Consider the following 48,612-nt stretch of genomic DNA (forward strand, 5'->3'; position numbering starts at 1 on the left):
CCTTACTTATAGAAATCGCCGAAAAAGATTTAGTTTAAGGTTTAATCTGATTGCTGCTCTCTACAATTATGAGCTTTGTCTCCCCAAAATAAAATCTTCCTGAGCGACTTTTGCAAGAGGTCTAATGAACTACCTCTAGCTGTGCAAAAGCTTGAGCCTGGGGTAGTTCATAGTAAATTTGGGTCAATTCCTTGTTGTTGTAATCTGGCTAAAAGTTCTTGAAGCTGCTGCTGAGTTTGTTCTAGCTGTTGTTGCTGTTGTGCGTTTACCTCTTCTGGAGTTGGGTATCTGTTACCATCTTGATCATACCAAAATAGCCATTCTCGTGTTCTTCCTTGATAAGTACCCTGTTCTCGTCCAATCCCTAAACCAATTTCTGGCATCCAAATTTTATCGCCGAGTTGTAAAGTGTACTTACCTTCAACTAAGCGATAAACTTCTAAACGTTGACGCTTACGACGTAGCCGCGTTGGTGCATAAATGACGTAATATAAAATGCCTAATTGGGCATAATCTATTTTCTTTTGTTCATATTCGCCGTTGTAGGTTTGAGAAACAACTTCTAAAGCTAAAATGGGCGTAATCCCTTCTTCTTCCCAGAAAACGTAACTAGAACGTCCGTTTTCTCCAACAAAACGTTCAACACCTAAACTCAAAAACCCATCAGGGACTATAGCTGGTTGTAATGGTGTATAGTAAATTCCCATGTTGATACCGAAAAACCAGTCATCACGGGTTTGCCAAATCGAGGCTAAGATGGCTAACAATAAATTAGGAATTAATATTTGTAGTTCGTTATCCACAGGGGTATCATCAGAATCTGGTAATTCCGCCGATGAAGGTAGGCATTCTAAAGGATTGTAATTATACATAATACTTGGTGGTTGACAGTTATCAGTTAACAGTCATCAGTAAACGGTTAACCATTTTGATGAAAGCAATGCTTTTCGATATAGTTTAACCGCCTGTGTTTGATTAGTTTCACAGCTCATTTGTCCCCATTGATTTAAGGGTAACTCAGGTTGCACATAATTCACCTTCTCAAACATTGACGCGGTTGTGGTGATGACTGCCGAGAAATGTTTTTGTTTACTGCGATCGCTTAATTATAAAAACTCATTGCCAGCGATGCAATCTCCGATCCTTGCTCGCTATGACAAATAAATCTTTTTGTTTTGCTCATAGACGCAAAGAAGACCGCAAAATAACTACTTTTAGTCGAATTAATGATGTAGAAAAAGTTTGCGGAAAGTTGCATTGCGGGATTGGGTAGAAGTAAAAACGCAACCCAAAGTATTCACTTAGCTGGTTCTGGTGGTAAACCAAGCTTGCCACGAAAATCTTTGTCATATTTAGCCTTATCCAAATTTTTAGCAGATTTAACTTGCTCAGGAGTTAGGTCTTTGGCATCGCGGAGGTTGGCACTCCTGAGGTTGGCACCGCGAAGGTTGGCACTCCTGAGGTTGGCACCGCTGAGGTCGGCACCACCGAGGGAGTCATAGCTGAGGTCGGCACCTTTGAGGTCGGCAATGATTCTGCTGAGGTTGGCAATAATGCTCCTGAGGTTGGCACTCCTGAGGTCGGTACGGATTCTGCTGAGGTAGTCATAGCTGAGTTCGACAAGGATTCTGCTGAGGTAGTCATAGCTGAGGTCGGCACCACTGAGGTTGGCACCACTGAGGTTGGCACTCCTGAGGTTGGCACTATTGAGGTAGGCACCGTTGAGGTTGGCACTCCTGAGGTTGGCATCGTTGAGGTTGGCATTGATGAGGTTGGCACCGTTGAGGTTGGCATTGATGAGGTTGGCACCGCTGAGGTTGGCATTGATGAGGTAGGCACCGCTGAGGTCGGCACCGCTGAGGTCGGCACCGCTGAGGTCGACACCGCTGAAATCTTTCTTAGTTAAGCTTTCACCAGCTTGTACCAGCTTTTCCAATGCTTGAATTCTTACTCGACTATACTCCTTTCCCTTAACAGCATCGAATTGCTGCCAAAGTTGGCTTATCCTAATTTGTTTTTCAATTACAATACCTAGAACTACTGACGCAACCATCGGAATAATTAACAAAAACCCAACGGATATAAAGCGATTATTCCGCGTTTGTCTGACACTAGTTTGAATAAACTCAGCAGCTAGGTCAGATAATCTTAAGTTCTCAGTTTGTTGTTTATGAAAATCTTTTGCTTCTCTCAACCGCTTGCCCTGAAGGAGATAATCTTTCGCCTTTCTCCTATCTCGCCATTCAATAGCTACCGCTTCAATTTTCCGTTTTTGTCGCAGTATATTCCGACTTTCCTCAATCCATTTGCGTAATAGCAACCAATGGCGAATCAGTGCTTCATGTGCCACATCTACCACAGCAATTTGATTAGATAAGGTACTGGTGACAACTAGCTTCTCATCAGCTAACTGTTGAATTATTCTATTAATCAAAGCTTCTGAATACTGCGAACTAACTAAATCTCGTTGCACAACTTGTCTACGCGTATCTTCTGTTCCTTCTCCCAACTGCGTCAATTCTAAAAAAATCCGCTTTGTTGCTTGCTGTTCCTCAAGTGATAATGACTCATAAACTTCTGTAGCACGTTTTTGCAGGGTTCCTCTAACTCCACCTAGTTTGCTATAGGTAGTCAGGGTTAACCGTTCTTGAGTTCTTTGCTGCCATAGTTCTGTCAGTGTGTACTGCAACAATGGTAAACTACCTGGTGAATTTTCTACATCTGCAATCATTTGAGAAATTAATTCCGGTTCTACTTCTAAGTTCACCAGTTCAGCTGGTTTGATAATTGCTGTTTCTAATTCCTCCCGATTCATCGGTGTTACTGTTACTAAATGCTCTTGAATTTTCTTAGCTAGTCTGCCATACTCTTGTTCCAGACATTTGCCAAAAAAATCAGCCCGCATTGTGATTATTAGGCAGAGTTTATTGTCATCACGTTGCAAAGCACCTAGCACACATTCAAAAAACTGCTGTCGTTTTGTAATGTCTTGACATTGAGTAAAAGCTTCCTCAAATTGGTCTACCACTAGCACTACGCGCTGAGTTTGTGCAGCAGTAATCAACTGTCCTAAAGCAACTGCGCCTTTGGCAATTAATTCTTCTGCTTTTGCTAATTGTGATGCGCGTTCAATATCTGATAATTCTGATTCTACAAATGCCAGTGCTAAATTTTGTAAGGGGTTAATCCCTGGTCGAAATATTTTCAACTGCCAAGTATCGCTACCTGATAACCTACGTCCTAACTTTAATTGATAAAGTAAACCGGCTCTGACAACACTAGATTTACCACTTCCTGATGCTCCCAAGACAGCGAGGAAATTACCCGATCGCACTTTTTCTAATAATTCGTCGGTTAACGCTGTTCTGCCATAAAATAAGTTGGCATCTGCTTCTGTGCAATCAAAATAAGACAACCCTTTGTAAGGACAAATAGCTGATACCTGTACTGTGGAGTTAACAACAGAGGAATTCCATTTGCGGGTGAGATTAATTGCTTCACCAGAGTTAGCAAATATGGGACGCTGGGGAAAGGGATGATGTTCTTGATTGAGCAAGTCTACTAAAGTGTAGTTACTCACCCAACGGTCTTGTTTTGGTTCCAAACCTTTCAGCAGTGCGGCGGTGAGAACGCTGTGTTGGCTGTTAATCTCTTCAAAAGCTACTTCAAAATCACGAGAAGCCGCAATAAAACACCTGTCTCTGCCTTTACCGCGATCGCCTGGATCTGCCTCTGCAAAATTTAGCACTTCTCCGCTATAGCAGCAATCCAAAATCACAATTTGTTGTCTGACTTCACTTTCTTGCAGCAGTCGCCGCAGCCATTGCAAAGATAATCCCCAATTACCCGCGTCAGGGTTGACTTCACTCGTCGCTAAAAAGCCTTCCTGAATTCCTAAATTTTTCCGCAATCCATGACCAGAAAAATACAACAGTGCTGTGTCTGGCGGCTTCCCATCTGGCTTAAACAATTGGACGATCGCTCTTTCTAACTGAGTTAAACTAACTTTAGTTTGCTTGCCAATGCGAATCGTCTCATTTTCCTTGTCTTTGACTGCTGGTAGCCGCGTTACCCGAAATTCCCCATATTGTTGTAAGATTTGAGCGATCGCTTCACCATCGGCAGCTGGTGCGTTGAGACTCTTTAAGCGGTCATACGTATTAATTCCCACCACCAAAGCGTCTCGACTCATCCTGCAAAGCCCTATGATAGTTGTGCCGAATTATTTCCAGCCTCTACAAGAAATTTACCGCATTTTCCGTAAAATTTTGTAGATAAGCACCGCTGGGCTACCCTAGACGCAATTCTTTTAGGCGAGATTTATCCCATGACTCAACTCACACCTATTCAGTTAGAAGATGGCACTATTATTTACATTGAGGCTACAGATAATATAGATGCACCACCAGTCATTACCGAAGTTTCCCCAGAGGGAGAGGAAGAAGCACTCATTGATAAGGGATGGAATGCTGACGCTGCACAAAAACAGATAGTCCAAAATTTCCAAGCAATTGAAGGTACAATTCGGGCTTACACTGTTTATTCACTGAATGCTTTTAAGAAAATCCCTGTTGCTAATATTGATAAAGTCACTCTTGAATTTGGCATCAAAGTTGGCGGTGAAGCAGGTATACCTTACGTGACTAAAGGCACGGCTGAAAGTAATCTTAAGATAACGGTAGAGTGTTCATTTCCTGACCAATCGGAAAAGAAAACTCAGCAATCATGAGTGAGAGTATTGACGCAGCCAAAATTTCGATTATTATTCCGGCTATTAATGAAGCGGGGAATATTAAAAAAGCCATTGCTACTACTCAAGCCAATCTAAATGTAGAAGTCATTGTAGTCGATGGTGGCTCTAGTGATGATACTGTAGCGATCGCTCAGTCTTTAAATGTCAAAGTTATCTCATCATCTCCCGGTCGTGCTGTGCAAATGAACGCGGGTGCTGTAGCGGCAAGTGGTGAGATTTTGTTATTTCTCCATGCAGATACCCGTTTCCCAACTGGGTTTGATGAGATGATTCGCACGGCACTACAACAGCCTGGGATTGTGGCTGGTGCTTTTAAGTTGCGGATTGATGCCTCACTTTTAAGTTTACGATGGGTAGAGTGGGGAGTAAATGTGCGATCGCATTTTTATCAAATGCCTTATGGCGACCAAGCAATTTTTTTAACAAAGGAAGTATTTCAGCAAATAGGCGGTTTTCCCGAATTGCCTATCATGGAAGACTTTGAACTGATGCGTCGTCTAAAACGCATCGGACGTGTTGTAATTATTCCCACACCAGTTGTCACCTCAGCCCGTAGATGGTTGCAAAAGGGAGTATTCAAAACTACGCTACTTAATCAAATAGTAATTATTGCTTATTTGCTCGGCGTTTCACCTGAGCGAATTTGTAGCTGGTATCGCCGAGAAAAATTTAAGAGGCTTTAAGCTGTTTCTCATGTAGGTGGTATATCTTAGGGGCATTGGATTTGAGGTGTAAATTTTAAAGTTGAGCTTCAGAAGGTCAACGTCGAGCTTCAGAAGGTCAACATTGAGCCTCAGAAGGTCAACATTGAGCCTCAAAAGGTCAACATCGAGCCTCAGAAGGTCAACGTCGAGCCTCAGAAGGTCAACATTGAGCCTCAGAAGGTCAACATTGAGCCTCAGAAGGTCAACATTGAGCTTCAAAAGGTCAACATTGAGCTTCAAAAGGTCAACATCGAGCCTCTGAGGGTGAAACTTATAAAAATGAACAAGCGTTTATTCAATTCCAAACTCAAACTACTACTGCTAAGTTGCCTGATTGTCACTCTAATAATTGCTGCTAAACAGTTAAACTTTCAGGGACTTTTACAGACTTCAGTCATTTGGGTTCACAGTCTTGGTACTTTAGGGCCTATTGCCTACATAGTTATTTTCAACTTAGCAACATTACTATTTATACCGGGTTCTCTTCTAACCCTCAAAGGTGGTTGTCTGTTTGGTGTATTTTGGGGATCAATATATGTGCTAATTGCTGCAACAATTGGAGCAACCTTGGCTTTTATCATTGGACGCTACCTGTCGCGGGATTGGGTTTCTCAACAAATGGAAAAACACCCTAAATTTAAAGCGATTGATTTAGCAGTTTCCAAAGAAGGATGGAAAATTGTTTTGCTAACTCGTCTTTCACCTGTCTTTCCATTCAATTTATTAAATTATGCTTTTGGGATAACACAGGTTTCTCTCAAAGACTATATATTAGGTTCCTTCGGTATTATTCCCGGTACTGTGATGTACGTTTATATTGGTTCTTTAGCTGGGAATCTTGCCATGATTAACATTTCTCATCAACCAATTACTCCAGAGACTAAAGTTTGGCAATGGATAATGCGAGTAGTTGGGTTGATTGCTACCGTTGCTGTAACTGTATATATCACAAAAGTTGCTCAGAAAGCATTAGCTCAAAGTGTGGCAGTAGAAGAAATCACAACTCATGAAAAAACTAACAATCATTCAGATATTTAAAGCCTCTCTGCGAGACGCTACGCGAACGACTCCGCTCGGCTTTAACACTGAGCGAAGCCGAAGTGTTAAAAGTATTGATGCCAGAAATTTCCAAAAGTTTTTTAGCCTCTGCACATTAATATTACTAATATTGGCAAGTAGTTTCTCATTAAATACAGACCCAGCTTTAGCACAAGAATCGGCAAATTCAAATTCTTTTAATCCCCAAGCAATTTTACGCGAAGCCTTACAGTGGATTGATAGCTTGGGTGCGATGGGAGCTATAGCTTTTATTGCCCTTTACATTATCGCTACCGTTGCTTTTTTCCCAGGTTCTATTCTCACTTTGGGGGCTGGTGTGATTTTTGGTGCAGTTTGGGGTTCTCTTTACGTGTTTATCGGTGCAACCCTTGGCGCTACTGCTGCTTTCCTTGTGGGACGTTATTTAGCAAGGGGTTGGGTTGCTGGTAAAATCGCAGATAACAAAAAATTTGCCGCCATTGACCAAGCGGTTGGTAGAGAAGGATTAAAAATTGTCCTGTTAACGCGATTGTCCCCGATATTTCCTTTCAATTTGCTCAACTATGCCTTTGGCATCACAGGAGTTTCACTTAAAGATTACTTCATCGGCTCTCTAGGCATGATTCCCGGAACCATTATGTACGTTTATATTGGTTCCCTTGCAGGTAATCTGGCCATGATTGGGACTGAGACTCAACCTACCAACCCGACTTTACAATGGGCAATTCGCATCTTGGGTTTGATTGCGACAGTCGCCGTTACAGTTTATGTAACCCGGATTGCGCGGAAAGCTTTAGAAGAGGAATTGTAAGGGTGGACAGATGCCCTCGCTATCTTTGGTAATCTTCGTATATTACAAAATAAATTGCGGAAAATGGGATAACAATTGAACAAAGGAAAATAATATGACAACTGAAAATAGTAAACCAAATGATGAAGTTCAAATTCGCACGATAATCGAGGAGCGCGTCAAAGCAGTAGGCAACAAGGACATCAACGCGCTTTTGTCCAATCACGCGCCGGATATTCTGTCCTTCGATATCATTAATCCACTGCAATATATCGGAGTAGATACGGTTAGAGAACGCGCCCAGAAATGGGTTTCTTCGTTTCAAGGCTCAATCGGCTATGAGATTCTAGACCTGAGCATCATGACGGGCGAAACGGTGGCTTTCTGCCATTACCTCTATCGTGTGAGCGGAACACTGACAGACGGAGGGAAAGTCGAAATGTGGGTACGGGCGACTGTTTGCTTGCGTGAGATTGATGCCAAGTGGATGATTGTGCATGAGCATCAATCAGTGCCTTTCGACCCGGAGACAGGCAAAGCGTCGCTTAATCTCAAGCCGTAGGGCTTCGTGAATCATTAAGATACGCTCGCATTGTCCGTTAATTTTTATCGGGCTTGGTTGCGGTTTCGCGCCGCGTCAATTCAATCGTTCGGCGGTTACTGCCTGAATTGGATGCGCCAACAAATAATTAATTTTGTCCAAAGTCCAATTATTAAACAAGTATAAAAATAAAAGACTGAGCCGCCTAAATTAATCGGGATTCTTAATTTTAAAAGAGGTTTTGCCAATGACCAATTCAGATTTAGAGAGAGTCACAGTTCGCCCAATAGACGAGTATAACCAAAAGTTGGTATCTTACGTCCATCCGCCAAATTGGGTTAATCCTCAACCCGCCGATGTTTACGACTTGGTAGTAATTGGTGCTGGTACGGCGGGATTAGTCGTGGCTGCGGGTGCTGCGGGTCTGGATTTGGGTTTAAAGGTGGCGTTGATTGAAAAGCATCTCATGGGTGGAGATTGCTTAAATGTTGGTTGCGTACCATCTAAAACTATTATTCGGTCTGCCCGCGTCGTTGGCGAAATCTGGGATGCTAAAGACTTGGGAGTTAATATTCCCCAACATAATATTGATGTTGATTTTCCCAAAGTTATGGCCAGGATGCGGCGGATAAGAGCTGGTATCAGCCCTAATGATTCGGCGGAGCGGTTTCAAAACTTGGGTGTTGATGTCTTTTTGGGTAGCGGTCGCTTTGCAAGTAAAAATACCGTAGAAGTTGGCGACAAAACCCTCAAGTTTAAAAAAGCTGTAATTGCGACTGGCGCAAGAGCCGCACAACTGTCGATTCCGGGAATTGAACAGGCGGGTTATCTAACCAATGAGACGGTTTTTTCCTTAATTCAACGACCGGAACGTTTGGCGGTGATTGGTGGCGGGCCCATTGGTTGCGAATTGGCGCAAGCTTTCCGGCGTTTGGGTTGTGAGGTGGTGCTTTTCCATAGCGGTTTTCATCTCCTGAATAAAGAAGACGCTGAAGCCGCTAAAATTCTCCAAAAGGTTTTGATTAACGAAGGAATTCGCGTAGTACTCGATTCCAAGTTGGAGGAAGTGGTAACTGTCACCGAAGGGAAACGCCTTTACTTTTCCTCCAACGGTCATCGAGATTCGGTGACAGTCGATGAAATTTTAGTTGGTGCGGGGCGATCGCCAAATGTCGAAAATCTAAATTTAGAAGCTGTGGGTGTAGAATATGACAAGCACCAAGGCGTAAAGGTAAATGATTACCTCCAAACGACCAATCCCAAAATTTATGCAGCTGGCGATATCTGCATGAACTGGAAGTTTACCCATGCTGCTGATGCTGCGGCGCGGATTGTAATTAAAAATACCCTGTTTTCTCCCTTTGGCATAGGACGCTCGAAACTCAGTAGTCTGGTGATGCCTTGGGTAACTTATACTGACCCAGAAATTGCTCACGTAGGTTTGTACGAACACGAGGCGCAGAAATTGGGTATTGAGGTGACAACCATCAACATACCTTTTAATAGTGTAGATCGAGCGATCGCCGATGGTGAAGAGTTAGGATTTCTCAAAATCCACCATAAAAAGGGGTCTGATGAAATTATCGGTGCAACTATTGTCGCCAGTCACGCGGGTGAGATGATTTCAGAAGTGACTACGGCAATGGTGAATAAGATTGGTTTGAGCAAGTTAAGCAGTGTAATTCATCCTTATCCCACTCAAGCCGAAGCGATTAAAAAAGCAGCTGATGCTTATCGTCGAACGCTTTTAACATCAAATACCAAAAAATTGTTGGGATTTCTGACAAAGTTATCTTGACCGTAGGTTGGGTTGAGGGACGAAACCCAACCTACGTCAAGGCTTTGTTGGGTTTCGCCGTTGCTCAACCCAACCTACTATTATTCTTAACCCAAGCGTCTCGATCTCTAAACAGGTCGGAAGCGATCGATCTCGCCGCCGGTCAAGTTTGCGTAATACAGATTACCATCCGGGCCAGTGGTGATTTGTGCAGTTAACCCTAAATTAGGTCTATCTGCTTGGGAAGCAAACCGCTTAACTGAGACAAATTTACCCTGACTATCGAAAGTCAAAGCATCGATAGTTCCCTGGCTGAAATCACCAACGAATAAAGCACCTTGATAGATTGAAGGGAAAGTATTACCTGTGTAAAAGTCACCCATGACGATCGAATTAGAACTACCAGTATGCTTGTAGGTGTAAACTGGTGCTGTAACAGTTTTACCGCTACTATAGAAAGCTTTCGCTGCATCTAGATTAGAATAGCCTGATTGTTTCAGACTGGTAGTATTGCCATTGGCATCAAGTCCTCCTTCATAGAACGGCCAGCCAAAGTTCGATCCTGGTTTTGCGACATTGACTTCTTCCCAAGTCACGAAGCCAACATCACCAACTACGGGGGTATTGGTCTTTTTATCAATTGTGAAACGGAAGGGGTTACGCAGACCTAAGCTATAAACTTTGGAACTATTGCTATTGAGATCGCCATTGTAGAAAGGATTACTCGATAAGCCTTGACCAGTAATCGGGTCAATCCGCAGGATCTTACCGGACAGATTATTAACATCCTGAACGCGAATTGCTCGCGGGTCTATGCCATTGTAGGAAGTACCATCTCCTAAGCTAACAAACAGAGAACCATCAGTACCAAAGCGCACAGAACCAACTGAGTGAGATTCACTATCATTGGCTATAAAATTCTGGACATTTTGGACTTTATCAAGATTATTGAGATAATCCTGCAAGCTGGTAAACGGCTTACCAGTATCTTTGTTGAGAATTCCTGATGGTGCATAGCCAAGTGAGACATTTGTACTATTTCCATCCGGTTTGTTAATATTTCCCCAAGTGCCATTTGTGCCTAGCAGCACAACTTCGCTGCCAGCGATCGCAGTAGTGTAATTAGTGTTGGGGTCAGCTGTAAAGCGACTTAGCCGCGCAGTCCGATTCCCATTCTGGTCGGGATCGTCCAATGTACTATTGGGATTGTTCTTAGAATTGCTTGTATTAGTTTCTGGTGGATCGTAGGTATACAACAGGTAAACATAGTTTTTGCCGTTTGGACTTTTGCCAAAATCTGGATGTACGGTAATGCCTAACAAACCGCGATCGCGCGTATCATTTACCTGTCCGCGAATATCAGTAAATGGTGTTGATAATAAGGTACCGTTTTTCATGACTCGCACTACCCCATTTTTCTGGGCAATGAACATGCTGTTACCATCAGGTGCCCATTCAAAAGCTGTGGGTTGATTCAAACCAGAAGCTACCGTATCTAAAGCAAAGTTACCAGAGTCATTATCAATAATACTGATACTTGTCTGTTGATTAGTTAGCTGCACTCCAACTGCGTTACTGAACTTCAAAGCAAATGTTTCATTTGATTCCCCAACGTTGTCATTAAGAATGGGGATAACAATGGTGTTGCTGGTTTGTCCGGCTGCAAAACTCAAGCTTCCAGATACAGCCTGGTAGTCAGATCCAGCTTTAGCAGTCCCATCTTGGGTTATGTAATTGACGCTAGCAGCCGCCGAAGCGTTGCCCCGTGTAACTATCACCTTAGCAGTACCGTCACCCTCATTAACTACTGGCTGACTGAAATCGAGTCCAGAGCGATCGTTGTCTTGAATCGTAACTGCGAGAGTTCTTTGGAGTCCTAGTGTTGCCCCTTCTGCCTGATCGATGACAAAATTAAAGGTTTCATCTCCTTCTATCAAGGAATCATCATTGATCGGAATGGATACCTGCGTGCTGCTTTGTCCCGGCGCAAAAGTAAGTATTCCAGCACTTTCAACGCCTTCACTCCCATAGTCAACTCCTTTTGTAGCAGTATTAGCTATAGTCGCATACTTAATTGAAGATGTACTACTTAAATCTCCACTTCTAAGTATTTTAACGGTAACACTATCACTGCCTTCGTTCACAGTCATCGAAGACGATCCTAAGGTGATAGTGGTCGGAAGAACTGGTGAATAAAGTTGAGACTGAGGAATGATTTCCTTCGCCTGAGAGGTGCTTGACCAACGCAGTTGCGAAACGGCATTGTTTTTATTTTCGTAGTACTCAAGTTTAATATCGTATTTCTGACCTGCAACCAATGCGATCGAGCCACTGGATTCGGTGGCAGGTTGATCGATAAACTTATCGATGATTTGTTGACCATTTACCCACAGTCGCACACCATCATCAGCAGTGGTGTAGAACTTGTAAGTTTCGCTGTACTTGGCTTCTACTTGACCTGTCCACCGCGCTGAGAAGGTATCTGGATCAATCGACGGAGCGGGAGAATCAGCGCCCCAATTAAAGTTCACCGTCGGATTTGTAGTAGTTATCTTCAGGTTTGTGAAGTCGATGTTGTCGTAGTATTCTGCTTTGAGTCCGTTGCCATTACTAGTTGTGCTGATATTACTATACAGTTGCGACTGGGGAATGATTTCTTTCGCCTGAGAGGTGCTTGACCAACGCAGTTGAGAAACGGCATTGGATTGATTTTCGTAGTACTCAAGTTTAATATCGTACTTTTGACCTGCAACCAATGCGATCGAGCCACTGGATTCGGTGGCAGGTTGATCGATAAACTGATTGATGATTTGTTGACCATTCACCCACAGTCGCACACCATCATCAGCAGTGGTGTAGAACTTGTAAGCTTCGCTGTACTTGGCTTCTACCTGACCTGTCCACCGCGCTGAGAAGGTATCTACACCAATCGACGAATCGGGAGAACCAGCGCGCCAGTTAAAGTTCACCGTCGGATCTGTACGAGTTACCTTCAGGTTGGTGAAGTCCATGTTGTCGTAATACTCTGCCTTGAGTCCATCTCCTTGAGAGAGTAGGCTAGAGCGAGCAGAAATGCTGCTTTGTTTTTGGTCAATACTTTCTAGAGATGATTTAGTAGTAATTACTGGACTTACAGATGTTGATAAGTTTTGATTTGATGTCATAATTAGTGTTTCAGGATTAATTTTACATTGAATATTCCAACAAAGAATGCATCATGAAGCTTGAAATAAATATACTGATAAGCTAATAATTGATTAACTTATAGATATATATTCAGTAATTACTAATCATGAATAATTAGTTGAAGAATATATTAGTCTTTGTTAGTCTTTGCTTTTTTTTCAAGAAATTACTGAATTCTTGAGACCTTCTAAATTTTACTGATGTGCAGATGCATATCAGCAAGGCAAGCAGTGCTTAAAAAAGAAAATACATGCGTAATTCGTCAAATGCAATAACTTTACATAGATTACTTAAGTATTCTTTTAGTTCTTACACATTTGACAATAGATAGCGGTGTTATGTCTATCTTCTGTATGGAACTTTCTTGAAATATTCATATTGATATATGCTTTTTTAAAGGAATATAAAAGTTTTGATGATATTTAAATAAAACATGCCAAAATATCGGATAATCTAATATGTTTTATCTATAAATTTATTAACTATATAAAATTTGTATAAAGAAAAATTTTAATACTTAAAGATTTGAAAAATTAATATTTATCTATACTTCATTTTGACTATTATTTTATCTCTTTGTTACCAAAACCAACAGAAATATAGTAATAACCTAAAATCAGTGGAACAAAAACTTTTGCAAGAGCCTCACTATTCATGCATTTAAGCTAGAGAACACAATCCAATACTGCTCGGTTAAAGGGAAAAGGGTAAGGGGAAAAGGATTGGAAGGCTCGATATATAAAGTTTTTCCCCTTTAACATGAGTCCCTTTCCCCCAAAACCCGACAAGTATTGGAACACAATCTACTGGAATTTAAGAAATAATCAATCGTACTTTTTGAATAACCTTGTTGTGGGTGGATTATCCTGTAAATCGCTATGCGACAGTTTCTCTTCTCTACAAGAGGCTACGCCCTAAGCGTTCGCGATGCGTCTCTAAGAGTTGCTATGCCGCAGGCTTTACGAAGTACCGCAAGCAAAAAATTGTCAGCGTCCGAAACCCTACTCTTCCGTTCATTTACAAAAGTTTTCAATTTACTCGAAGTCAGAAAAATTACAAGTTTGACGTTGCACATTCCCACTTTCCCCTAGACTAGGGGCAGCAACCTTGTTCAAACTGGCTGAGGAAAGTGGACTTTGACTGAGACAAACAATTTAAACTCTACCATCCAGAATCTCTCACGCAGGGAATTGCGAGATTTAGTACGGACTCAACTGCAAATGCTCCTAGAAGCAGGAGACTTGCAGGGAGCAAAATCTATTCTCGTACCCGTGCAGCCTGCGGATATTGCCGAGGCGATTGAAGGTTTACCAGAAGCGATGCACGCTTTGGCTTTTCGCTTGCTTTCTAAGGATGAGGCGATAGAGGTTTATGAATATCTCGACTACAGTGTTCAAGAACGGTTAATTGAAGAACTTAAAAGCCAGGAAGTCTGCGATATTGTCGATCAAATGTCGCCGGATGACCGAGCTAGGTTATTTGATGAGTTACCGGCAAAAGTCGTCAATCGCTTGCTAGAACAACTGAGTCCAGCAGAACGTCAAGCTACAGCCCAACTATTGGGTTATGAAGCTGATACAGCTGGGCGAATAATGACGCTAGAGTTGATCTCGCTGAAAGAAAATTTTACAGTATCTCAAGCTCTGGAGCGAATTCGCAACTTAGCTAATGCCAGTGAGATGATTTATTATCTTTATGTCATGGATGCGGCAAGGCGCTTGACGGGGATTGTATCGTTGCGGGAATTAGTAACGTCTCAGCCTGAGCAAATTATTGGCGAAATTATGACCCGTGATGTGGTGTTTGTCTACACTGATACAGATCAAGAAGAAGTTGCAAGATTAATCCAAAGATATGATTTTTTGGCTGTGCCTGTAGTAGATCGAGAACAGCTTCTAGTAGGTATCGTTACGGTGGATGATGTGATTGATATTCTGCAACAAGAAACCACCGAGGATATCTATGCCTTGGGTGGTGGTGTGCAGTCGGGGGGCGACAATTATTTTCAAATGAATTTGCTGGAAATTGCTCGGAAGCGAGTTGTCTGGTTATTGGTCTTACTTATAACCAATACCGTCACAGGAACAATTATTAAGTCGCAAGAGGATCTTTTAGCAAAAGTGGTGACACTGACGGCCTTTATTCCCTTGTTGACTGGTACTGGGGGTAACGTAGGCGCTCAATCTTCCACAGTGGTGATTCGCGGGATGAACACCGATGAAATCCGATCGCTTGGTGCATTGCAGGTAATCGGCCGGGAAGCGATCGCTGGGGCATTATTGGGAGGAATGTTAGGTACGATCGCTACTGTCTGGGCTTATTTTCTACAAGGACGATTAGAAGTAGCGATCGCTGTAGGCACTAGTTTGGTAGCTATTTCTATTTTGGCTTCGATCTCCGGTTCAGCACTGCCGTTTCTATTCCGCTATCTTCGTTTAGATCCAGCATTAATGTCAGCCCCGTTCATCACCACAGCAGTTGATGTCGTAGGTGTTTTGATTTACTTCAATTTGGCACGGGTAATTTTAAAGTTATGAAAAGAGTCATTGGTCATTAGTCACTTGTACTGAGCGTAGTCGTTGGCGCAGCCTCTCGAAGAGAAGTATTAGTCATTAGTGAATAACACACTACAAATCACAAAGGAAAAAGGACAAATGACTAACTTAACTTTTACAATTCTGATTCCGTATCTGGAGCAACAATTTCGCCAGTACCCAATTGTAGTATCATGTCCTGGTCAGTAATCAATCCGCTAAGTTCCTTCACTTGTAAATTCATGTCTTCACAAGCTTGTCTAAGTTCTCTGGCAAATTTGTTGAGGTCTTGACCATAGCCACATTGATAAGCAGCAGTTTCAATTCCTTGCTGGGCATTTGCTCTAGCACAATCTACTAGTTCTCTGCCATTCAATGGTGTAGGAGATGCCATAGACGTAGTTATTATTTATTAAATGTTTGCTGCTAGATAGACTATCAATATTCCCACATTTACTCATCCCTCCAATGGAAGACCATCAGGGTATAATTAGAAGTAATTATTTTTTTATCATTAGTCATTAGTCCTTTATTCAAAGTGAATAACCAATGACCAATGACTAATGACTAATGACTGAATTTTTCACTTAACCATTGACAACATCTCCACCATTGACGTGTAACACTTGTCCAGAGACATAAGAACTATCATCAGAGGCTAAATATACGTAGCTAGGAGCAACTTCTTCTGGTTGTCCGGCTCGTTCCATTGGTACTTGTTTGCCAAAATTTTCAACTTTCTCTTCAGGAAAAGTTGAGGGAATTAAAGGTGTCCAAATTGGCCCTGGCGCGACAGCATTAACCCGAATTCCTTTGGATACCAAATTTTTTGATAAGGAGCGAGTGAAAGCAACGATCGCACCTTTTGTAGAGGAGTAATCTAGTAGTTGTGGGCTACCTTTATAAGCTGTTACCGATGTGGTATTAATGATAGCACTGCCTGCTTGTAGATGCTTGAGTGCAGCCTTAGTCATGAAAAACATCGAGAAGATATTAGTGCGAAAAGTTCGCTCTAGTTGTTCTTCGGTGATTTCTTCAATACTTTCTTTCGGATGTTGTTCAGCAGCGTTGTTGATCAGAATATCGAGTTTGCCAAACTCACCAACTGTTTGCTGTATAGCTTGCTGACAAAAAGTTTCATTGCCAATATCACCTGCAATAGTTACTGCACGACGCCCTTGTTGTTCTACTAAATGTTTTGTTTCTTTGGCATCATCGTGTTCGTTAAGGTAAAGGATTGCCACATCTGCACCTTCTTTTGCAAATGCGATCGCAACAGCACGACCAATCCCACTATCTGCACCCGTAATCAATGCTACCTTATCTTGTAACTTACCACTACCCCGATACTGAGCATCATCTGCTTTGGGTTTTGGTGTCATTTCTGATTCAACACCTGGTGTTTCTTGTTGCTGTGGTGGTTGTAATTTTTGCTCTTTTTTCTCTTTTGGTTCTTTTGATTTAGCCATCTGTTTTACCTTGGTAATTGAATATTGAATGGGGCATTGTAAATGGGGAATTGAGCATTGAGAATTAGTTACACTCCATTTTTCTCATCTCTCCTATTCCCTATTTCATAACTAAACCTTGGATCGAAAATTCAACCCAAGGTCTATTTTTTGCTTTGACTCTCACTAGCCATTTGTAATTTTAGGCATTTATATCCTGGATGTTTGCCAAACTTACTTATTACAGCGACTCTACGCAACTTACATTATTTATCCTCACGCCCGATCGTGAAAATAAGTACACAACTCTAATGTGATGAAGAATTTATCTTTTTCATCTGCTTTCAAGTTAACTATTATATTGCTGTACTTTATCGCCCCCTAGAGGTAAACTAAGCTGCAATTAGCTCAACCTTAAGAGGGAAAAGAAATTAAAGAAGTCAGCGATTTACGAGTTGCTATAGCTCGATCGATCCTTGCGGACTTCCGGAAATTTTTTACAAAACTACCTGAATCTTGATACGACGACTATACATTTTCCAAAAGGCTACGTGGTGCGCTACATTGAGATCATTAGAGGGTAAGGGTTATGGCAACATTAAATATTTCCGAGTTAGAACAGGTTGAAAAGTTTCGCCAGTTACAATTAACCCTGCGCGATCGCTGGAAAACGAGCGAACTATTTGACAATAGTGAAGCAGATATTTTAATTATTCCCTCCTTGAGTCTCGACCAGGGCGAACTGCAAAAAATCGAAGGCTGCGAGCATTATGAAGAAAGATTACTATTTTCCTTAATTCGGTTGCAGAATCCCCAGACTCGACTGATTTATGTAACATCAGTACCGCTACATCCTAGTATCATTGATTATTATCTGCAACTGTTGCCAGGAATTCCCTTTTCTCATGCTCGCAATCGCTTACTGCTACTTTCTACTTATGATTCCTCTTTTAAGCCTCTGAGCCAAAAGATTTTAGAACGCCCACGCTTGGTAGAACGAATTCGTCAATCTTTGAGGCTAGACAAATCATTTATGATCTGCTACAACTCTTCGCAGTGGGAAGGCGAATTGTCTTTAAAATTAGGTGTGCCACTGTATGCTGCTGCACCAGATTTACAGATTTGGGGAACAAAAAGTGGCAGTCGGCAAATCTTCAAAGAAAGCGGAATACCGCATCCAGATGGCAGCGAAAAAGTTTGGAACCACAAAGATTTGACAGAAGGTACCGTTGATTTGTGGGAACGCCAACCAACATTAAAACGGGTAGTAGTAAAACTCAACGAAGGCATTTCTGGAGAGGGAAATGCATTGTTGGATCTTAGACCGATTGAGAATTTAGCACCAAACATTGGTACTCATGCCGAAAGGATAGCAGCAATTAGCGATCGCTTATCAACGATGCGCTTTCAAGCAAAACAAGAAACTTGGGATAGTTTTTTGGGAAAAATGCCTGAGTTAGGGGCACTCGCTGAAGCATTTGTGGAAGGGGAAATTAAGCGATCGCCCAGCGTTCAAGGACGGATCACACCCCAAGGCGAAGTGGAAATCCTGTCAACTCACGACCAAATTCTCGGAGGCCCAGACGGTCAGATTTATCTTGGTTGCAGGTTTCCTGCTGATGAAACATATCGATTGCAATTACAGCAATTGGGGCTTCAAGTTGGCAGAAAGCTAGCAGAGAAAGGCACTTTAGAGCGGTTTGGTGTAGATTTTATTGCCGTTGACAAGGGTAATGGAGACTGGGATATTCAGGCGATCGAAATTAACCTGCGTAAAGGCGGTACAACTCATCCATTCATGACCCTGAAATTATTAACGAACGGCCGCTATGACCTTTCCACGGGTTTATTTTATAGTCAACAAGGTCGTCCAAAATACTACATTGCCACTGATAATCTGCAAAAAGAGCGCTATCAGGGATTATTACCGAATGATTTGATGGATATCATTGCTCACCACAGACTGCACTTTGACAGTGGTACAGAAACGGGTACAGTGTTTCATCTTATGGGTTGCCTTTCGCAGTTTGGCAAGGTGGGATTAACCAGCATCGGTGATTCACCGCAACAAGCACAAGACATTTATAACAAAGTTGTCAAAGTTCTGGATGAAGAAACCCGCAGCGAAAATCGTGATTTCTCGGCGTTTTCAGATTATTCTTTTCCCGTAGTTTGGGATGAATTATAGGGGCACAGCAATGCTGATTGGTGTACCCCTATGATTAGTACGCCAATTCGCCCAAGTCGGGAGACGCGATGAATAGCCGTCTATACAAAAGACTGATATTGTAGAGACGGCGATTTATCGCGTCTTTATGATGATTTATCGCGTCTTTGCGATCTATAATTTTCATCAAAAAACCTTAACTTAACCGAACCGTATTGATTAGACCTCTTGCAAAAGTCCCTAACACCCCACCCCCAACCCCTCCCCGCTCTTCGGGAGGGGAGACAAAGCGTAGCTTTGGCGGGGTGGGGTTCTTTCTTATTTTTGATTTATGCAAGAGGTGTATTGAAAACTGATTAGTTCTAAATGCGCTGATCGCTGTTAGGTAAATTTTGCTGGTTGTTTGGCTGTTTACCAGATTGCAATTGAGTATATATATAGGTTACTACTGCTAAAGTCAGCCCAATAGCCAACACCACCCCTACAATTCGCAAGAAATTGGGAGTAATTCTCGTAGTTAGCTGCTCACTTAGCTTTGGTTGGTAAATAGTGTCATCCGTTCGCGCTTGTGGTCTGCGTTGATTAGACGCAGGTCGTGGTTGATATAACGTCACATCTGGTTGCACTGGTGGTCTACTTTGATTAGATACCGGTCGCGGCTGAAACAAGGTCTTATCTGGTGGTACTTGTTGACCACCTTGATTAGCTCCTGGTCGCGGCTGAAACAAGGTCTTATCTGGTGGCACTTGTTGCCCACCTTGATTAGCTCCTGGTCGCGGTTGAAACAAGGTCTTATCTGGTGGTACTTGTTGCCCGCCTTGATTAGCTCCTGGTCGTGGTTGATATAACGTCACATCAGGTTTGCTGGCGTTAGGATTATTCACAGGACTCTGTTGATTTTGCTCAACTGGGTTAAATGGTCTGGGAACGGTTTCGTGATTTGAGCCTTGATTGAAACCAGATGGAGGACGAATAACAGTATCGTCGTTCGATTGTCTGGGAACAGTTTCGTGATTTGAGCCTTGATTGAAACCAGATGGAGGACGAATAACAGTATCGTCGTTCGATTGTCTGGGAACAGTTTCGTGATTTGAGCCTTGATTAGAAGAAGGTTGCGATCGCCCAGTCATTTGTTCGGGTACGCTAGATTCTGTGGCAAACTTGGCAGCAGCTTGCAAAGCCCGATTTAGTTCTTCTACCGTTGCAAATCGGTTGGCTGGGTTCTTGTGGAGGCATTTCATCACCACGGCTTCTAATTGTTCGGGTAAATGCTCGCACCCTGGTTGCTCGCGCAGTGGTTTTGGTGGCTCATAAGCGTGAGCTAATACCCAAGAAGCCTCACTCACATGACTACCCTTAATGCTGATTCCAAAGGGGTCGGCTGCACTCAGCATTTCATAAAGGATAATCCCTAAGCTGTAAATATCACCTCTAGCATCCAGGTTTCGATCGCTTTGGATTTGTTCGGGAGGTGCGTAACGAAATGTACCGATAAATGTACTAGTTATATTTGTAATATTGGAATTTTCTGAAGATTCACTACGAATTTTGGCAACACCAAAATCCAAAACCTTCACCCACTCTCCCAAATCTGTCGGTATCAAAAATATATTATCTGGCTTCAGATCGCGATGAACTACCTGAATATGTTCAGTGGTTTTGCCGCCATCCCGTTGGAGAGTCACTCCTTGATGGGCAAGCTGTAAACCCTTACAAACTTGCGCCATAATCTTCACCGTCCGCTCAACAGACAGCCGCTTTTCGCGCAACAGTAATTGCCTGAGCGTTTGTCCCCGCAAATATTCCATTACATAAAATGGAAAACCTTCCGGGGTTACACCACAATCACTAATCTTAACAATGTGGTCGCTTTGCAAAGCAGCACAAACTGCCACCTCCCGCTCAAAACGCTTTCTCATTTCCAGTGATGCCACTAGCGTATCTTTGAGCAACTTCAACGCTACCTGTTGACCAACACGGGTATCCGTTGCTAGGAAGACTTCTCCCATGCCACCCCCGCCTAACCGTCTGTCTAAACGGTATCGCTGGTTATCACCTACGAAGCGACCATTCCAAGAATTTGAAGAAGGTGGGGATTTCATCTGGGGCAACCCATCCTAGTTACTTTAAGTGTTAACTTTATTCAGAGATAATACTAGTATTACAAATATGATTGCTTCATAACTTAGATGAATATTAGTAATATATACTACTAGTACTTATCTAATTATACTCAGCTTAACATATTAGTAACTTAAAGTAATGTGATAATTTTGATAAAATGTTTAAACTTTAGACCTAATAGCAGTTGAAATTTGTTCCTGATATTAAGTTAGCGCAAGTTCGACAAGAATCGTCCGCTTCAGTAGTACTGAGTGACTAAAAGAGGGAAACGGTAGAGCGCAAACTACGAACCTAGCAAGTCAAACTTTACAGACAAGTAATTGAATTTAACACTCTTCTTAAATTAGACTGCTAATTTTGACTAGCTAATCAGGAGGCTAAGATGGAAAGCAACACCGCAACATGGTGGATATATGCATTATTGTCAGCTGGCTTTGCAGCATTGACAACTATCTTTGCCAAAATTGGGATAGAAAATGTGAATGCTAATTTAGCAACAGCAATCCGAACTGTTGTGATCTTAGTAGTTGCTTGGGGGATTGTATTTTTTCAGGGAAACGTAGTTAATATCTCAGCTATATCCCAAAAAACCATGATTTTCTTATTATTATCTGGACTATCTACAGGGTTATCATGGATTTTTTACTTCCAAGCCTTACAAGCAGGAAAAGCTTCCCTTGTTGCACCAATCGATAAATCAAGCTTAGTACTAGTTTTATTGTTTTCAGTCATTTTTTTGGGAGAAACATTAAGCTGGAAGATCGTTTTAGGAACTGGGTTAGTAGTCATCGGCACTTTAGTTTTAATCATTTAAAATCTTAATTAAGCTCGACTCGATCCAAAATTAAGAAATCGGTTTTCTTTATCCGCCAAAACCTACCTTTTTGGCAAATACTTTTTTCACTTCATTGATAATCTATGATGTGAAAAAAGTAAAACTACTGTCCCATAAAGGTTTAAATTTAAGCGTTCGTGCTGATAGTCTTGGCTACAACAAGACTTAAAGTTTTGCAAAATATATTCCATTAATGTACTCTGGCGTACATGATTAATATGTGCTATTGCCATGAGGAATCAGGATGAGTAATGTGCTCTCTATAGCCGCAGTGACAGCAGTACTAAAAGTCTTGCTGGAAAATGGTTTAGTCAGCGATCCGATCGCTGCTAGTGTTGGTGATGTGATTGTAACTGCCCTACCGCCCGATCGAATTTCAGTTGAAGCTGACGAGCGTGCCCAAATCAACCTCTTTCTCTATCAAGTGACGCAGAATCGTAATGTCGATTGGGTATCTCAAGAATTTCGGAGCAGACACTCACGGATTAATGGAAACCCACGCTCTCCAACTCCACCACTAGCTCTTGACCTGCACTACTTACTAACAGCCTACGGAGCCAAGGATTTTCAGGCAGAGCTTTTACTCGGCTATGCAATGCATTTATTACACAAAACACCAGCTATCACATCCGATATTATTGAAAATACTTTGATCAATGCATCTACAACCAATACTTCAAGTGCTTTTTCGCAAGCTGTAGCAAGTGTGTCTGTATCCGCTTTAGCTGAACAAATTGGGCAGATCAAATTGACTCCAGAGTTTTTTAACATGGAAGAAACTTCTAAGTTATGGTCTGCTTTACAAACACACTATCGACCTTCAGCTACCTATCTGGCATCAATGGTATTGATTGAGAGTAGCAATGACAAGTCTGAAAGTTTTTACATGATGCCCTTGTCTCAACCGAATATAGAGCAAGTTATAGCTCCAGCCAAGACTGAACAAATGATTGTTGCAGGTACAACATTAGTAATTCGTGGTAAACGTTTACGCGGTGAGATCACACGAGTTCGTTTTGGTAATACGGAAACATTACTAGTACCTCAAGAAGTAAAAGAAACGCAAATCAGTTTGTTAGTCCCGCCAGATTTATACGCAAGCATACAGGGTGTGCAAGTTGTACATTTAACAATGGGCAATGTAGAGCAAACGAATCATCTAGTTGAATCAAACGTAGCGGCTTTTGTCTTACATCCAACAATTACAGCATTCGTCGCTCAAGTAGAAAATAGCGGTGAGAATTTACGCGCAGCAGAAATTACCGTTAAATTCCAGCCCAAAGTAGGTAAGGCACAGCGGGTAGTTTTGCTACTCAATGAGGTATCAGGTGATAATCCGGTAGCTTACTCTTTCTTGGCTGCACCACCTACCCAAGACACTGATGCGATCGCGATTCCGGTCAAAAATGTCAAACCAGGAACTTATATTGTCCGGGTGCAGGTAGATGGCGCCGAAAGTCCACTTCACAAAAATCAGTTAGGGGAATATGATTCGCCACAGGTGACAATTTTATGAATGCTACGACAATTAATCACAATTGGGATGAGGCAAACTACCGCTACCTATCAGCAGCTCTAGCTATAGTGCGTGGTATTTTGGAAAATCACACGGCAAAAGAGCAAAATCAACCTGAAGAGAACCACCAAGAGCATTTACAGCAAGCGTTACAGGAAGTTGCTGCTGCTATGCCTGCACCATCAGCATTGGAGAGAATATGCAAAATGTTTCGCCTCTCATCCTTTGAACGCGATTTGTTGCTGTTGTGTACAGGTATGGAATTAAATGGAGATTTTGCCAAATTGTGTGCTATAGTTCACGACGATTCACAACGAGCTTACCCAACTTTGGGTTTAGCTTTGGCTGCTTTACCTAACGTCCACTGGGATGCGATCGCTCCAAATGCTCCCTTACGTCATTGGCGGTTAATTCAAATTGGTGATGGTCATTCCCTGACTCTCAGTCCCTTGAGAATTGACGAGCGGATTTTACATTATCTCACGGGTATCCAATATCTTGACGAACGGCTAGCTGGTATCATTGAGCCATTACCAGAGGTTAGCGATTTAGTACCCTCGCACCAAGATTTAGCAGAGCGAGTAGCAGCAGTTTGGTCGTCAGCTTACAAGGTTAATAGCTTGCCAATTGTCCAGTTATCTAGTGGTGAAACTGCTAGTAAACGTGCCATTGCCGCTACAATTTGTCAGCTTCAGGGTTTAAGCTTGTGGGTAATGCCTGCACAAGTCATTCCTTTAGCACCAGGCGAGTTGGATAATCTCATCCGCCTATGGACTCGTGAGACGATTTTAAGTAAGAGTGCCTTACTCATAGACTGCAACGAACTGGATACTAATGATACAGTGCGGCTGAATGCGATCGCTCGTTTCATCGAACGCATAAACGGCTTTTTAATAGTCACGAGTCGAGAACGCATCGGCTTATCACAACGCCTAGTAGTTAATTTTGACGTACATCAACCAACTAGCAAAGAACAAGGTGCAGTTTGGCAAGATGCACTAGGGGCGAGTGCATCGCAAATGAATGGGCAAGTCAAAACCCTAGTGGATCAGTTTAACCTCAGTGCTGCAACCATTCGCGCTGCTTGTGCAGAAGCCGCAGGACAGTTGGCACAAACACCAGAAAGCGATATCACTAGCATTTTATGGGATGCCTGCCGCGTGCAAGCACGTCCGCGCTTAGATGAACTCGCCCAACGGATTGAGCCATCTGGGGATTGGGATGACTTAGTATTGCCAGAGGCGCAGAAACAAGTTCTCCGGGAAATTGCGGCTCATGTGCGCCAACGTAGTACTGTATATAACAATTGGGGTTTTGGGGGCAAGAGTGCGCGGGGATTGGGAATCAGCGCTCTATTTGCAGGTAGTAGCGGCACTGGTAAAACTTTGGGAGCAGAAGTACTGGCCCAGAAATTACGCCTCGACCTCTATCGTATTGACCTATCATCAGTAGTCAGCAAATATATTGGCGAGACAGAGAAGAATTTGCGCCGAGTATTTGATGCCGCAGAACAAGGTGGAGTGATTTTATTATTTGATGAAGCCGACGCTTTATTTGGCAAACGGAGTGAAGTTAAAGATGCCCGCGATCGCTATGCGAATATAGAAGTTAGCTACCTATTGCAACGGATGGAAAGCTACCCAGGTTTAGCAGTCCTAACTACCAACCTGAAGAGTGCAATTGATACAGCCTTCCTACGGCGGATTCGCTTTGTGGTGCAATTTCCCTTCCCCGATACAACACAACGAGCCGAGATTTGGCGACGCGTCTTTCCAGCCGAAACCCCAACCGCAGACTTAGATGCCCTGCAACTAGCACGGCTCAATGTCGCTGGGGGTAATATCCGTAACATAGCCTTAAATGCCGCTTTCCTCGCTGCCGATGCCGGGGAACCAGTGCAGATGAAACACGTATTGCGGGCGGCTCAAACAGAATACAGTAAGTTGGAGAAACCCCTGACTGATGCGGAAGTTGGCGGATGGATGTAATTTTGCAATTTTAACCTTAGTAGAAAATGGTGGTAGCTAGCAGGCTGTACCTACGCCAACTACCATAGCAAACAAAATTACTCTGGTAATTCACCAAATCTTTCGCGATAGCGAGCAAGCATGGACTCCATTTGAACAAGTTGCTGTTCGGCTTGTTGACGCTGTTGCTGTTCTTGGTGTGCTACTTCTTCTGGCGTGGGCATAAGTTGTCCATCGGGAGTAAAAAAGCGCAACTTCGATTGATAAACTCCCAAATATAACTGCAATTGCTGACTCCATAACCAACCTGCTTCATTTGCTTGCAGTTCTTGATAACGACCATCTAATGAATGAAATCCTTTAAATTCTAAACTTACCGGATCAAACCAAAAATAATCAGGAGTCCGCCAAATATCTTGATAGATTTCCTTTTTCAAGCCTCTATCAGTAGCAGCTGTTTTGTCAGAAAGAATCTCTACAATCACATTTGGATATTTGCCATCTTCTTCCCAAACTACCCAGCTTTTGCGTGTTTTGCGTTGGGTATTTAAAACTACAAAGAAATCAGGGCCTCTAAATTGCTCAGACTTACGCTGACGCGGACTGTAATAAATCGTCATGTTACCGCAAGCGTAAAAATCTTGACGCTCCTGCCACAACCATTCCAAACACTGAATCAACAGCAGTATTTGCCGCAAGTGAAGTTCTGTTTCCAAAGGTGGTTCATCACTGTATAAATCACCAGGAGGAAATATAACATCTTCTGGTGTGTCTTCTAAAATTATTCCTAAATCTTGAGCAGAAGACATAATAATTTCTCTTTTGGCAAGATAAATCTAACTGAACCCAATTAATTCACCGCTTTCTATGATTATAAGTCTCGCTCACACAGAGTCACTGCTGTCATAGAATAATTTCTACTTAAGTCGATAGCGATCGCCACTCAACAAACTCTATAATTAGTGCCAAGAATCTGCCTGAGGTGAAGGTGAGATGAACGAGCGAATTGGGCACAAGAAATCAGCCGCATCAACTTTTACGAATCCGTCGCTTGCCTCCCCAAGTATTCCCACACTGGCGAATCCAATACGCGGCTTTGGTTCACAAATCAATACTGTGCCGTCCCAAATAGTAACTGAGGTAGCACCAGACCTTCAAAAAGTCCAGTCTGCCCAAGAGCAATTATTGGAACCAGAAGTCATCAAAGAAAAGCCCCAGACTCACGACATTAGTCGCATATCCTTGCGTCGTCTTCAGACAAAACTCACAGTTGGAGAACCGCACGATCGCTATGAGCAAGAAGCAGATCGGGTGGCTAATCAGGTGATGCGAATGGTTGTACCAGAGAAGCTTAAGGCTCCTGGGGTACAGCCTATACAAGATTCCTTGCAGCGAAAATGTGCAGCCTGTGAGCAAGAACAAGAAAAACTGCAAACCAAGCGATCGCTGCAACGTTATACCGATGGCAGCTTGCAAGCTGGGGATAATATTGAAAGTCGGTTGAATAGTAGTAAAAGTGGCGGTAGTACTTTACCAAGTGACGTGCGCTCCTTTATGGAACCCCGATTTGGTTATGATTTTAGTCAGGTGCGGGTGCATACTGGTGCTGAAGCAGTGCAGATGAACCAGGAGTTGGGCGCACAAGCCTTTACACATGGTAGCAATGTTTACTTTGGAGCCGGAAAGTCGCCAGGTAATAATGAATTGACTGCCCATGAATTGACTCATGTAGTGCAGCAAACAGGAGCTTTAGAAAGAAAATGCAGTACCTGTGAGGAAGAAGATCGAGTTAGGAGAAAAGAAAATCAGGAAATCTTACCCGATACTTCTTCCAATAGCGATCCATCACAGTCCTCCAACAGCACCGCAAAACTTCTAGATTTGATTGCCCGTTTAGAACAACTGCATACTCATTTGGACAAACAAATAGAGGCAAGTACCGATACCGACAATCCGCCTTTGCAAAAAGAAGGTCAGCAGCATTTGGACACTTTGTCTAATGGTTTACAGCAACTACGGGCAGCAGCCCGCAGCGATGACGAAACCTTGAAGCAACGGGTTCTAGCAGCGTTTACCCCATCTGCTATGCAAACAGCGCAGACAGTGGCATCAAATCGAGTCCAAACAGCGTCTGGGTCGTCTTTGCAGTCAAATTCGACTGCCAGCATACAGCGTGCGCCGATCGGTATTGCTACCAAATCTCTGACAATTAGTTCACAGCAGAATGCTACAGAAATCGAAGCAGACCAAGTTGCCAAAGCAGTAACTTCTGGCACAGTTGCAGTCAGCCAACGTTCTCCAGAGGGGAAGATTAATCGCTTTGCAGGAGGTGAAGAACTCATTGCCTTGGGAACTGGGTTACTGGTGGCAGATGCCGAAGCTGCACCCGTCGAAGTAGCAACAGGCCCTCCTGGTTGGGCTATCGGATTAGGTATTGCTGTTGCTGCTGTAGTCATTATTGGCGTTGGGATTGCTATTTCTTCTGATACCGATACCCCAGCAACTCCAGAACCGGAAGCTAAACAAGTTCCACAACCTCTGCCAGTGCCAGTGCCAATACCTCGACGTTATCCAAACCAGACGTGCGAGGATTCGGTGCTTGATACATTGCAACAAGAGATGCACGCTTTTTGCGATAGGATTGGGGGTGAAAGCTGTAGCCCCAGCAAAGTAAGTCCAAAGAAGCTAGCGCGGCGACCTTGCTCAGAGATTCGTCAACGCATTCAGGCAGTGCAGGAATGTATGCGTCTCAGAGAAAATATCCAGGATAAGTGTTTTGGTGGTCAACCCGATCAAGCTCATAAGGATGTTATCGAACAACTTAAAAGTGGACTTCAACATTGCTTGGATCTTGAAAAGGTCAACTGTGCACCCGGTCATCCAATGGCAAATCTTTGAATTATGTTAATGGATCTGTTTCAAGCGATCGAAAATCAGAATCTAGACTACATCGCAGAATTACTGGCACACGGAGCCGATCCAAACAGTCTTCGCCCAGAATTTCCACGATGGACACCGCTACATGAAGCAATTGAGCAACTTGAAGATGGTGGTGAGATCGAATCCTTAGTTTTGTTACTTCGCCATCATGCATCCGTTGATACATGGGATGCTGACCATGATTCTACACCACTGCTGATGGCACTTTTCCGTGAGCAAATAGAAGCTGTTCGCTTGTTGCTGGCTGCTGGTGCAGATCCAAACGTTGTTGGTAGCGAGGGTGACTCACCATTACGCTGGTGCGTTGAACAAGGAGACTACGACACAGCAGCAATGTTACTTCGTTGTGGAGCGACCAAAACAATCGATGATGCTGGCGGTAGCGGTGGAATGACAGCACTTGGGCAAGCCGCAAAACGACTTGATTTAAAAATGATTGAACTTCTCTTACAAGCAGGAGCAGATCCAGAAGTTTTTGATGCTGATAAGTTTACTGCATATCGACGGTTGCCGCCACGGAACGAAGCAAAAGACGATGCTGTGTGGGTTACAGCAGAGGCACTGCTAATGCGCTGACAGATGTTGTCGTGCGATCGCAACCAAATTTATCAACTAGTAACAATACCTGTAAGAATTTTTATCAATATCAATGCAGTTTAAAATTAATTTTTTCAACTTGTTTTGGTGCTTTGATTTCAGTAAATAGCTGAACCGCTCGCTCAAAATTTATTTGACGTTCATCAGGCTTCGACATCTTTTGATTAGTTAAACCCAATTGAAAATAAGCTTCAGCTAGGTCACACTTTGCACCTATTTTATCCAAAAGTTCGATTGCTTGTGTATGCTTAACAAGAGCTAATGCAAAATCTGTTTGTTGTCGATAGATTTCTGCTAAACCATTGAGTGTTTTTGCTTTTACCTGCATATAGTGACTTTCTTCAGCAAAAGTCAAAGCTTGGTGGAATATTTGATTTGCCTGAGAAAATTTTCCTAAATTGACGTAGGTTTGACCCAAAATTTGCATGAAATAGACAAATCTTCCAGTTTGTTCTACTAGTTTTTCGTTCGTAATATTTTGATAAGCTACATCTGCTAATGCAAATGAGGCATCGTGCAAACCTAAATAAGAATACACCAAAGCTAAACAGACTGAAGCTTTTTCTGCCCAGCGATGATGCTCGGTATTTTGAGCCAAATAAATTACTTGTTGAAATAACTTTGCGGCTGCCTCTAGTTCCCACAAATCTATTTTGTAAAGACCAATACTTAATAAAGAATCTACCTCTAGCATTCTCAAATAGTAAACTGTATGTTTATTTTCTGGCTGAGGTACAAGTGATTTGAGTGCTTGAGTTGCGAGTGTAATAGTATTTTCTTGACAAGCGATCGCTTGACTAATTTTACCCGTTATCCAATATAAATCACCCAATATATTATAAAGTTCACTGAGATTTTGGTCATTTTCCAGATTATTCACAACTTGATTAATTGCTGCAAGTATTGGTTGAATTAAACCCATCCGATACAACGTACTACCAAGAGGTAAAAACTGCTGCCATTGATTATTTCGACTTTGGAGAATAACTTTCCCAGCCAACTGAAAATTCTGAATTTCTACGTAGTGATAATATGCTTCCAGTGCTTGCAAAGCATCTTTAAAGGTTTCAATTTGTTTAACACTAGCTGTCCAAAATTCTGCGGCTTTGTGGTTGGTAATTTGCCATTCATCGGTGAGGCGTAAACGTGCGATCGCTTCTTTGCGAATCACCGGATGCAACCAATATTCACCTTTTTCGCACTCTACTAAAGACCGATTTCTCAAAGAGACAATAATTTGACGATGTTGATCGGCTGGGACATCCCACAGTAAAGAAAACAACCCTTGTGATGAGATAGTGGGTATATCTTGGTAACGATAACATCCCAAACGGCAAAGTAAGCGATAAGCTTGGGGATCGAGGGCTTGCAGACGATTAATTTGACTAACTGCTAAATTTTTTAAGTCGGTTGCTGCTAACGGATCGGCATGATTTTCTTGCCAATAAAGAACCATATCACCGTCAAAATCTTCTTGAATCGAACCGCAGAGAATTCCCATCGCTTTCGCATTACCGCCATAAGTGCGATGCATGATTTGCAAAGTTGGCGAGTCGATGGCTAATCCCCGGTTGCTAAAAAACTGTTGCCATGAGCTTTCATCTAAGCCAGGAAGCCGATAGTGATTCACATTTAACCCAGGTTCACAAAGGCGATCGCGACTAGTAATCAAGGTAACAGATTGCACCCTGGCATCAGCCAAAACCCGCAATAGTTCTACATAGTTGCGGTGAGAAGCAATCAAGCCACCTTGTCGATCTAATGCAGGTTCTAGATTGTCAATTAACACCCCAATCCGCCGATTGTGGAGTTCGCGCTTGAGTCGTCCCAAAGTTACGCCAAATTCTACCCCAGGTTCTCGATCGAAATCTTGTTTGAGCCATTCTTCTACAACTCGTTCGGCGGGGGTGATATTTTGCGTTTCCTTCGCCATCAGCAGTTCTAAAACCAAATCAAACCCCTGAGTTTGGAGATATTGCTGCGCTAGAGTAGTTTTGCCTAAACCGCCCTCACCTTGGATGACAATGACTTTTGAACCTTGATTTACCAAAGTATTCAGGTGAGCGATCGCTTCTGTTCGTCCAATAAAATTGGTATCCTCTAGTTTTGGGGTGGGTTGGGGCGATCGCGAGTAATCAATCAGACTGGATGATATCGCAGTAGTTTTTCTCAGAACTCGCTCTAAAGTAGCGCGACAATTACTTTTGGTAATCTTTTCTCGTAATACTTTAGAAAGTAACTTCCATAACTGAGAACCAGCATCCTTGGCGTGTCCTTCCGTACAACCGTAAGAATGAGCGATATCTAAGTATTTTCTACCCAACCAAACTTGCACAAGAATCACTTTTTGCAAATCGCTCAACCGTTCCCCAGTCTGAGGAGGAATTATGGCGTCTAACCATGCTAATGCTGCTTCAGCGTCCATTGGGTAACGACAAGGGTAGTTCAGATTTTAAGGACAACTATAAATTACTTTACAGTTATGTTGCTGGAGTTTTCGGATAAGATTCTGTAAATCCGACTTTTTTCCCGACTTTTCCGACCTTGGCTGGAAACCTCCAGCTAAACTGATATAAACCTATGCAAGATGGACTAAACCCTTCTAAGCCTCATCCTGCCAAAATAGGAAAGAAGTTGCACAATTGGTATTAAAAAACCTACAAAATTGTTCTGTATATAGACTAGATTCTTTAGTTTGGGAAAATTTGAGCATAAAATGTCAGAACTAACTGAAGGACTGAAACGAATTCATACATGGTTTACAAAAAATAGACCTGAGCGAATTTCTTGTCTAGCTCCAGGACTTTCGCGTGAATATATTGAACAAAGTACTAGATTTCTGCCATTCAAATTACCTGAAGAGGTTTATGAACTGTATCAATTGCGTAATGGTTCATCAGGATATGACTTTCTATTTGAAAATTATGAATTCATGTCTTTGAATGCAGCTGTAAGTGCTTACCACGAACAAATGGGTGAAATTCGCTATCATGAGCGTGAACAAGCATACTGGTTTGAACATAGTTTCCCTATTTTCCAGCTTTGGTGTAACGGCGGTGTTTTGTATACAGTTGTGCCTAATCCACAGAGAAATAGCATCATACGCATATACGACTCAGAATGTAATGACTATTCACTGCGTTACGACAATTTGACTAACCTAATTTTGCATGGAGCAGATTGGTATGAAGCAGCTTACTTTGTGGAGAAGGAAAAAGCTTGGGATATTATAAATGAAGAAATGAGCTGTTTGCTTGATGTCAAATATATGGCAAGAGATTATCTCGCAAATTCAATTACCCGAAAAGGAGCAGCAGTTTCAAGAATATGCGAGGAAATATATCAGCGTTACATTAATGGCGATATCTCATCACCGAATGCATAAAGCCTTTGAGATAAATTTAATCCTCAGCAATTTAGGGAACTACCAGAAGATTAAGCAGCCATTATTGCTTAGTATCAAATGCTTAATTAGTAAGAATTATTCCCCTTGGGGAACCATACTTTTGAGCGATTTCTCCTACTAATTTACAGGTTTTACGAATTTTATCATCATAATCATCAGTACCATAATCTTCATCATCATAGTTCCTGGACAACTCTGGCAGAATTGTCCCTACTGTCTCTAAAGCCTCTGCGATCGCTAACATCATGTTCGTCAAACTTGGAAACCATAACTTATCTTTAATATCTTCTCGTTGTAGCACTGGAGAAGTCTCAATCTGAATTTGCGAACCAACAATGACTAGCTTGCCATTCTCATAGGAAACAAATGGCAAGCACTTTGGATCATATATATCCGCATCCCTTGGAGAATAAAGTTTCTCAGCTTCCTCTAAGGATAGAAAATGAATTAAATCGTCTGCGCCTTCTAACAGCTGCTCCAAGAAGCAATAATAAGTTGAGTTATTGTTATAAGAACCATCCCAACCGTCAGGCTGTCGATCTCCAGTGGGCGCACCAGCCCATTGATAAAACTCGTAAGCTTCATCAGACAGCCGGAATGGGAAAAAACTCAGTCTTCTTTCAACCTCTTCAAGACTCATGCCCTGTTTAGTAAAATGAACACCGCTACTTATTCTTTCAAGCGCCTCAGTCAAAATCGACATTACCTTATTATCCTCATGAATTTAAATCGATTTATTGTTAGGGGTTGTCAGGCATTGCATTGTTAGAATATGACAATTTTATCCGAATACAATACAGTTAAGTATTTCTTCCTTTGCGTTCTTTGCGTTCTTAGCGGTTCGTTAAAAATTGACTTTGATAAAGAGTTAAGCCTTAACTGAACCGGATTGAATTTTATCCAACTTTTTCCCCGACTCTTCCAACTGAATCATATAAAACTGCCGACTTCAGCCGACTGACAAAACGAAGTACGATCGCTTAGGCTATTGGGCATAGAGATAAAAATTTAAGTATAAAAATATGCTTAATACCCTCGATCCACTCGCAGAAGACTTAGCAGGTCAAAGCTATCCCAGTCCTCATTACTTGCAAACACAGCGCCGCATTCGTTCACTCATAGACAGATATATTGCAGTCGAAAAACTACATGAGCGTCTGCAAGATTTACCGATACAGTTTGCCAATCCTCAACCGCGTCCCTGGAAACCGATTGACTGGCAGACGATTAACCGCAATCAAATTATCGGCTTAGACGCAGAGGTATTTTTATCTATATTGATCGGTGCGATGGATACAGAAGCTCCCATTCGCGGTTATACCCAAACCAGTCGGCAGTATTTGGAATTGCACCCTCAGATGGCTCGGTTTGTTGGTGGAACAGTCGGTAAAGATGGCGAACTGCTGGAACTTGGTTTGTGGGAAAAGGAAGAACGTCAGCACACACCAGCATTAATCAAAATCTACACCCAATTAACAGGCGAGAAAATTACCCCAAAACTTCGGGCTGTTAGAAGCTATCTCCCCACAGATGACGCCAACGAAGACTTATATCGCCACGGCTTACACCGCATTGCCACAGAATACGGTGCTACCTGTCTTTATATTTGGTTGATGGCTCACACCACTGGCGCACTCCAAGATGTTTTAGAGGAATTAGCACAGGATGAAATCAACCACATGACCAAATTCTGGGGGTTTGGAGTCTGGGCTTTCCCTGATACTGGGTTGATGCGAATTGGACGCACGCTAATCAAAACGCGATCGCAAAACTATCAGCGTAACAACCTCATGCGTACTCTCCGCCGCATGATGGGTACCCTTAACTGGAATGCTTGGTCATTAACCAATAAAACAACTCTTCTCTTCACCTTCACCTACACAATGCATCGTTTGTGGAGTTGGAACAGCACCCTCACACCAGAGTACTTACAAAATTTATTTGAAACTAATTAGTCAAAACAAAGGACAAATGACAAATGATAAATGATAAATCAAAATTACCCATCGATTTAAACCCCCAAAAAATTCCCCAACATATTGCCGTCATCATGGATGGTAACGGCCGATGGGCAACCAGTCGAGGATTACCGCGTATTGCTGGACATCGCCAAGGAGCAAGGACACTCAAAGAACTATTGCGTTGCTGCAAAGATTGGGGAGTCAAAGCGTTGACAGCATACGCTTTCTCAACAGAAAATTGGCAGCGTCCCGTTGAAGAAGTGAATTTTCTGATGCATTTGTTTGAGCGATTATTACACCGCGAGTTAGCTCAGATGCATCAAGAAGGAGTACGCATCTCGTTTATTGGAGATTTATCGGCTTTACCCAAGTCTCTACAGACGGAAATGGAACGTTCAATGACAGAGACATTGAACAATCAAGCAATCCACTTTACTGTTGCAGTCAACTATGGTAGCCGCAACGAAATTACCAGAGTTTGTCGTCAAGTAGCTCAACTGGTGGAACAGGGCAAACTCAGCGCCCAAGAAGTGAATGAAAGTCTTGTAGAACAACATCTCTACACAGCAGATACTCCAAAACCAGATTTACTGATTCGTACCAGTGGTGAGATGCGATTGAGTAATTTTCTCTTGTGGCAAATGGCGTATACAGAGATGTATTTCACCGATATTTTTTGGCCAGATTTTAATCGAGAAGCATTTCATCAGGCTTTGTTGAGCTACCAAAATCGCGATCGCCGTTTTGGTCAAGTTAAAGCTTCATTATCAGCTTAGTGTACCAAACACCAGACATCGCGTGAAGAAGGCAGGAGGCAGAGGGCAATATTCCTTCTGCCTTTCTTGATAAAGTAAAAGCACCCATATTACCACGATGGTATATGAGCGCTCACGAATAAAACATTATCGAGGATAATCTATCTGCTATGACAGACCGAAGTAACTATAAGAATAGCAGGCACTGGGTAAATAAACTGCAAGGGTAGTTACAAATGTTTTGTTAAAAATATTACTTACCGTCAATATGATGCTTTATTTGGGCAAAATCCAATCGATTGCGGAATCCTATTCTCCCCAAGAACTCTTCGCTAGCTTGGTTTGGCAGCGTCATTTTAATGAGTTTAATGGCGAAGAGGTAATTATTGACCTTTCCAACCACAGAAATTTATGGTCAAGCTTTCTGTTCACAAAACCAATCTTTGCACCAGATGAAAACGGTTTAAGCTTTGGTGGTATGGTCGATACCCTACTTGCAATGGCGAACTATCGCCCCATGCCTGAAACCAGCATTATTCATTTCATTGCCTATCCTGCCGATACACTGTACATTCTGACAGAGAACCAAGATACAAAAGTGTCTGAGCTTTTAGACTTGGGCAAAAAATGGCGGGCTGATTCAGTAGAGGTAAGTGATGGCACGAATGAAGATTATGGTTTGCGCCTAAAGCGCCGACTGAGAACTAGATTGGAAGGGGCCCTATCAGGTGAAGATGTTCATCGGTATTCTGATGCGGTGGTTGTTTCTTATTGGTGGGATTGAATTCTTGAAGTATCTCAATTAGAGAAATTGTGGACTACAATATGCTGTTTTATTCCCGCTCTTAGCTTACACCCAAATTGAGCAGCGATCGCAGTCTCTTAATTTTTTTGAGTAAATTATTCTTTATTAGGTATTGAGCCGAAATCCTCGGCTCAATACCTATATTCCTTATCACAAAATCAGACTTATGTAAATTATTATTTTTTCAATATAGCAATCCACTTTTATATTTGAACAGAGAAAATTTGGAAGGCTTATGAATCAAGCATTTTACGTAATGCATTGTTCAAAAACCATTTATGATTGCTATCGTAATTATAAAAACTATCAATATGATAAATTGTTAATTCTTTCCAAAAATAGTATTTACTAGAATTTAATACTTGCGATATAAACTGATGTTTTGATAAGTTAATTCAGAAAAAATCCTGATATCAAAAATTTAAATTTAACAAGATTATCTTGCTAAATTTACTTTAAATTTACTTATCAATCCATTTTAAAATCGCAATCAATTTTTCCACTATTTTATAGGTGTTGGGAGTCATGATGGCAAAATATCTACTAGCTTCTGCTAGTGGGATGGGATTTTTATGTTTAATTGCTGGGTTATCACCTGTGCAAGCCCTTCCTAGTTTAGAAATTGCAGATAAAAACGTAGCTGTTAATCAAGATGACGGTAGCTATGAAAATAATTATTCTCATCAAAGCAATTTAGCAAATAATATCTCCAATAAATTGCTGATAGCTAATGAAACTCAAAAAAATTTACCCTCAATCAATCAACAGCAAAAAAATCAAGAATTAGAAGTAGATTCTGCTGTGAACTTGTGGCAGCCAATCACACCACAACCTGCAAGTTCATCTCCATCCTCATACAAACTTGCACAAGTAACATCCGTATCCCAATTGTCTGATGTACAGCCGACTGATTGGGCTTTTCAGGCACTCCAATCTTTAGTCGAGCGCTATGGTTGTATCGCAGGTTATCCCAATCAAACCTATCGCGGTAATCGGGCGATGACTCGTTATGAATTTGCTGCTGGCTTAAATGCTTGTTTAGAGCGAATCAACGAACTGATTGCGACTGCAACTGGTGATTTAGTCAAGAAAGAAGATTTAGCCGCATTGCAGAAACTACAAGAACAATTTGCGTCGGAATTGGCAACATTGCGAGGTCGAGTAGATGCTGTAGAAGCTCGCACAGCAGAACTAGAAGCAAATCAGTTTTCTACGACTACTAAACTTAATGGAGAGGTAATTATTGCTGGTGTTGGTGCTAGCGGTGGCGCTCCTAATGACAGCGACCCGAACATCATCTTAGTCAATAGAGTGCGGTTAAATCTCACCACTAGCTTTACTGGTAAAGATTCATTAATTACTGGATTGCAAGCCTATAACTTTTTAGGTGGAGCCACTGGAGAGGGTAGCTTACAACAAGGTTTAGGATTAGCTTCACCGCTTTTAAGTTCTAGTAGCGCTCGTACCAGTTTTGAGCCGCAATTTCCGGGGTTAAATGTCAATACTTTGTCGGGTGTTGGCGCAAACAGCGTTCAGCTTTACAAATTGCTGTATGTCTTTCCTGTCGCTAATAAATTAACCTTGTTTGCGGGAACTGCGGCAGAGACATCAGATGCTTTCCCAGTAATTACGCCTTTTTATGGTGAAGGACAAGAGTCAATATCTCGTTTCGCCGGCTTGAATCCTGTGCTACGGGTTTCTGGTGGAACTTCGGGTACTGGTTTAGCATCGGCGGCGGGATTTATTTTTAATATTTCGCCAAATTTGGATTTAAGAGCTTTATACGGCAGCGTAAATGCCAATTTACCCGAAAAATCTGCTAATGAGGCAGTTCCAGGAGTTTCTACTACACCTTTGGGAGCAGGTTTATTTAGTGGTAGTAGTATTATTGCCACACAGTTAACCTTCAAGCCAATTCCCGCTCTGGATATTGGTTTAAACTATGCCCACAGTTATCACGAAATCAATATTTTGGCTACAGGATTAGTTAGTAGTGATATCGGTGCTTTAGCAGGGGTTGCAACTGGAACACCGCTCACACTCAACTCTGTTGGCGGTACGGTAACATGGCGATTGTCTCCCAAGATAGCCTTATCTGGCTACGGTGCAGCAATATTTGTTGATGCTGCTTCCAATAGCGTGGATGCTTCCACCACCTTTACAAGTTGGATGGCGGGAATTCACTTCAGAGATTTATTCAAGTCAGGAAACACTGCTGGAATTCTTTTTGGTCAGCCGCTTTTCCGTAGTGATACTGGTGGTTCTGCTCAACTTTCGCCCACAGGCGACAATCGGGCGACTCCTTACCATTTAGAAGCCTATTACCGCCTTCAAGTTAGCGATAATATTAGCATTACCCCTGGTGCGTTTGTTCTCTTTAACCCAGAAGGTAACAGCAACAATGAGACTACGACTGTAGGTGTACTTCGGACTACTTTTACGTTTTAAAAGATTGGGAGTAAGCAGTCAAAATCCCCCAATTTATTGGGGGATTTTGAGATTGGATAACAAAGTTCACAGTAGACCTGCCTTAAAAATAGACGCTGAAACAACGCAAAATCATTCCCAGATTATTTTCATTGTTCCTTGTGAGCGCAGCTCATGAAGTCTCTTGCATAAATCAACAATAAAGAACCCCATTCCACATTTGAGTAAAGCAAATGCTCCCCTCCCTGATGCTTTGGTTATCCATTAGTCACATCTTTAAAAGGAGTGTCGAGGATAAAATAATGATTAATAAATACGTAGAAATTCCGTGGATGTTTATTGAATAATATTGTTTGGTTTTTGACAGAAATATAGTCGCATTGCCCAAAATCTGTTATGAAAAACTAGTACGATGTCTATGGTGGTGACTGAGCTTACCGAATGGCCCAAGTGCGGGCTAGATTAAAAATAAACTGTGTAGGTCTAGCTCATCGTAGATATCGCCGCACTGATAACCTAATTGTTTCTTCTACCTGAGTTAGCAGTTTGATTTGAAATTTGGTGCTTTTGTATAACCCGCTCAATCTGGCAAGTCACCGCATCTATTCTATGTTTAACTTTATCAAAGTCAATATTCACCCAAATATAGGCTTTATCAGGTTTTTGCTGCTTATAATTCATATATTGCTTTACTTGTCAAGATATTTTGTTATATCTATACAATATATACATCTCAACTTCTAAACTACTTTCTCTAGACATATAAGTAAATATGCTTAACATTTACTTAAGGTTTGCTCGCAATCCGATTTGATTTTTAAACTTAGTTGCGTGCTACTTAAAGTACAGTGCAAGCGCCATAAGCAGGTAATAGGGAATCAGGCTTTTCGAGTTGTAAGGAGTTTTTCACCCAATCAAATAGGAGTCCTATAGCTTCTAAAAGTTGAATAAAACAGTGATTTGATTAATATGGGCGCAGATTATTATCTATCTATTGAAAGAGACGCGATATTTCGCGCCTCTAAGAACTAAAATCAAAATTCTAAGTATTAGCTTAAACCTTTGTTTGTAGATATTGAACTAACTGCGGTGCTTGCATCACTCCCTCGATCCTATCCACAGGCTTACCCTGCTTAAACAGTACTAAGGTTGGTAGAGAGGCAATTTTATACTCAGTAGCCAAATCTGTGTATTTTTCTGTGTCGATTTTGACAATCCTTAAGCGATCCTTAAGTTGGGCATTGACTTGCTCTAAAATTGGCACCATCATTTGACAGGGGCCACACCAGTCAGCATAAAAATCTACTAATACAGGTACATCAGAAGCAGACAGCATCTCTTCAAAGCTGTTGAATTGCTTTTTAGTTGCCATGTGACACACACCGATTTTCAATTGTTTGTTTCAATAGTAGTTCTTAGAAAATAAAATCGGTATAGGTTCATGGGTTTTTGTTGGTAAAAGATTAGATTAGTTAATATAGAATGATTTTGCAGCCGAAAATATTAAATAATTATAATAAAATACGTATTTTTTTGAGGTTGTGCATCTGCATTAGATATGTATTTAAACCTATCCTGAGCAAGTAAATAATTATCAAGACGTTCAGGAGAGTGATATCTACGAAGGTTGTAGCTGCAAAACTTTCTAGTCTATCCACCCAGGTGAATATATTGCTTTAAGTTATTGATCCATTAGCAGAGAAATAACTATAGATATTTAATTATAGTAAAAGGTTAATTCTTGTTATTCGAGTTATATAGTAATTCTATTTGATTTGTGAGAATTGCAACCCGCGTCCCCGACAACTTTATCAAGTCGGGATCTTGTTTTTGCGCATTTGATTCAGGATAGCTATATCTAGCTAAATACCACGTATAACTTTATCTATTAGCTATCTAACTTGCAGCATGACAGCAAGATTGTCACCCCGCAAGAGTTAGATTTTATTCAGACAATATTCAGATGTTCCCGAAATCACCATAAGATAATTAGCGCGGTATTTCTAAGATTGAGGAACATTAAATGACGCTATTACAAGATAAAGTCGCAATTGTCACAGGTGCTTCACGAGGAATTGGCCGAGCGATCGCAATTGAATTAGCCTCACAAGGAGCGATCGCAATTGTTAATTATGCCAATTCTAGTGCTGCGGCTGAGGCAGTTGTTACAGAAATTACAAGTGCGGGAGGTCAAGCGATCGCCATTCAAGCAGACGTTTCTAAAATTGAGCAAGTAGACGCACTAGTTAAGACTGTCATGGAAAAGTTTAGCCGTGTGGATATCTTAGTGAACAATGCAGGTATTACCCGCGACAATCTGCTTTTGCGTTTGAAGACAGAGGATTGGCAAGCTGTGATAGACCTGAATTTAACTGGTGTTTTCTTATGTACACGTGCAATCAGTAAAATTATGCTGAAGCAGCGATCGGGGCGGATTATCAACATTACCTCCGTTGCTGGGCTAATGGGCAACCCAGGACAATCAAACTACAGCGCTGCCAAAGCGGGTGTAATCGGCTTCACCAAAAGCGTTGCCAAAGAACTAGCTACTCGCGGCATCACCGTTAACGCCGTCGCCCCTGGATTCATCACCACCGACATGACCAGCGATCTCAACAACCCTGAAGATATTCTCAAATACATTCCACTCGGTCGCTTCGGTCAACCTGAAGAAATCGCTGGAATGGTGCGCTTCCTCGCCGCCGATCCCGCCGCCGCCTACGTCACTGGACAGGTTTTTAATGTCGATGGCGGTATGGTAATGGCCTAAATAGTTGAGCTAAATAATTGAGGGGTAGCGATTTTTCGTAGTTGGAGCTTTAGCGCCAACTACGAACTTATTAAATAAAATTTGACAGACTAGTTATGAAAACAGACTCCATTTTTTATCGTTTATTTCAAACTTTTCCTAGTGCTTTTTTTGAATTAATTAATCTGCAACCATCAGAAGCAAATGCATATAATTTCGCTTCAGTAGAATTAAAGCAAACAGCATTTCGCATTGATGGAGTCTTTCTTCCTGTTGCTGACACTAGTCGTCAGCCGATTTATTTTGTGGAGGTTCAGTTTCAAAAAGATAACGAATTTTACGCTCGTTTATTTTCAGAAATATTTCTGTATTTACGACTTTACGCACCTACTTCAGATTGGCGAGCAGTAGTTATATTCCCTCGCCGCAGCCTTGAACCAACCCAAGTACAACCGTATCGAGTCTTACTCGAAAGCCAACTGGTAACGAGGCTATATCTAAATGAGCTTGGAGAAGTAACTGAAAATTCGTTGGGAGTTGGTATCATCAAATTAGTAGTTGTAAATAAAAAACAAACTCCCATCTTAGTCAAAAGTTTGATTACAAAGACACGTTCGGAAGTGAGCGATAAAGCACTTCAAGAAAAAGTGCTAGATTTAATAGAAACAATTGTAGTTTACAAACTACCGCGTATCAGTCGTCAGGAGTTGATAAAAATGTTTGGACTCGGTGATTTTGATATCAAAACGACTAGACTTTATGAGGAACTCAAGCAGGAAACAACTCTAGAGGTAGTCATGCGTCAGCTACGACGACGCATTGGTAATTTGAGTCCGCAATTGTCAGAGCGCATCAGCCAGTTATCTATCGAACAGCTTGAAAATCTAGCCGAGGCACTGTTGGATTTTTCCATAGAAGGAGATTTAGTTGCTTGGTTGCAAGACAATTTAACTCAAGCTTGAATTTTTTGTGGACAGAATAAACATAGTAGGGCTAGCACTGCAATGCTCACCCTACCAGTAACTAAGGCTGTTGGCGTATCCTTTGCCAGACTGTAAAGCCCAAAAGCAGGATAATGCTAGTGGCGGTTGTCAGCATCACAGCCAAACTCATACCTTGTATTCTCATCGCCAACAAGTTGAAAACTAAGGTAATTGACCAAAGCGTAAACGCAGCATTGCGCTGGGAGAGTCCCCAAGCAAGTAAGCGGTGGTGCAGGTGGTCTTTGCCAGGAGTACTGAGAGGGTTATTTCCTGCTAGTAGCCGCCGCACAAATACTTGAGTGGTATCTAGCACTGGCAATAATAGAAATAAAACCGTAGGAATTAGTGCATAAATTGTGTTTTGTTGCAGTTTCCCTAAAATACTAGTTGCTGCTAACACATAGCCGAAAAAGTATGCTCCGGCATCACCCATAATAATTCGTGACGGATGGAAATTATGGCGCAAAAATCCTAGTGCAGCACCTCCCAAAGCTGCAAGTACTAAGATTGCCGCGGCACGATTGTTAAATTGAGCTGCAACGCCCAACAAACTCATGGCGGTAATAAAGCTAATTCCTCCTGCCAAGCCATCCATACCATCCATCAAGTTGATGGCATTGGTAATCCCTACTACCCATAGTACTGTTAGCAACATGGACAGAAGCGAATCGATGGGAGTGCCAAACAGGACTTTGACACTGATGCCATTAGCTACCAGCAAAAGTGCCGTGACAATTTGCGCCCACAATCGCACAGAGGGCGGTAAGCCGAACTGATCGTCAATAAAGCCCACAAGGACTAATATCGAACCCCCCAACAGAATAGTGAGCACCTGAGCCAATACGGTTTGGAGTTCGATCGGTCGTAAAAGGCTAGCTAATACCAGCGCGGCAATCACGCCCGCGTAGATAGCCAGCCCCCCTGCATTGGGTAAAGGTTCTCGGTTGAGTCGCCGTGCGTTAGGTTGGTCAGCCCAACCTACCCGCAAGGCGAATTTGCGTACTGTCGGAATTAAACGCCAAGTTACAAGCCAAGCCAAGAGGAACGTAAATACTACTGCCAACCAGCCGGTGCCGCTAGGGTCGGCAATACCAAGGGTCTTAAGGGAGTTGTCTAGATTCATCTCCCAATTCAAGCATTACTGCCAGTATCTAATATGAGCATCACCTGTATATTAATCAATTTTTTTATTTCCATTTGTAACTTGAGCGGTGGGAGAGATTAGCACTCTGGCGCTGTGAGTGCTAAATTGTCTAATGGAAGCGCTGGAGAAATCAAACATGGCGAAAATTATTGCATTTGACGAGGAATCTCGGAGAGCTCTAGAAAGGGGTGTTAACGCCCTTGCCGATGCTGTAAAAATCACCTTGGGGCCTAAAGGTCGCAATGTCCTTTTAGAGAAAAAATTTGGCGCACCTCAAATTGTCAACGATGGTATCACTGTTGCCAAGGAAATTGAATTAGAAGATCCTTTGGAAAATACTGGTGCAAGACTCATCCAAGAAGTGGCCTCAAAAACTAAAGATGTCGCTGGAGATGGTACAACCACCGCCACGGTTTTAGCACAAGCCTTAATTAGAGAAGGTTTGAAGAACGTCGCGGCAGGTAGTAACCCTGTGAGCTTGAGACGCGGGATCGACAAAACTATTGAGGCACTGGTAGAAGAAATTGCCAAAATAGCCAAGCCAGTAGAAGGAAGTGCGATCGCTCAAGTTGCCACTGTTTCTGCTGGTAACGATGAAGAAGTTGGTCAAATGTTAGCTCAAGCAATGGAAAAAGTCACCAAAGATGGTGTAATTACCGTTGAAGAATCTAAATCTCTAACCACCGAACTAGAAGTAGTCGAGGGGATGCAGATTGACAGGGGTTATATTTCTCCCTACTTCGTCACCAACAACGAACGGCAAATCGTCGAATTTGAAAACGCCCGAATCTTGGTGACAGATAAGAAAATCAGCAGCATCCAAGATTTAGTGCCGATTTTAGAAAAAGTTGCCCGTTCTGGTCAGCCTTTGCTAATTATTGCTGAAGATGTCGAAGGTGATGCTTTGGCAACTTTGGTTGTGAACAAAGCGCGGGGTGTACTAGCCGTCGCTGGGATTAAAGCGCCTGGGTTTGGCGATCGCCGCAAAGCTTTGTTAGAAGATATTGCGATTCTCACCGATGGACAGTTGATTTCGGAAGAAATCGGCTTAAGCTTGGATACCGCTGCTCTAGAAGCGCTGGGAACTGCCCGCAAAATCACCATTGACAAAGAAAGCACCACAATTGTCGCTGGTAGTGTCACCAAGCCAGAAGTACAAAAGCGGATTGGTCAAATTCGCAGACAGTTGGAAGAAACTGATTCTGACTACGATCGAGAAAAACTGCAAGAACGCATCGCCAAGCTCGCTGGCGGCGTGGCAGTGATTAAAGTGGGTGCGGCAACCGAAACCGAACTCAAAGACCGTAAACTGCGGATTGAAGACGCGCTCAACGCTACTAAAGCTGCTGTGGAAGAAGGTATTGTTCCTGGTGGTGGAACAACCTTAATTCACTTAGCTAAGGCAGTAGAAGCGATTAAAAAGACCCTACAAAATGACGAAGAAAGAATTGGAGCTGATATTGTCGAACGAGCGCTAGAAGCCCCCTTGCGCCAAATAGCAGACAACGCTGGTGCTGAAGGTTCTGTAATTGTCTCGAAAGTCCGAGATAGCGACTTCAACATTGGTTACAACGCCGCTACTGGTGAATTTGAAGACTTGATTGCTGCTGGTATTATCGACCCTGCCAAAGTCGTGCGTTCAGCTTTGCAAAATGCTGGTTCCATTGCTGGTTTGGTCTTAACCACCGAAGCGATCGTTGTTGAAAAGCCAGAGAAGAAATCCGCTGCTCCTGCCCCTGATATGGGCGGCATGGGCGGTATGGGCGGCATGGGCGGCATGGGTGGCATGGGCGGCATGGGTATGTTCTAACTTCTGCTCACCCAGATAAATATTTTTTTAGCAGTTTGTCTTGCCAAGGCAAACTGTTTTTTTGTAGCATTGCTGATTCAAAGGCAATATGCTATACCAATTCGTAATTTGTAATGACACTCTCTACGAGACACTAAAAGCGAACGCAGACTCGCTACCGCTACGCTAACGTAATTGAGATTCGTCAGATTAAATCTGGCTGATAACCAAATTAGCAACCTAAATAATTGCTTAATTTAGAAATTACCGTCTTTATATTAATTTTTGTAAAAGAACGTGTAAGTTATTTTTATGTCCTTTGTTATTTACTAACGACAAATGACAAATGACTAATCACTATTAGGTAATATTGCATGGCACGAAAACTACATCGCCTTCCCAAAATACTAAACAAGCCACATGATGATGAGTTCTATCACCAACCAGGGACTATACCTGGAACCATTTTTATTGATGCAGATGCACCACCACCAATAATTTTTTTGATTGACTATAACCAAACCAATTTCATCCGCGAACAAATAGCAACTCCAGAGGAGTGTGTCCCCTATCTTGATAGCGAATCGATTTCTTGGGTAGACGTACAAGGTCTAGGTAGTCAAGACATATTACAACGATTGGGTAATGTTTTTAAGTTACATCCTCTAGTTTTAGAAGATGTAGTCAATGTACCGGAGCGTCCCAAAACAGAGGATTATGAAGATCAATTGCTTTTTATTGCCCGGATGGTAGTACCAAAGGAAAGATCATGTGGTTTTTATAGCGAGCAAGTGAGTTTGATATTAGGAAAAAATTATTTACTGACAGTACAAGAGGAACCAGAACATGATTGCTTTGAAGCAGTGCGATCGCGAATTGAAAAAAACAAAGGTATCATCCGAAAACAGGGAGCGGATTATTTAGCTTATGCTGTGTTAGATGCAATTATTGATGGCTTTTTCCCAGTGCTGGAGCTTTATGGTGAGCGAATCGAAGAGTTAGAAGAAGAGGTAATAGTCAGACCTACCCCACAAACACTCCAAAGTATTTATCAAATTAGGCGAGAATTACTGCAACTACGTCGTGCTATCTGGCCCCAGCGCGATGCAATTAATTCCTTGATTCGAGATGGCAGTGATTTGATTGGTGAAGAAGTGCGAATCTACCTACGAGATTGTTATGACCATACGGTGCAAGTAATGGATATGGTAGAAACTTACCGAGAACTAGCATCTGGATTGATGGATGTGTACCTTTCGGCAGTCAGTAATAAAATGAATGAAATCATGAAGGTGCTAACGATAGTTTCAACAATCTTTATTCCCCTGACTTTTGTGGCCGGAATATATGGTATGAATTTCAATCCTGAAAAATCACCATATAATATGCCTGAGTTGAATTCGTATTGGGGTTATCCACTTTGCTGGGCAGTGATGTTAGCGATCGCATTTAGTTTGGTATTCTTTTTTTGGCGAAGAGGCTGGCTGCAAAATTCTGTAGTCATCAAAGAAAATTAAAAATTGTAGATTAGCGATGAGTCAAATATATATTCATTAGCACCGGGAGTTAAGATTTTTGAGTTATGAGGAGTAGCGACCAGAATTTAGTAGTTTTGACGATTTATATTATCGGTGTCTTTTATGTTTTCAACCGCATGATTGAATCCATCGATGACCAAGTTAAATTTGAGTTTAAAAAAGGAACCGTTGACGAGCAACTCAAAGAACAAAATCTCGATGATAAAATTGGAATTTCCTTTAAACTCAAATCCTCATACCCAATTGACGATTTGAAAGATTTAGGAATTAGCATTGAAAATAAATCCGATCAGGTTGCTATATACGTTGACTGGGACAACAGTTCTTTAGTTGTTGAACATAGCAAGCAATCGCGCCGCGTAATTCGGAAATCACCAGACTTAACCCGCGACTTAGCAGTACCCCAAAGTCCTAGCCTGATTGCTCCCAAGAAAACACTTTCTGAAACAGTAACAGCAGAAGACGTTTTCGAGCGCGATCAAGTAGCTGGAACCTACTTAGCTAAAAAACCACTAATTGATATCAACGGGCTAAAAAAAGGGCAAAAAAAGTTGTACAACGACTTTCTTAACAGAAGAAAAGAGTTGGACTTTTCCCTGCAACTGGTACTTAGGATATCTGAAGTGCGTTTAGGTCTAGCCCCAGGTCGTGATTTTCCTCCCATTAGCATTATCAATTGTCCTTTCACAGTCAGGAAACTACCTTGGACTTACGCTCTGCCTTGGAATAAAAAAAAGTAATGCCTTGTCAACATACTAGGGACTTCCAAAGATTACACTGGATCTAAGGAGAGAGTAGGCGCAGGCGGTTGCAGATCGGTCATAGTTACTGGTTTGAGGAAAGTCCGGACTCCCGAAAGACCAAACTTGCTGGATAACGTCCAGTGCGAGCGATCGTGAGGATAGTGCCACAGAAAGATACCGCCAGATCAATTAAAAATTAAAAATTAAAAATGTAAAATGAACAATTTTTAATTTTTAATTTTACATTTTTAATTGATCTGGTAAGGGTGCAAAGGTGCGGTAAGAGCGCACCAGCAGTATCGAGAGGTGCTGGCTCGGTAAACCCCGGTTGGGAGCAAGGCGATAGGAACTACGGTTGGTCTTTTACCAGTTCCGCTCAATGAGAGCCGCTTGAGGCGTTTGGTAACAAACGTCCCAGATAGATAACTGCCCTCGCAAGAGAACAGAACCCGGCTTATGTCCTGCTCTCTCCCCTTTAATGGAGTATGAACCTTTCACGGTTTGTACTCTATTATTTTTTGTACGGGTTTTGTGCGTAAGCGTACCCTTCGGGAAGCAAGCTACGCGTAGCGTCTCGTAGAGAAGCTCGTCGTAGACATCGCTAATCGATCATCTAAAGCATTCCCAATATCTCTAACGCTGTATCCAAATGCCATTTAACCCGATAGAGTCCAAACAGTTTTTCTTGACTGTACCGTGCTGGGTACTCTAATTTCCTTCCTTCCATTGTCACCTTGAGCAATGCCGACTGCTCTGGTGTCGGTGTTCCCATAGCTTCTAATGTTGCTTCTAGCGCTTCTACTTGAGAAAGCATAGGAGACTTCAATCCTTTATTCTCTGACACTTGCTTGCAGGCTATAACAGGAAAAGTCAGGAGTGCATTAATATAGGATGCCTTATCGGCAGGGTTTCCTATTGCTTGGATGCCGTACTGTATCAGACATAAATCGCGTAACGCTCTCAAGCTTTTAACTTCTAATTCTGTGCGCGTAAACATAAAATAGAGTTACCTCTTGTAAAAGTGGGAATCGGTGGGCAACAAGTTTCTCAGGCTAAAATGCCCATCGATTTAACATTCTCCACTGATATACACGTGGAGAATAAATTTATTTGTATTTCTATACAATGTCTAAAAATAAAGGTAATCCAGATAACTTAAAGCCATTCACCACGGATAGAGAGCGACCACTAACTGAATATCTACATTTGCGTGTCACTAAAGAAATGAAGGAAGAAGTGAAAGCTAAAGACGATCCTCCTGAATTTTGCCGTCAAGCTATCCAAGAGAAGCTAGATAGAGAGAAGTAGCGAAAAGTTGTTAGAGTAATAGTCCAAGAGATTTAGAGATATAAAATATATAGCTAGTTCCTCCCCCTCTGCTCCCCAGGCCCCCCC

General features: G+C 42.1%; 39 protein-coding genes and 1 other RNA gene. 25 read left to right on the plus strand and 15 right to left on the minus strand.

The window, feature by feature from the left end; all coding sequences use genetic code 11:
- Positions 1-167 precede the first annotated feature (167 nt).
- Both AC1F2U_RS29135 and AC1F2U_RS29140 read right to left on the minus strand, forming a co-directional pair.
- Positions 168-872, minus strand: coding sequence for a Uma2 family endonuclease (locus tag AC1F2U_RS29135; protein WP_480264305.1), 705 nt, complete (start codon positions 870-872; stop codon positions 168-170).
- Positions 873-1,297: 425 nt separating this feature from the next.
- Positions 1,298-4,192 carry an nSTAND1 domain-containing NTPase gene (locus AC1F2U_RS29140; RefSeq protein ID WP_480264306.1) on the minus strand — a complete coding sequence of 965 codons (2,895 nt, stop codon included), beginning with the start codon at positions 4,190-4,192 and terminating at the stop codon, positions 1,298-1,300.
- Positions 4,193-4,327: 135 nt separating this feature from the next.
- Here AC1F2U_RS29140 and AC1F2U_RS29145 point away from each other — a divergent pair, with 135 nt between their 5' ends.
- The gene (locus tag AC1F2U_RS29145; RefSeq protein ID WP_480264307.1) at positions 4,328-4,729 is read left to right on the plus strand and encodes a CU044_2847 family protein; all 402 of its coding nucleotides are present in this window, start codon (positions 4,328-4,330) and stop codon (positions 4,727-4,729) included.
- The gene (locus tag AC1F2U_RS29150; RefSeq protein ID WP_480264308.1) at positions 4,726-5,436 is read left to right on the plus strand and encodes a TIGR04283 family arsenosugar biosynthesis glycosyltransferase; all 711 of its coding nucleotides are present in this window, start codon (positions 4,726-4,728) and stop codon (positions 5,434-5,436) included. The genes AC1F2U_RS29145 and AC1F2U_RS29150 overlap by 4 nt, the downstream gene beginning before the upstream one ends.
- Here the strand turns inward: AC1F2U_RS29150 and AC1F2U_RS29155 are convergent.
- Positions 5,383-5,697, minus strand: coding sequence for a hypothetical protein (locus tag AC1F2U_RS29155; protein ID WP_480264309.1), 315 nt, complete (start codon positions 5,695-5,697; stop codon positions 5,383-5,385). The genes AC1F2U_RS29150 and AC1F2U_RS29155 overlap by 54 nt on opposite strands.
- 39 nt (positions 5,698-5,736) lie before the next feature.
- Here AC1F2U_RS29155 and AC1F2U_RS29160 point away from each other — a divergent pair, with 39 nt between their 5' ends.
- The 4 genes from AC1F2U_RS29160 (at position 5,737) to AC1F2U_RS29175 (ending at position 9,624) form a co-directional block, all read left to right on the plus strand.
- Entirely contained in the window at positions 5,737-6,495 is a 759-nt protein-coding gene (locus AC1F2U_RS29160) for a TVP38/TMEM64 family protein (RefSeq protein ID WP_480264310.1), read from the plus strand.
- Positions 6,464-7,306 (plus strand): TVP38/TMEM64 family protein, encoded by an 843-nt coding sequence (locus AC1F2U_RS29165; RefSeq protein WP_480264311.1) that lies wholly within the window; start codon positions 6,464-6,466, stop codon positions 7,304-7,306. Before AC1F2U_RS29160 ends, AC1F2U_RS29165 begins: the two co-directional genes overlap by 32 nt.
- Before the next feature lie 94 nt (positions 7,307-7,400).
- Positions 7,401-7,847 carry a YybH family protein gene (locus tag AC1F2U_RS29170; RefSeq protein WP_480264312.1) on the plus strand — a complete coding sequence of 149 codons (447 nt, stop codon included), beginning with the start codon at positions 7,401-7,403 and terminating at the stop codon, positions 7,845-7,847.
- 226 nt (positions 7,848-8,073) lie between these two features.
- Entirely contained in the window at positions 8,074-9,624 is a 1,551-nt protein-coding gene (locus tag AC1F2U_RS29175; RefSeq protein ID WP_480264313.1) for a mercuric reductase, read from the plus strand.
- Between the two features lie 107 nt (positions 9,625-9,731).
- Here the strand turns inward: AC1F2U_RS29175 and AC1F2U_RS29180 are convergent, their stop codons facing one another.
- The gene (locus AC1F2U_RS29180; protein WP_480264314.1) at positions 9,732-12,767 is read right to left on the minus strand and encodes a PA14 domain-containing protein; all 3,036 of its coding nucleotides are present in this window, start codon (positions 12,765-12,767) and stop codon (positions 9,732-9,734) included.
- Between the two features lie 1,158 nt (positions 12,768-13,925).
- Between AC1F2U_RS29180 and mgtE the strand changes: the two genes are divergently transcribed.
- On the plus strand, positions 13,926-15,326 hold the full coding sequence (mgtE, locus tag AC1F2U_RS29185) for a magnesium transporter (RefSeq protein ID WP_480264315.1): 1,401 nt from the start codon (positions 13,926-13,928) through the stop codon (positions 15,324-15,326).
- Positions 15,327-15,459: 133 nt separating this feature from the next.
- Here mgtE and AC1F2U_RS29190 read toward each other — a convergent pair whose 3' ends face one another.
- Together AC1F2U_RS29190 and AC1F2U_RS29195 are read right to left on the minus strand one after the other, a co-directional pair.
- Entirely contained in the window at positions 15,460-15,717 is a 258-nt protein-coding gene (locus AC1F2U_RS29190) for a hypothetical protein (RefSeq protein WP_094352695.1), read from the minus strand.
- A 193-nt stretch (positions 15,718-15,910) separates the two neighbouring features.
- Positions 15,911-16,792 carry an SDR family oxidoreductase gene (locus tag AC1F2U_RS29195; RefSeq protein WP_480264316.1) on the minus strand — a complete coding sequence of 294 codons (882 nt, stop codon included), beginning with the start codon at positions 16,790-16,792 and terminating at the stop codon, positions 15,911-15,913.
- Positions 16,793-17,360: 568 nt separating this feature from the next.
- On the opposite strand from AC1F2U_RS29195, the gene AC1F2U_RS29200 reads away from it, so the two are divergent.
- A complete protein-coding gene (locus AC1F2U_RS29200) occupies positions 17,361-18,959 on the plus strand; it encodes a peptide ligase PGM1-related protein (protein ID WP_480264317.1) in 1,599 nt (532 codons plus the stop codon).
- A 34-nt stretch (positions 18,960-18,993) separates the two neighbouring features.
- On the opposite strand, the gene AC1F2U_RS29205 is transcribed toward AC1F2U_RS29200, so the two are convergent.
- Positions 18,994-19,125, minus strand: coding sequence for a hypothetical protein (locus AC1F2U_RS29205; RefSeq protein WP_480264318.1), 132 nt, complete (start codon positions 19,123-19,125; stop codon positions 18,994-18,996).
- 175 nt (positions 19,126-19,300) lie between these two features.
- On the minus strand, positions 19,301-21,040 hold the full coding sequence (locus AC1F2U_RS29210; protein ID WP_480264319.1) for a serine/threonine protein kinase: 1,740 nt from the start codon (positions 21,038-21,040) through the stop codon (positions 19,301-19,303).
- A gap of 404 nt (positions 21,041-21,444) precedes the next feature.
- Between AC1F2U_RS29210 and AC1F2U_RS29215 the strand changes: the two genes are divergently transcribed.
- The 3 genes from AC1F2U_RS29215 to AC1F2U_RS29225 all read left to right on the plus strand — a co-directional run bounded on the left by AC1F2U_RS29215 (position 21,445) and on the right by AC1F2U_RS29225 (position 25,401).
- The gene (locus tag AC1F2U_RS29215; protein WP_480264320.1) at positions 21,445-21,876 is read left to right on the plus strand and encodes an EamA family transporter; all 432 of its coding nucleotides are present in this window, start codon (positions 21,445-21,447) and stop codon (positions 21,874-21,876) included.
- Between the two features lie 265 nt (positions 21,877-22,141).
- The gene (locus tag AC1F2U_RS29220; protein ID WP_480264321.1) at positions 22,142-23,413 is read left to right on the plus strand and encodes a Pvc16 family protein; all 1,272 of its coding nucleotides are present in this window, start codon (positions 22,142-22,144) and stop codon (positions 23,411-23,413) included.
- Positions 23,410-25,401, plus strand: a complete 1,992-nt coding sequence (locus AC1F2U_RS29225; protein ID WP_480264322.1) for an ATP-binding protein — start codon at positions 23,410-23,412, stop codon at positions 25,399-25,401. Before AC1F2U_RS29220 ends, AC1F2U_RS29225 begins: the two co-directional genes overlap by 4 nt.
- A gap of 77 nt (positions 25,402-25,478) precedes the next feature.
- Here the strand turns inward: AC1F2U_RS29225 and AC1F2U_RS29230 are convergent, their stop codons facing one another.
- Positions 25,479-26,189, minus strand: a complete 711-nt coding sequence (locus AC1F2U_RS29230; protein ID WP_480264323.1) for a Uma2 family endonuclease — start codon at positions 26,187-26,189, stop codon at positions 25,479-25,481.
- A 184-nt stretch (positions 26,190-26,373) separates the two neighbouring features.
- Between AC1F2U_RS29230 and AC1F2U_RS29235 the strand changes: the two genes are divergently transcribed.
- Entirely contained in the window at positions 26,374-28,278 is a 1,905-nt protein-coding gene (locus AC1F2U_RS29235) for an eCIS core domain-containing protein (RefSeq protein WP_480264324.1), read from the plus strand.
- 9 nt (positions 28,279-28,287) lie between these two features.
- Positions 28,288-28,896 (plus strand): ankyrin repeat domain-containing protein, encoded by a 609-nt coding sequence (locus AC1F2U_RS29240; protein WP_480264325.1) that lies wholly within the window; start codon positions 28,288-28,290, stop codon positions 28,894-28,896.
- Positions 28,897-28,966: 70 nt separating this feature from the next.
- On the opposite strand, the gene AC1F2U_RS29245 is transcribed toward AC1F2U_RS29240, so the two are convergent.
- On the minus strand, positions 28,967-31,342 hold the full coding sequence (locus tag AC1F2U_RS29245; protein ID WP_480264326.1) for a helix-turn-helix domain-containing protein: 2,376 nt from the start codon (positions 31,340-31,342) through the stop codon (positions 28,967-28,969).
- Positions 31,343-31,633: 291 nt separating this feature from the next.
- Between AC1F2U_RS29245 and AC1F2U_RS29250 the strand changes: the two genes are divergently transcribed.
- Positions 31,634-32,302, plus strand: a complete 669-nt coding sequence (locus AC1F2U_RS29250) for an SMI1/KNR4 family protein (protein WP_480264327.1) — start codon at positions 31,634-31,636, stop codon at positions 32,300-32,302.
- Between the two features lie 82 nt (positions 32,303-32,384).
- On the opposite strand, the gene AC1F2U_RS29255 is transcribed toward AC1F2U_RS29250, so the two are convergent.
- On the minus strand, positions 32,385-33,026 hold the full coding sequence (locus AC1F2U_RS29255) for a hypothetical protein (RefSeq protein ID WP_480264328.1): 642 nt from the start codon (positions 33,024-33,026) through the stop codon (positions 32,385-32,387).
- Between the two features lie 319 nt (positions 33,027-33,345).
- Here AC1F2U_RS29255 and AC1F2U_RS29260 point away from each other — a divergent pair, with 319 nt between their 5' ends.
- From AC1F2U_RS29260 to AC1F2U_RS29275, 4 genes are all read left to right on the plus strand, one after another.
- The gene (locus AC1F2U_RS29260; protein WP_480264329.1) at positions 33,346-34,278 is read left to right on the plus strand and encodes a ferritin-like domain-containing protein; all 933 of its coding nucleotides are present in this window, start codon (positions 33,346-33,348) and stop codon (positions 34,276-34,278) included.
- A 23-nt stretch (positions 34,279-34,301) separates the two neighbouring features.
- A complete protein-coding gene (locus tag AC1F2U_RS29265; RefSeq protein ID WP_480264330.1) occupies positions 34,302-35,060 on the plus strand; it encodes an isoprenyl transferase in 759 nt (252 codons plus the stop codon).
- Positions 35,061-35,307: 247 nt separating this feature from the next.
- Positions 35,308-35,823 carry a hypothetical protein gene (locus AC1F2U_RS29270; RefSeq protein ID WP_480264331.1) on the plus strand — a complete coding sequence of 172 codons (516 nt, stop codon included), beginning with the start codon at positions 35,308-35,310 and terminating at the stop codon, positions 35,821-35,823.
- Between the two features lie 549 nt (positions 35,824-36,372).
- Positions 36,373-38,292: an iron uptake porin gene (locus tag AC1F2U_RS29275; protein WP_480264339.1), complete on the plus strand. Its 1,920-nt coding sequence runs from the start codon at positions 36,373-36,375 to the stop codon at positions 38,290-38,292.
- 495 nt (positions 38,293-38,787) lie between these two features.
- Here AC1F2U_RS29275 and AC1F2U_RS29280 read toward each other — a convergent pair whose 3' ends face one another.
- A complete protein-coding gene (locus AC1F2U_RS29280) occupies positions 38,788-38,952 on the minus strand; it encodes a hypothetical protein (RefSeq protein WP_480264332.1) in 165 nt (54 codons plus the stop codon).
- A 373-nt stretch (positions 38,953-39,325) separates the two neighbouring features.
- On the minus strand, positions 39,326-39,643 hold the full coding sequence (gene trxA, locus AC1F2U_RS29285) for a thioredoxin (protein ID WP_094352713.1): 318 nt from the start codon (positions 39,641-39,643) through the stop codon (positions 39,326-39,328).
- Positions 39,644-40,294: 651 nt separating this feature from the next.
- On the opposite strand from trxA, the gene fabG reads away from it, so the two are divergent.
- Together fabG and AC1F2U_RS29295 are read left to right on the plus strand one after the other, a co-directional pair.
- Positions 40,295-41,041 carry a 3-oxoacyl-[acyl-carrier-protein] reductase gene (gene fabG, locus AC1F2U_RS29290; protein WP_480264333.1) on the plus strand — a complete coding sequence of 249 codons (747 nt, stop codon included), beginning with the start codon at positions 40,295-40,297 and terminating at the stop codon, positions 41,039-41,041.
- A 95-nt stretch (positions 41,042-41,136) separates the two neighbouring features.
- Positions 41,137-41,982, plus strand: a complete 846-nt coding sequence (locus tag AC1F2U_RS29295) for an Rpn family recombination-promoting nuclease/putative transposase (protein WP_480264334.1) — start codon at positions 41,137-41,139, stop codon at positions 41,980-41,982.
- 61 nt (positions 41,983-42,043) lie between these two features.
- Here the strand turns inward: AC1F2U_RS29295 and AC1F2U_RS29300 are convergent, their stop codons facing one another.
- A complete protein-coding gene (locus AC1F2U_RS29300; protein ID WP_480264335.1) occupies positions 42,044-43,126 on the minus strand; it encodes an MraY family glycosyltransferase in 1,083 nt (360 codons plus the stop codon).
- Between the two features lie 157 nt (positions 43,127-43,283).
- Here AC1F2U_RS29300 and groL point away from each other — a divergent pair, with 157 nt between their 5' ends.
- The 4 genes from groL (at position 43,284) to rnpB (ending at position 47,689) form a co-directional block, all read left to right on the plus strand.
- Positions 43,284-44,957 (plus strand): chaperonin GroEL, encoded by a 1,674-nt coding sequence (gene groL / locus AC1F2U_RS29305; protein WP_480264336.1) that lies wholly within the window; start codon positions 43,284-43,286, stop codon positions 44,955-44,957.
- Between the two features lie 353 nt (positions 44,958-45,310).
- Positions 45,311-46,453: a magnesium/cobalt transporter CorA gene (gene corA / locus AC1F2U_RS29310; protein ID WP_480264337.1), complete on the plus strand. Its 1,143-nt coding sequence runs from the start codon at positions 45,311-45,313 to the stop codon at positions 46,451-46,453.
- Between the two features lie 65 nt (positions 46,454-46,518).
- Positions 46,519-47,214 (plus strand): hypothetical protein, encoded by a 696-nt coding sequence (locus tag AC1F2U_RS29315; protein ID WP_480264338.1) that lies wholly within the window; start codon positions 46,519-46,521, stop codon positions 47,212-47,214.
- 51 nt (positions 47,215-47,265) lie between these two features.
- An RNA gene (rnpB, locus tag AC1F2U_RS29320) (RNase P RNA component class A) lies at positions 47,266-47,689 on the plus strand.
- Positions 47,690-47,830: 141 nt separating this feature from the next.
- On the opposite strand, the gene AC1F2U_RS29325 is transcribed toward rnpB, so the two are convergent.
- A complete protein-coding gene (locus tag AC1F2U_RS29325; protein WP_292781207.1) occupies positions 47,831-48,214 on the minus strand; it encodes a hypothetical protein in 384 nt (127 codons plus the stop codon).
- A gap of 128 nt (positions 48,215-48,342) precedes the next feature.
- On the opposite strand from AC1F2U_RS29325, the gene AC1F2U_RS29330 reads away from it, so the two are divergent.
- Positions 48,343-48,525: a hypothetical protein gene (locus tag AC1F2U_RS29330; protein ID WP_099104126.1), complete on the plus strand. Its 183-nt coding sequence runs from the start codon at positions 48,343-48,345 to the stop codon at positions 48,523-48,525.
- Positions 48,526-48,612 lie beyond the last annotated feature (87 nt).

It is taken from the genome of Nostoc sp. LEGE 12454 (assembly GCF_056620565.1).

Bases quoted from the DNA above. Each gene is read 5' to 3' on its own strand.
- AC1F2U_RS29135 (WP_480264305.1), bottom strand. From the start codon at position 872: ATGTATAATTACAATCCTTTAGAATGCCTACCTTCATCGGCGGAATTA.
- AC1F2U_RS29140 (WP_480264306.1), bottom strand. From the start codon at position 4,192: ATGAGTCGAGACGCTTTGGTGGTGGGAATTAATACGTATGACCGCTTA.
- AC1F2U_RS29145 (WP_480264307.1), top strand. From the start codon at position 4,328: ATGACTCAACTCACACCTATTCAGTTAGAAGATGGCACTATTATTTAC.
- AC1F2U_RS29150 (WP_480264308.1), top strand. From the start codon at position 4,726: ATGAGTGAGAGTATTGACGCAGCCAAAATTTCGATTATTATTCCGGCT.
- AC1F2U_RS29160 (WP_480264310.1), top strand. From the start codon at position 5,737: ATGAACAAGCGTTTATTCAATTCCAAACTCAAACTACTACTGCTAAGT.
- AC1F2U_RS29165 (WP_480264311.1), top strand. From the start codon at position 6,464: ATGAAAAAACTAACAATCATTCAGATATTTAAAGCCTCTCTGCGAGAC.
- AC1F2U_RS29170 (WP_480264312.1), top strand. From the start codon at position 7,401: ATGACAACTGAAAATAGTAAACCAAATGATGAAGTTCAAATTCGCACG.
- AC1F2U_RS29175 (WP_480264313.1), top strand. From the start codon at position 8,074: ATGACCAATTCAGATTTAGAGAGAGTCACAGTTCGCCCAATAGACGAG.
- AC1F2U_RS29180 (WP_480264314.1), bottom strand. From the start codon at position 12,767: ATGACATCAAATCAAAACTTATCAACATCTGTAAGTCCAGTAATTACT.
- AC1F2U_RS29190 (WP_094352695.1), bottom strand. From the start codon at position 15,717: ATGGCATCTCCTACACCATTGAATGGCAGAGAACTAGTAGATTGTGCT.
- AC1F2U_RS29195 (WP_480264316.1), bottom strand. From the start codon at position 16,792: ATGGCTAAATCAAAAGAACCAAAAGAGAAAAAAGAGCAAAAATTACAA.
- AC1F2U_RS29200 (WP_480264317.1), top strand. From the start codon at position 17,361: ATGGCAACATTAAATATTTCCGAGTTAGAACAGGTTGAAAAGTTTCGC.
- AC1F2U_RS29205 (WP_480264318.1), bottom strand. From the start codon at position 19,125: ATGAAAATTATAGATCGCAAAGACGCGATAAATCATCATAAAGACGCG.
- AC1F2U_RS29210 (WP_480264319.1), bottom strand. From the start codon at position 21,040: ATGAAATCCCCACCTTCTTCAAATTCTTGGAATGGTCGCTTCGTAGGT.
- AC1F2U_RS29215 (WP_480264320.1), top strand. From the start codon at position 21,445: ATGGAAAGCAACACCGCAACATGGTGGATATATGCATTATTGTCAGCT.
- AC1F2U_RS29220 (WP_480264321.1), top strand. From the start codon at position 22,142: ATGAGTAATGTGCTCTCTATAGCCGCAGTGACAGCAGTACTAAAAGTC.
- AC1F2U_RS29225 (WP_480264322.1), top strand. From the start codon at position 23,410: ATGAATGCTACGACAATTAATCACAATTGGGATGAGGCAAACTACCGC.
- AC1F2U_RS29230 (WP_480264323.1), bottom strand. From the start codon at position 26,189: ATGTCTTCTGCTCAAGATTTAGGAATAATTTTAGAAGACACACCAGAA.
- AC1F2U_RS29235 (WP_480264324.1), top strand. From the start codon at position 26,374: ATGAACGAGCGAATTGGGCACAAGAAATCAGCCGCATCAACTTTTACG.
- AC1F2U_RS29240 (WP_480264325.1), top strand. From the start codon at position 28,288: ATGGATCTGTTTCAAGCGATCGAAAATCAGAATCTAGACTACATCGCA.
- AC1F2U_RS29245 (WP_480264326.1), bottom strand. From the start codon at position 31,342: ATGGACGCTGAAGCAGCATTAGCATGGTTAGACGCCATAATTCCTCCT.
- AC1F2U_RS29250 (WP_480264327.1), top strand. From the start codon at position 31,634: ATGTCAGAACTAACTGAAGGACTGAAACGAATTCATACATGGTTTACA.
- AC1F2U_RS29255 (WP_480264328.1), bottom strand. From the start codon at position 33,026: ATGTCGATTTTGACTGAGGCGCTTGAAAGAATAAGTAGCGGTGTTCAT.
- AC1F2U_RS29260 (WP_480264329.1), top strand. From the start codon at position 33,346: ATGCTTAATACCCTCGATCCACTCGCAGAAGACTTAGCAGGTCAAAGC.
- AC1F2U_RS29265 (WP_480264330.1), top strand. From the start codon at position 34,302: ATGATAAATGATAAATCAAAATTACCCATCGATTTAAACCCCCAAAAA.
- AC1F2U_RS29270 (WP_480264331.1), top strand. From the start codon at position 35,308: ATGATGCTTTATTTGGGCAAAATCCAATCGATTGCGGAATCCTATTCT.
- AC1F2U_RS29275 (WP_480264339.1), top strand. From the start codon at position 36,373: ATGGCAAAATATCTACTAGCTTCTGCTAGTGGGATGGGATTTTTATGT.
- AC1F2U_RS29280 (WP_480264332.1), bottom strand. From the start codon at position 38,952: ATGAATTATAAGCAGCAAAAACCTGATAAAGCCTATATTTGGGTGAAT.
- trxA (WP_094352713.1), bottom strand. From the start codon at position 39,643: ATGGCAACTAAAAAGCAATTCAACAGCTTTGAAGAGATGCTGTCTGCT.
- fabG (WP_480264333.1), top strand. From the start codon at position 40,295: ATGACGCTATTACAAGATAAAGTCGCAATTGTCACAGGTGCTTCACGA.
- AC1F2U_RS29295 (WP_480264334.1), top strand. From the start codon at position 41,137: ATGAAAACAGACTCCATTTTTTATCGTTTATTTCAAACTTTTCCTAGT.
- AC1F2U_RS29300 (WP_480264335.1), bottom strand. From the start codon at position 43,126: ATGAATCTAGACAACTCCCTTAAGACCCTTGGTATTGCCGACCCTAGC.
- groL (WP_480264336.1), top strand. From the start codon at position 43,284: ATGGCGAAAATTATTGCATTTGACGAGGAATCTCGGAGAGCTCTAGAA.
- corA (WP_480264337.1), top strand. From the start codon at position 45,311: ATGGCACGAAAACTACATCGCCTTCCCAAAATACTAAACAAGCCACAT.
- AC1F2U_RS29315 (WP_480264338.1), top strand. From the start codon at position 46,519: ATGAGGAGTAGCGACCAGAATTTAGTAGTTTTGACGATTTATATTATC.
- AC1F2U_RS29325 (WP_292781207.1), bottom strand. From the start codon at position 48,214: ATGTTTACGCGCACAGAATTAGAAGTTAAAAGCTTGAGAGCGTTACGC.
- AC1F2U_RS29330 (WP_099104126.1), top strand. From the start codon at position 48,343: ATGTCTAAAAATAAAGGTAATCCAGATAACTTAAAGCCATTCACCACG.